49 protein-coding genes (2 of these 49 cut by a window edge) are annotated in these 57,671 nt (G+C 47.9%); 28 read left to right on the top strand and 21 right to left on the bottom strand.

The window, feature by feature from the left end:
• Positions 1 to 432: the 3' portion of a chaperonin GroEL gene (groL, locus tag C9I92_RS15975; RefSeq protein ID WP_047886000.1), read on the top strand. It extends 1,164 nt beyond the left edge of the window; 432 of the gene's 1,596 nt are visible here — the last part of the coding sequence; its start codon lies beyond the left edge, outside the window; its stop codon occupies positions 430 to 432.
• A 202-nt stretch (positions 433 to 634) separates the two neighbouring features.
• Here the strand turns inward: groL and C9I92_RS25450 are convergent, their stop codons facing one another.
• Positions 635 to 808 (bottom strand): hypothetical protein, encoded by a 174-nt coding sequence (locus C9I92_RS25450; protein WP_169776044.1) that lies wholly within the window; start codon positions 806 to 808, stop codon positions 635 to 637.
• A 326-nt stretch (positions 809 to 1,134) separates the two neighbouring features.
• Here C9I92_RS25450 and C9I92_RS15970 point away from each other — a divergent pair, with 326 nt between their 5' ends.
• From C9I92_RS15970 to C9I92_RS15950, 5 genes are all read left to right on the top strand, one after another.
• On the top strand, positions 1,135 to 1,998 hold the full coding sequence (locus C9I92_RS15970) for a hypothetical protein (RefSeq protein ID WP_047885999.1): 864 nt from the start codon (positions 1,135 to 1,137) through the stop codon (positions 1,996 to 1,998).
• A gap of 286 nt (positions 1,999 to 2,284) precedes the next feature.
• Positions 2,285 to 5,467 (top strand): isoleucine--tRNA ligase, encoded by a 3,183-nt coding sequence (ileS, locus tag C9I92_RS15965; RefSeq protein WP_047885998.1) that lies wholly within the window; start codon positions 2,285 to 2,287, stop codon positions 5,465 to 5,467.
• Between the two features lie 293 nt (positions 5,468 to 5,760).
• Entirely contained in the window at positions 5,761 to 6,315 is a 555-nt protein-coding gene (locus C9I92_RS15960; RefSeq protein WP_047885997.1) for a cysteine hydrolase family protein, read from the top strand.
• A 33-nt stretch (positions 6,316 to 6,348) separates the two neighbouring features.
• The gene (locus C9I92_RS15955; protein ID WP_047885996.1) at positions 6,349 to 6,981 is read left to right on the top strand and encodes a LysE family translocator; all 633 of its coding nucleotides are present in this window, start codon (positions 6,349 to 6,351) and stop codon (positions 6,979 to 6,981) included.
• Between the two features lie 133 nt (positions 6,982 to 7,114).
• Positions 7,115 to 7,492, top strand: a complete 378-nt coding sequence (locus tag C9I92_RS15950; RefSeq protein ID WP_047885995.1) for a SpoIIAA family protein — start codon at positions 7,115 to 7,117, stop codon at positions 7,490 to 7,492.
• A 124-nt stretch (positions 7,493 to 7,616) separates the two neighbouring features.
• Here the strand turns inward: C9I92_RS15950 and C9I92_RS15945 are convergent, their stop codons facing one another.
• Positions 7,617 to 8,084, bottom strand: coding sequence for a GlcG/HbpS family heme-binding protein (locus tag C9I92_RS15945; protein WP_047886361.1), 468 nt, complete (start codon positions 8,082 to 8,084; stop codon positions 7,617 to 7,619).
• Positions 8,085 to 8,306: 222 nt separating this feature from the next.
• Here C9I92_RS15945 and C9I92_RS15940 point away from each other — a divergent pair, with 222 nt between their 5' ends.
• On the top strand, positions 8,307 to 8,987 hold the full coding sequence (locus tag C9I92_RS15940; protein ID WP_047885994.1) for a response regulator: 681 nt from the start codon (positions 8,307 to 8,309) through the stop codon (positions 8,985 to 8,987).
• On the top strand, positions 8,965 to 10,488 hold the full coding sequence (locus C9I92_RS15935) for a sensor histidine kinase (protein WP_047885993.1): 1,524 nt from the start codon (positions 8,965 to 8,967) through the stop codon (positions 10,486 to 10,488). Before C9I92_RS15940 ends, C9I92_RS15935 begins: the two co-directional genes overlap by 23 nt.
• A 101-nt stretch (positions 10,489 to 10,589) precedes the next feature.
• Here the strand turns inward: C9I92_RS15935 and C9I92_RS15930 are convergent, their stop codons facing one another.
• Positions 10,590 to 11,393: a MetQ/NlpA family ABC transporter substrate-binding protein gene (locus tag C9I92_RS15930; protein ID WP_047885992.1), complete on the bottom strand. Its 804-nt coding sequence runs from the start codon at positions 11,391 to 11,393 to the stop codon at positions 10,590 to 10,592.
• A gap of 650 nt (positions 11,394 to 12,043) precedes the next feature.
• Between C9I92_RS15930 and C9I92_RS15925 the strand changes: the two genes are divergently transcribed.
• Positions 12,044 to 12,427 carry a hypothetical protein gene (locus C9I92_RS15925; RefSeq protein ID WP_047885991.1) on the top strand — a complete coding sequence of 128 codons (384 nt, stop codon included), beginning with the start codon at positions 12,044 to 12,046 and terminating at the stop codon, positions 12,425 to 12,427.
• A 130-nt stretch (positions 12,428 to 12,557) separates the two neighbouring features.
• On the opposite strand, the gene C9I92_RS15920 is transcribed toward C9I92_RS15925, so the two are convergent.
• Positions 12,558 to 13,136, bottom strand: coding sequence for a TetR/AcrR family transcriptional regulator (locus C9I92_RS15920; RefSeq protein WP_047885990.1), 579 nt, complete (start codon positions 13,134 to 13,136; stop codon positions 12,558 to 12,560).
• A gap of 127 nt (positions 13,137 to 13,263) precedes the next feature.
• On the opposite strand from C9I92_RS15920, the gene C9I92_RS15915 reads away from it, so the two are divergent.
• Both C9I92_RS15915 and C9I92_RS15910 read left to right on the top strand, forming a co-directional pair.
• Positions 13,264 to 14,307: an alkene reductase gene (locus tag C9I92_RS15915; RefSeq protein WP_047886360.1), complete on the top strand. Its 1,044-nt coding sequence runs from the start codon at positions 13,264 to 13,266 to the stop codon at positions 14,305 to 14,307.
• 234 nt (positions 14,308 to 14,541) lie between these two features.
• Entirely contained in the window at positions 14,542 to 15,108 is a 567-nt protein-coding gene (locus tag C9I92_RS15910) for a sugar O-acetyltransferase (protein ID WP_047885989.1), read from the top strand.
• Between the two features lie 57 nt (positions 15,109 to 15,165).
• Here C9I92_RS15910 and C9I92_RS15905 read toward each other — a convergent pair whose 3' ends face one another.
• Together C9I92_RS15905 and C9I92_RS15900 are read right to left on the bottom strand one after the other, a co-directional pair.
• Complete coding sequence (locus C9I92_RS15905) at positions 15,166 to 16,113, bottom strand: DMT family transporter (protein ID WP_047885988.1); 948 nt, start codon at positions 16,111 to 16,113, stop codon at positions 15,166 to 15,168.
• A 102-nt stretch (positions 16,114 to 16,215) separates the two neighbouring features.
• Positions 16,216 to 16,935, bottom strand: a complete 720-nt coding sequence (locus tag C9I92_RS15900) for a helix-turn-helix domain-containing protein (protein WP_047885987.1) — start codon at positions 16,933 to 16,935, stop codon at positions 16,216 to 16,218.
• Positions 16,936 to 17,311: 376 nt separating this feature from the next.
• On the opposite strand from C9I92_RS15900, the gene C9I92_RS15895 reads away from it, so the two are divergent.
• From C9I92_RS15895 to C9I92_RS15875, 5 genes are all read left to right on the top strand, one after another.
• The gene (locus C9I92_RS15895; protein ID WP_169776043.1) at positions 17,312 to 17,824 is read left to right on the top strand and encodes a DUF2799 domain-containing protein; all 513 of its coding nucleotides are present in this window, start codon (positions 17,312 to 17,314) and stop codon (positions 17,822 to 17,824) included.
• 165 nt (positions 17,825 to 17,989) lie between these two features.
• On the top strand, positions 17,990 to 18,754 hold the full coding sequence (gene modA, locus C9I92_RS15890) for a molybdate ABC transporter substrate-binding protein (RefSeq protein WP_047885985.1): 765 nt from the start codon (positions 17,990 to 17,992) through the stop codon (positions 18,752 to 18,754).
• Positions 18,754 to 19,443: a molybdate ABC transporter permease subunit gene (modB, locus tag C9I92_RS15885; protein ID WP_047885984.1), complete on the top strand. Its 690-nt coding sequence runs from the start codon at positions 18,754 to 18,756 to the stop codon at positions 19,441 to 19,443. Before modA ends, modB begins: the two co-directional genes overlap by 1 nt.
• Positions 19,440 to 20,525 (top strand): molybdenum ABC transporter ATP-binding protein ModC, encoded by a 1,086-nt coding sequence (modC, locus tag C9I92_RS15880; protein ID WP_047885983.1) that lies wholly within the window; start codon positions 19,440 to 19,442, stop codon positions 20,523 to 20,525. Before modB ends, modC begins: the two co-directional genes overlap by 4 nt.
• 493 nt (positions 20,526 to 21,018) lie before the next feature.
• Positions 21,019 to 21,711, top strand: coding sequence for a CAP domain-containing protein (locus tag C9I92_RS15875; RefSeq protein ID WP_047885982.1), 693 nt, complete (start codon positions 21,019 to 21,021; stop codon positions 21,709 to 21,711).
• Between the two features lie 190 nt (positions 21,712 to 21,901).
• Here C9I92_RS15875 and C9I92_RS15870 read toward each other — a convergent pair whose 3' ends face one another.
• The 5 genes from C9I92_RS15870 to malT all read right to left on the bottom strand — a co-directional run bounded on the left by C9I92_RS15870 (position 21,902) and on the right by malT (position 28,273).
• Positions 21,902 to 22,909: an alpha/beta fold hydrolase gene (locus tag C9I92_RS15870; RefSeq protein ID WP_084712610.1), complete on the bottom strand. Its 1,008-nt coding sequence runs from the start codon at positions 22,907 to 22,909 to the stop codon at positions 21,902 to 21,904.
• Positions 22,890 to 23,963, bottom strand: a complete 1,074-nt coding sequence (locus C9I92_RS15865) for a DUF2817 domain-containing protein (protein ID WP_242551910.1) — start codon at positions 23,961 to 23,963, stop codon at positions 22,890 to 22,892. Before C9I92_RS15865 ends, C9I92_RS15870 begins: the two co-directional genes overlap by 20 nt.
• Before the next feature lie 259 nt (positions 23,964 to 24,222).
• Entirely contained in the window at positions 24,223 to 24,504 is a 282-nt protein-coding gene (locus C9I92_RS15860) for a hypothetical protein (protein WP_047885981.1), read from the bottom strand.
• A 348-nt stretch (positions 24,505 to 24,852) separates the two neighbouring features.
• Positions 24,853 to 25,530, bottom strand: coding sequence for a DUF4336 domain-containing protein (locus C9I92_RS15855; RefSeq protein WP_047885980.1), 678 nt, complete (start codon positions 25,528 to 25,530; stop codon positions 24,853 to 24,855).
• Between the two features lie 34 nt (positions 25,531 to 25,564).
• On the bottom strand, positions 25,565 to 28,273 hold the full coding sequence (gene malT / locus C9I92_RS15850) for an HTH-type transcriptional regulator MalT (protein ID WP_047885979.1): 2,709 nt from the start codon (positions 28,271 to 28,273) through the stop codon (positions 25,565 to 25,567).
• Between the two features lie 492 nt (positions 28,274 to 28,765).
• Between malT and C9I92_RS15845 the strand changes: the two genes are divergently transcribed.
• The 3 genes from C9I92_RS15845 to glgB all read left to right on the top strand — a co-directional run bounded on the left by C9I92_RS15845 (position 28,766) and on the right by glgB (position 35,697).
• Complete coding sequence (locus tag C9I92_RS15845) at positions 28,766 to 31,222, top strand: glycogen/starch/alpha-glucan phosphorylase (RefSeq protein WP_207104252.1); 2,457 nt, start codon at positions 28,766 to 28,768, stop codon at positions 31,220 to 31,222.
• Positions 31,223 to 31,306: 84 nt separating this feature from the next.
• Entirely contained in the window at positions 31,307 to 33,490 is a 2,184-nt protein-coding gene (gene malQ / locus C9I92_RS15840; RefSeq protein WP_047885977.1) for a 4-alpha-glucanotransferase, read from the top strand.
• Positions 33,491 to 33,543: 53 nt separating this feature from the next.
• Complete coding sequence (gene glgB, locus C9I92_RS15835; protein WP_047885976.1) at positions 33,544 to 35,697, top strand: 1,4-alpha-glucan branching protein GlgB; 2,154 nt, start codon at positions 33,544 to 33,546, stop codon at positions 35,695 to 35,697.
• Between the two features lie 1,244 nt (positions 35,698 to 36,941).
• Here glgB and C9I92_RS15830 read toward each other — a convergent pair.
• The 3 genes from C9I92_RS15830 to C9I92_RS15820 all read right to left on the bottom strand — a co-directional run bounded on the left by C9I92_RS15830 (position 36,942) and on the right by C9I92_RS15820 (position 42,585).
• Positions 36,942 to 38,102: an MFS transporter gene (locus tag C9I92_RS15830; protein ID WP_047885975.1), complete on the bottom strand. Its 1,161-nt coding sequence runs from the start codon at positions 38,100 to 38,102 to the stop codon at positions 36,942 to 36,944.
• 1,256 nt (positions 38,103 to 39,358) lie between these two features.
• On the bottom strand, positions 39,359 to 40,684 hold the full coding sequence (locus C9I92_RS15825) for a serine hydrolase domain-containing protein (RefSeq protein ID WP_047885974.1): 1,326 nt from the start codon (positions 40,682 to 40,684) through the stop codon (positions 39,359 to 39,361).
• A 248-nt stretch (positions 40,685 to 40,932) separates the two neighbouring features.
• On the bottom strand, positions 40,933 to 42,585 hold the full coding sequence (locus C9I92_RS15820) for an AMP-binding protein (RefSeq protein ID WP_242551909.1): 1,653 nt from the start codon (positions 42,583 to 42,585) through the stop codon (positions 40,933 to 40,935).
• 358 nt (positions 42,586 to 42,943) lie between these two features.
• Between C9I92_RS15820 and C9I92_RS15815 the strand changes: the two genes are divergently transcribed.
• Positions 42,944 to 43,405, top strand: coding sequence for a TetR family transcriptional regulator (locus tag C9I92_RS15815; RefSeq protein ID WP_047885972.1), 462 nt, complete (start codon positions 42,944 to 42,946; stop codon positions 43,403 to 43,405).
• A gap of 46 nt (positions 43,406 to 43,451) precedes the next feature.
• Positions 43,452 to 43,643: a hypothetical protein gene (locus C9I92_RS15810; RefSeq protein WP_047885971.1), complete on the top strand. Its 192-nt coding sequence runs from the start codon at positions 43,452 to 43,454 to the stop codon at positions 43,641 to 43,643.
• Positions 43,644 to 43,786: 143 nt separating this feature from the next.
• On the opposite strand, the gene C9I92_RS15805 is transcribed toward C9I92_RS15810, so the two are convergent.
• A complete protein-coding gene (locus C9I92_RS15805) occupies positions 43,787 to 44,569 on the bottom strand; it encodes a M48 family metallopeptidase (protein WP_047885970.1) in 783 nt (260 codons plus the stop codon).
• Positions 44,570 to 44,686: 117 nt separating this feature from the next.
• On the opposite strand from C9I92_RS15805, the gene C9I92_RS15800 reads away from it, so the two are divergent.
• The 4 genes from C9I92_RS15800 to C9I92_RS15785 all read left to right on the top strand — a co-directional run bounded on the left by C9I92_RS15800 (position 44,687) and on the right by C9I92_RS15785 (position 47,475).
• On the top strand, positions 44,687 to 45,118 hold the full coding sequence (locus C9I92_RS15800; RefSeq protein WP_047885969.1) for a hotdog fold thioesterase: 432 nt from the start codon (positions 44,687 to 44,689) through the stop codon (positions 45,116 to 45,118).
• A complete protein-coding gene (locus C9I92_RS15795; protein ID WP_047885968.1) occupies positions 45,115 to 45,348 on the top strand; it encodes a DUF3389 domain-containing protein in 234 nt (77 codons plus the stop codon). Before C9I92_RS15800 ends, C9I92_RS15795 begins: the two co-directional genes overlap by 4 nt.
• Before the next feature lie 404 nt (positions 45,349 to 45,752).
• Positions 45,753 to 46,640: a phosphotransferase gene (locus C9I92_RS15790; protein WP_047885967.1), complete on the top strand. Its 888-nt coding sequence runs from the start codon at positions 45,753 to 45,755 to the stop codon at positions 46,638 to 46,640.
• Positions 46,641 to 46,815: 175 nt separating this feature from the next.
• On the top strand, positions 46,816 to 47,475 hold the full coding sequence (locus C9I92_RS15785; RefSeq protein WP_047886357.1) for a putative ATP-dependent zinc protease: 660 nt from the start codon (positions 46,816 to 46,818) through the stop codon (positions 47,473 to 47,475).
• Positions 47,476 to 47,746: 271 nt separating this feature from the next.
• Here the strand turns inward: C9I92_RS15785 and C9I92_RS15780 are convergent, their stop codons facing one another.
• Together C9I92_RS15780 and C9I92_RS15775 are read right to left on the bottom strand one after the other, a co-directional pair.
• A complete protein-coding gene (locus tag C9I92_RS15780; RefSeq protein ID WP_047885966.1) occupies positions 47,747 to 48,562 on the bottom strand; it encodes a DUF2797 domain-containing protein in 816 nt (271 codons plus the stop codon).
• A gap of 214 nt (positions 48,563 to 48,776) precedes the next feature.
• Positions 48,777 to 49,118, bottom strand: coding sequence for a hypothetical protein (locus C9I92_RS15775; protein WP_047885965.1), 342 nt, complete (start codon positions 49,116 to 49,118; stop codon positions 48,777 to 48,779).
• A 384-nt stretch (positions 49,119 to 49,502) separates the two neighbouring features.
• Between C9I92_RS15775 and C9I92_RS15770 the strand changes: the two genes are divergently transcribed.
• Positions 49,503 to 49,949, top strand: coding sequence for a c-type cytochrome (locus tag C9I92_RS15770; protein ID WP_047885964.1), 447 nt, complete (start codon positions 49,503 to 49,505; stop codon positions 49,947 to 49,949).
• Positions 49,950 to 50,101: 152 nt separating this feature from the next.
• On the opposite strand, the gene C9I92_RS15765 is transcribed toward C9I92_RS15770, so the two are convergent.
• From C9I92_RS15765 to C9I92_RS15750, 4 genes are all read right to left on the bottom strand, one after another.
• Complete coding sequence (locus C9I92_RS15765) at positions 50,102 to 50,770, bottom strand: cytochrome b/b6 domain-containing protein (protein ID WP_047885963.1); 669 nt, start codon at positions 50,768 to 50,770, stop codon at positions 50,102 to 50,104.
• 378 nt (positions 50,771 to 51,148) lie between these two features.
• Positions 51,149 to 53,527: a fatty acid cis/trans isomerase gene (locus C9I92_RS15760; RefSeq protein WP_047886356.1), complete on the bottom strand. Its 2,379-nt coding sequence runs from the start codon at positions 53,525 to 53,527 to the stop codon at positions 51,149 to 51,151.
• Positions 53,528 to 53,840: 313 nt separating this feature from the next.
• Entirely contained in the window at positions 53,841 to 55,202 is a 1,362-nt protein-coding gene (locus C9I92_RS15755) for a winged helix-turn-helix domain-containing protein (protein ID WP_169776042.1), read from the bottom strand.
• Between the two features lie 241 nt (positions 55,203 to 55,443).
• Positions 55,444 to 55,890, bottom strand: coding sequence for a DUF3069 domain-containing protein (locus C9I92_RS15750; protein WP_047885962.1), 447 nt, complete (start codon positions 55,888 to 55,890; stop codon positions 55,444 to 55,446).
• A 270-nt stretch (positions 55,891 to 56,160) separates the two neighbouring features.
• Here C9I92_RS15750 and C9I92_RS15745 point away from each other — a divergent pair, with 270 nt between their 5' ends.
• Positions 56,161 to 57,108: a GGDEF domain-containing response regulator gene (locus tag C9I92_RS15745; protein WP_047885961.1), complete on the top strand. Its 948-nt coding sequence runs from the start codon at positions 56,161 to 56,163 to the stop codon at positions 57,106 to 57,108.
• Between the two features lie 370 nt (positions 57,109 to 57,478).
• Positions 57,479 to 57,671, top strand: partial view of a YceH family protein gene (locus C9I92_RS15740; RefSeq protein WP_047885960.1) — the start only. Its footprint extends 473 nt past the window's final position; the window shows 193 of its 666 coding nt (coding positions 1-193); its start codon is at positions 57,479 to 57,481; its stop codon lies off the right edge, out of view.

The raw sequence follows: 57,671 nt of genomic DNA, 5'->3' as shown, positions 1-57,671 counted from the left end.
ATGAAAGAGAAGAAAGACCGCGTAGATGATGCACTTCATGCAACCCGTGCTGCGGTTGAGGAAGGTATTGTTGCCGGTGGTGGTGTTGCATTGACCAAGATTGCTAAGGAACTGGCGGAACTGAAAGGTGATAACGATGACCAGAATGTGGGTATTCGTGTTGCCCTGCGTGCCATGGAAGAACCACTGCGTCAAATTGCCACCAACGCGGGTGATGAAGCATCTGTTGTGGCGAATGCCGTAAAAGCGGGCGATGTCCATTACGGCTATAACGCGGCAACGGGTGAATACGGCAATATGATTGAGATGGGTATTCTTGATCCTGCAAAAGTCACTCGTTCAGCACTGCAGTTCGCGGCCTCTGTGGCGGGGTTAATGATCACCACCGAAGCTATGGTCACCGATCACGTTGCAGACAAAGAGGAACGCTAATGCACCTGCTCTGGTCCAGTTGAAACTGGCCCGATAGCCTTTTTCAAAGAGCAGTCTGCTCAGTTAATCAAGTATTAGGTAAATAGCAATATGCTACTCTCAGCGGGCTCGTGTGAGCCCGCTGAATTTTTAGTGGTATGACTTAAACGCTGATGAGTTGATGAAAGGCGCGCAGATCTGTTTGATACAATCAGCTTCGACATCAGTCATTATCACTTCGCAGGTCTTTTTGTGGTGGGCACTCATCGTGCCAGTGCTCGAGCTCGCCGTTATCGCGCTTTTCGTGCAGGGCATCAATTAAGGCTTTTTCCTGTTTCGCAAAATAGAGGTCTTCTTCGGCTTTGCCGCGCAATTTCAGCTTTTCGGTAAAGTACATGGCGTGATCTCCATTGCTTCGCTTAATTTAAGGTTAGCCGAGGAGGCGCATCACGTGGTGCCAACACGTCAAACTTTGATCTCAGTAGGAGTCTTGGCGATCATGAACGGCAAAAACTGTTCTGAAAAGCGTTTCAAAAAAGTATCTATTGAAGTTACTCCATCGACGGTTCTCTCATTCCCTTTTCAGTTGTAGGCTCCGAAAGAATGCTGATAACGGGCAGTGTTGCCGCAATATGCAACGTGGAGTTGGACTGGTATTGCCTTTAATCACTCGATAAAGTATTCGCCGGAAGGAGTAACAATCTGAATCATAGGGAGTATTGAGTGCAGATTTGTCACGATGAAGTGTTTGGAGTACTGACTGTTTCACAGGCGGGTTACAAGTTTCGTCGCACCAAAAACCATACGCAGACCTACTGGCCTGTTGAAATGTTTATCAGACATCGGGAGAGATTTAACCGCCCGATCGTATTGGTGATTGAAAGTCCACACATCAAAGAGTTTCAGGTCCGTCATGTCACTAATGCGCTGAATGGGTTACCGGTTTATGCTCGTCCGGCCAATGGGGCGACCGGAGAGAATATTTGTACGCATTTTGCTGCATTACTCGCGACATTACCTCAGGTTCTGGCTCAGGGACACTATCCGGTTGTAGTGGTTAACGCTATTCAGTTGCAATGCTCACAGGGGGAGGACACCTGCCTTTACCGTACCCGACGATTCATTGAACACTGGCCGGCGCGCGTTGATGATTTAACTCAGCGTCTGCGAATGCTTGATCCGGTCATTGCGATCAATGCTTGTACCAAAGGGGACTTTTATATCCGAGATGAAGCCGGACAGCTTATCCGAACAAAAGCGTTTGATGCCGGTTTCAACCCGCAATTTAATCGCTTGTTAGAGCAAGAGTTTGGTTATCAGCAAGAGCTAACCCAGACAAGAGGGCAGTCAGGAGGGGAGTGTGCTGTAGTAACCCCACCGGAAGACGATGACACTGACAGCCTGAGGTTCATGAACACTATCGATTTATCCGGTTTAGTTATGTTTCAGCTTCATCAAGCCTATAAGCAGACCGATACATTATTGTGTAAAACGACACATCCTGCTGCCTGGTTGTACCGAGTGCCAATGTTTACACGTTTTCGTCAGGAACTTTTCACTTACACCAAGTCAGCCCCCAGACCATAGTCAATCGGGAGCCAAGCCGAAAACTAACCCTGTCATTAAGCCAGAGTCAAACCTGAAACCAGGCCGTGATCCGAAATTACAGGCTGATTAGATGTTGACCAATTCATAACGTTGTGCAACATTGAGTATATGACTATGTATTTACTTCTTCAGCCAGCACGAATTATTACCATCATTCCATAGGAATGGTGGGTTTTGGGCTGTTTGTCGAAAAGTAAGAAACCCGCCCAGGAGGCGGGTTTCTTCTTTCTGCTTCCTTGGCCTACCAAGAAAGCGGAGAAAGTGTATGGCTAATGTCACCAGCGAACAATCATCGCCTTTTTCTTTTGTGGAAGCTGAACATGAGATGCTCAGCTTCTGGAAAGAAAGGGAAATCTTTCAAAAATCACTGCAGCAAACACGAGATTTACCGCCTTATGTGTTTTACGATGGGCCGCCGTTTGCAACAGGTTTACCTCATCATGGCCACTTGGTCGCATCCACCATTAAAGATGTAGTGCCCCGTTACTTCACGATGAAAGGGCATTACATTGAACGCCGCTTTGGCTGGGATTGCCATGGATTACCCATCGAGCATGAAATTGATAAATCGCTGGGGATGTCTGCGCAGGAAACGGTCGCAAAAATCGGGATTGCTGGCTATAACGATGCGTGCAGAGGCATTGTGCAGCGGTATACGCAGGAATGGGAGAAAACCATCACGCGAATTGGTCGGTGGGTTGATTTTGACAATGATTACCGCACCATGGAGCCCTGGTATATGGAAACTGTCTGGTGGGTATTCAAGCAGATTTGGGAACAAGGACTGGTCTATCAGGGTGAAAAAGTGGTGGCTTATTCAACTGAGCTTTCCACAGTGCTGTCAAACTTTGAGGCGACCTCAAACTATAAAGATGTACAAGACCCGGCCATTACAGTGCTGTTCAAGCTTGAGGATGAAAATGCGTATCTGAGCGCCTGGACGACAACCCCTTGGACACTACCGTCTAACCTAGCTCTTTGTGTTAATGGTCAGGCCGAGTATGTCAAAGTGCTGGACGAAACCCGCAATCTTGCTTTGTGGGTAGCCCGTGAACGACTTGACCATGTTCTGAAAGGTCAGCCTTATCGCGAACTTGCGACCTGTAAAGGTGATGATCTGGTTGGAAAAACCTATTTACCGCTTTTTTCTTACTTTAGTGAGCTGGCAGCAGAAGGCGCATTTTGTGTCGTTGCAGATGATTTTGTTTCAGGGGATAGCGGAACGGGAATCGTTCATATGGCACCGGCTTTTGGTGAGGATGACCATAGGATCATGAAGTCAAAAGGGATCACGGCAATGCCTTGCCCGCTTGATGAACGGGGTCGGTTTACTGATCAAGTACCGGATCTGACAGGGCAGTATGTCAAGGATGCAGACAAATCCATTATTGCTATGTTGCGACAGCAGGGCCAGTTATACCGGCATGACACTCTGGTTCACAGTTATCCGTTTTGCCCACGTTCTGATACGCCTATCATCTACCGTGCAGTGCCTTCCTGGTATATCGGTGTTGAGCAGATTCGTGATGAATTGGTGAAAAACAATCAGCGTATTCGGTGGGTGCCGGATCATCTGCGTGACGGCAGAATGGGGAAATGGCTTGAAGGAGCAAGAGACTGGGCTGTGTCACGTAACCGATACTGGGGAACACCGCTACCGTTATGGGTGAATGATGTCACCGGTAACATCCTCTGCATCGGATCACGTGAAGAATTACAGACATACAGTGGCGTCTGGCTGGATGATCTGCATCGTGATTATGTCGACGATATCCGCTTTAGTTTGCCGGAAGAAGAGGGGGTATACCAGCGTATCGATGAAGTGTTCGACTGTTGGTTTGAGTCGGGTTCAATGCCTTATGCGCAGGTGCATTACCCCTTTGAAAATCAAGACAGTTTTGGGGCCGGTTTTCCTGCTGAGTTTATCGCGGAAGGGGTAGACCAGACCCGGGGGTGGTTCTATACCTTACAGGTGATCAGCCACTGTCTTTTCAAACAGCCGGCATTTAAAAATGTGATTGTAAACGGGATCGTGATGGCGGAAGACGGCAAAAAAATGTCTAAGCGCCTGAAAAACTATACGGCTCCTGACATTATCATGGATACATACGGTGCTGATGCTTTGCGGCTGTATTTGCTGAACTCCGGTCTGGTGAAGGCAGAAGAGCAACGATTTTCGGACTCGGGTGTTCAGGAAATGGTTAGGCGTATGCTGTTGCCTTGGCTTAATGCGTTCAAGTTTCTGAATACATACTGCGCAATTGATCGCTGGCAATATGACGCATCGTCAGCAGGGAGCCAGAACCCGTTTGATCAGTGGATTTTAGCTCGGCTACAAACCTTAAAGCAGACAGTCAGTGAACAGATGGAGTGTTATCAACTGTATAACGTTGTTCCGCCCTTGTTTGAGTTCATGGAATCGTTGACAAACTGGTATATCCGCCTCAACCGCTCACGGTTTTGGGGAGAGCAAATGACTCCGGATAAGTCCTCGGCATACCGTACTCTGTTCATTGTGCTGGACGAGTTCGGGAAACTGATGGCACCATTTGCTCCTTTCTTGGCTGAGTATTTGTACCAGTCCATGCAGCCGTTACGACAGCAGGCTGACTCCTCACCTGAATCCGTCCATTTATGTGCTTACCCTGATGTGGACAACGCTTTGACGAATGCGGCTCTTGAACGTTCTGTTAATCGCTTGCAGGGGATCATTTTGCTTGGCAGACAAAAGCGAAACCAGGCCGGTATTAAAATGAAAACTCCCTTACCCAAGCTGATTGTCTTACATGGTGATTCGCAGGTTTTGCATGATTTGGCCCGGTTTGATCACTATATTCGTACCGAGCTAAATGTTAAAGATGTCATTTACAGTACTGACGAAGCGGACAGTGTGGACTTTTACGCCAAACCCAATTTTCCTGTGCTCGGTAAGCGGTTTGGAAAGTCATTTAAGCAATATCAGGCGTTAATTGAAGCTCTGGATCATCAACAGCTTTATCGATTTCAGGATGAGGGCTGCGTGACTCTGGCTGGTGAAGTGTTTGGTGAACAGGATATCCAGCTATTTCGCAAACCGAAGCCGGGGAGCAATGTGGTGTCTAATGCCAGTATTTCGGTGGATTTGGACTGCCAACTGACCGAGGCGTTGATCGGTGAAGGGGTTGTCAGGGAGGTCGTGGGGTTCATTCAGAAATCGCGCAAACAATCGGCATTTAAGGTCAGCGATCGCATTGAAGTGCGCTTTCAGGCCACCCCAAAGCTGAAAAGCTGGCTGCTTGAACACCGTACATTCATTGAGCAGGAAACGTTAGCACTGCGTTTTGAAGAAAGTGAGGCTAAAGAGTTCGAGGTTGAAACGGACAACGTTGAAGAGCACGGTTGGCAATTTTCAATTGATGAGCATTACCTGTCAGTCAGCCTCAAGCGGGTGACTGATAGCAGGACATAACACCAGCAAGAAAAAAATGCAGAAAACGGCAACAGTGCGGGGAATGGTAGTGTCCCCGCACTGCTCCTCTGAGGGATCGGATTTTGAGTACTGATTGGCTCTTTATTACGGATTAGATTATAAGGGCGGTAAAGATGCCGTCAGGTCTGCTCGGCAATAATGTCTTTATGATAAGTGTGTGGTGTCATATATTGTTCCCCATTCGAAATGCAGACTTATCGCGTGAAGAGAGTCAGACAAGCGTCTGTAGTACTGCATTCAGGACACCTAGTTACTTCCTTGGGAGGGAATCCATGAAATCAGCCGTATTAGTGATTGATGTTCAGACCATCGTATTTGATGTCGATCCTCAGCCTTTTGAAACACAACACGTTATTTCCAGAATCAACACCATTACCGCCTGGGCGAGAAAACAGCAAAAACCGGTGATCTTTGTTCAGCATGATCAGCCGGATACACCGATTGCTTATCAAAGTGAAGGTTGGCAACTGTATCGTGAGTTAGTCACTTGTGAAGGCGATTTGTATACCCGAAAGTCCACTCCTGATTCTTTTTTGAACACCAACCTGAAAGAGCTGCTGGAGGAGCTGGGTATCGAAAAGTTGATTGTGTGCGGCTATGCCTCGGAATTTTGTGTGGATACCACGGTACGCCGCGCGGCCGGGCTGGGTTATCCGGTTGAGTTGGTATCAGATGCTCACACCACACAGGATAAGCCACATGCAAACGCGGCAGTGATTCGTGCACACGAAAACAGCACGTTGTCGACCATGTCGAATTTTGGCATGCCGATTCGCTGTGTTTCTACAGCAGAACTGTTGGCTACGCCGGAGTTGCTGACGCAATAATTTTTTCTTTTTACACCACAAGGAGCTGCTGAAATGGAATTCCAAACCTTACTTTTATTTACCATCGCGTCACTGTCTATCAACCTGATCCCAGGGCCGGACGTCGTCTATATTGTGTCAAATACCATGAAAGGCCGTATGCAGGCTGGCTTAAAAGCCGCAATGGGGCTGGGTGTCGGTTACTTCCTGCACACACTAGCGGCCGTGTTTGGACTGTCAGCACTTATTCTGAGTTCCGCTGTTGCATTCAGTGTTGTGAAATACCTGGGTGCGGCTTATCTGCTTTATCTGGGGATTTCATCTCTGCGCAACATGCTGCGCGGGCAATCTTCACTGACGATGACTGCGGCCTCTTCATCGGCTAATGAAAGTATATTCCGCCAAGGTGTGGTGGTGAGCGTACTTAACCCGAAAGTGGCGTTGTTCTTTTTGTCTTTCTTGCCCCAATTTATTGAAGTAGGGCAGGGGTCAACATCGATGCAGTTGCTGATGTTTGGCTTGCTTTTCAGTGCGTTAGCGACAGGGTGTAATGTCGTTTATGCCCTATTGGGCAGTTGGCTGTTCAACAATCCGAAAGTGGCGCGTTATACCCGCGTCATTGAAGGTGTGTCTGGCGTACTGCTGATTGGTTTGGCGGGGAAAATTGCACTCAGCAAAGACAGTTAAGGGTATGGCGTACTACACTTCTATCGCAAATACTTAGTAATACAGCTGGTCAATGACCGGAATATACTGTTGAACGGCGAGCTGTCAATTTGCCTTGAAACGGTATACCACCACTCCCACTAAGGAGTCAGCCATGTTTGAAGTGAAACGGGTAGGCGACAACCGATTAGACATTGAAATGAGTGGCAAACTGGATGCAGAGCAAATGGGCAAAGCATTGGATGCTCTAACCGAGCAAGCCGACGGCATTGAGAATGGTGTCATGTTATTTGATGTGGTGGATTACCACTTACCCTCTCTCGGCGCTATTGGTGTAGAGTTGGGCCGGTTTCCCAAAATGATTCATTTCATTCGGCAGTTTGATCGGGCGGTGGTATTAACCGACAAAGACTGGATTAAAACTGTCAGTGAATTTGAAGGAAAGCTGATTCCGGGGCTGGAAATTAAAGGGTTTGGCCGTGATCAGAAAGAAGAGGCCGAAGCCTGGCTGGAAACTGGCCGTTCATCTTAATTTCCTTCGCAAGTGACCTGCCACTTTACCGGAATGCAGACACCAGTATTACGAGAGCGAAACGCTGATATTTGAAAGGTGCGGAAGACTCAGTCTCCTGCACCTTTTTCATTTAGGCTGGTATTTACTGTTCCAGTACTTTCGCGATGGCTGCTTCAGCACATTGCTGATCCAGATGGCCACCCGGTGCACCGCCAACACCAATTCCCCCAATAATCGTGTCATTCACGCTGAGTGGCAATCCTCCCGCCAGTAACAACAGATTGTCATCCATATCTTTCAGCGGTTGCAGGATCGGTTTGTCCGCGATGGTTTTCATCAGGTCGGCCGTAGGTTGTTTCAGACTGACAGCAGTAAACGCTTTCTGGCGAGAGCTTTCCAGCGTGTGGCGTCCGGCCAGATCAGAACGTAACTGGGCGATGACATTACCGGTAACGTCCACAACGGTTGCTGTGACGCGGTAGCCTTTGGCTTCACACTGCAGAACCGTTTCTTTGGCAAGTTCAAAGGCTGTATGTGATGAAATCTGAGTCACTGAAATGGTTTTGTTCTGATTTTCAGTGGCTGCAGATGTACTGAAGGTCGCAGCCATCAGGCCTGAAAGTATTAGCGATGTTGCGCATTGTGTGAATGATTTCATGTCATGCTCCGTTATAGGGTTTTCAACGTTTATGATTTGGATTTGTGTATAACACTTTAGCGCACTGGCAATTGCCGGATGCTTTCAGGACCATTACAAAGGTGTAATGTTTATCATCGACTCACTGAAAAGCTGATAAAGTGGTGCGTAACGAGCAGAAGATGGCAGGGTTAAGTGAACGTTTTACTGATTGAAGATGATCGCCACATCGCCAGGTTTATTGCCCAAGGGTTTTGTCAGGAAGGGTATACCGTTGAATTAGCAGACAACGGCGTTGACGGTTTACATCTGGCAACCACTGAGCAGTTTGATCTTATTGTGCTCGACATTATGCTGCCGCAGAAGGATGGGCTAGAAGTGTTGACTGAATTACGCGGCATGGGGTACCGCACACCCGTTATCATTCTCAGTGCCCGGCATTCTGTTGAGGAACGTGTTCTTGGCCTGAAATCCGGAGCCGATGATTATATGGTCAAGCCGTTTGCATTCACGGAACTCGCTGTCCGCTGTCAGATCTTAACACGCCGCGATCAGGCAAAATCTCTGCAGTCACATCAGCTGAGCTATCAGGATCTGACGCTGGATGTGCTGAAACGAACACTTTTTCGTGCCGGACAATCGATTCAGCTGAATCAGCGTGAATTCAGCCTGATGAAACTGTTGATGGAACAACCGGAAACCGTGCTGTCAAAAACGACCATCCTGGAGCAGGTCTGGGGGTATCAATTTGACCCGCAGACTAATGTTGTTGATGTGCTGGTTTGTCGGTTAAGAGTGAAAGTGGACAGAGACTTTGAAGAGCCGCTGATTCATACCATCAGAGGAGTGGGTTATGTCCTCAAATCAGAGTATTGATCAGGCCTTAACACGTACCCAGCGCCATCTGTTTTATCGGTTCATGGGTATTTTACTGGTTTGCCTGACGCTGATTGAAATGGTGGTCGGTGCGCTGTTTTTTTATGATCTTTACCGGGCCGAGCGAAAAATCCTGCACTCGCTGTCTGCTGAATATCAGCGAATTCTTCGTTTTGAGTCTGATGAAAAACTTATCCATGTTCTTAAGGCAAACCCCCAACGCCTGACCGAAAATAATATCGCGGCGATGGCCACTCAAATATCCTCTGATAAACCTGCCAGTTACATAGCCGGTGATAACCAGCTACCGGTTGAGCTGGTGCTTACGGAATACCTGTTGGGTGAGCAAAACTGGTTGAATGCCTTCATTGTGAAACCGTATATGACGTTGAAAATGGAGGGGGATAAACAGATCTTTTGGCTGGTGCTGGATAACCGGGCGCGCTATGCAGTGGCGACGCGACAATGGATGATGACTTTTATGGCTTTCTGCGTACTGGTGCTGTTTACTGCTGTGTTTATTCATCGTTTAATCCAAAACACGATGTCGCCACTGGCAACCTTGGGCAATCAGCTTGATAAGCTCAGCCATCACGCTTTGGATTCATTTTCCGAGCAAAACGAGATAGAACCTCCACGAAAAGGAACGTTTTCTAGAACGGACGCCATGCAACAAGATGGCTTGGCCGCCATTAACCAGAGCGTGTATCAGGCGGTTTCACGGTTACATCAGGTCATTGCAACAATGGATACCACAGTGGATGCCATTGCCCATGATTTACGAACACCGTTGTCACGGATCCGGCTGGCCGCTGAAGGGGCATTGGTGTCTCCCTTGAAGGGAGCAGAGAAACAGAATCTGCAGGAGCATGCCTTAAGTGACTGTGCTGAGTATGCGGTGCAGGCCGGTAACATGCTGACAGCACTGATGAAACTGAATGATGAACTGGCCGGAAAGCGCATTGTTAGGCTAGCTCCAACGGAAGTAAAAATGGCGCTGGAGCGCGTGGCTAGCTGGTTTGAAGATATTGCCGAAGAAAAGGGGATTGAGCTCCATTGCACCTGTTCTCCCGGTATCATCATTCTGTCTGATGCTGACAAACTGACGCAGGTATTGGTTAATCTGGTTGATAACGCATTGAAATACACCCCGCCGGGAGGATCGGTTCGGTTATCTGCGTCCACGATTGCTCCCTCTTTGCCACCGGTTGAGCATCACGCTGTTAACCAACCGGAGAAAACAGCCCAGCTAGTCATCAATGTGACTGATACAGGGATCGGGATTGCCCCGGAGCATCAGGACTTAGTGTTTAAGCGTTTATATCGGGTGGATAGCAGTCGGAGTAATTCGGAGGGCTATGGACTTGGTCTGGCACTGGCTTCTGCAATGGTCACCAACCTGGGTGGTATCCTGACGGTTGAGTCTGTACCACAGCAGGGTAGTACCTTCACCATTCGTCTTAATGTCGACGAGTCTGAAACTCAAAGTAACTGCCATTAGCAACACTTACCCGGTATGAGTGTTGCAGCCACCACAATCACCGGAGTAAACGGAATACACGCTGATGAAGGGGGTGGCTGCAATACATGTCCTGATTTGGCTTAGAAAGCCGGTTCGATGGTACCGTTGAATGTTTGCTGCAGATAGTCGCGAATCGGTTGTGACTGATAGATATCAACAAACTTTTGGTATGCCGGGTTGTTTTTATCTGCTTCACGCGTCGCAATCACCATGACTGCCAAGGGGGCATCTTTTGGTTCCAGATAGATCCCCTGTTTCTTCGGATCCAGACCGGCAGACATGACATAGTTCATCGTAATCGTTGCCACATCGACATCGTCCAGACTGCGTGGCAGCTGCGCGGCTTCAACTTCAATAAATTTCAGGTTCTTCGGATTATCGACCACATCTTCAATGCTGGCCTTGAAACCGACACCGGGTTTAAGTGTGATAAGCTTGGCGTCCTCCAGCAGAAGCAGACCACGTCCACCATTCGTCGGATCATTAGGAATCGCAACCTGCGCATTATCCGGCAGATCGGCCAGAGAGGCGTATTTGTTCGAGTAAATCCCCATGCGCATCAGGATGGACTCCCCAATCGAGACCAACTTCGAGCCATTATTGCTGTTGTAATTCTGTAAGAAAGGCTGGTGTTGGTAACTGTTAATGTCCAGGCTGCCGTCAGCCAATGCGCCATTCGGGGTGATGTAATCAGAAAACTCAACGACTTCGACTTTGAGCCCTTGCTTTTCTGCTTCTCGTGCAACGGCTTCAACGACCTGAGCATGAGGGCCTACCGTTGCCCCGACTTTAATGACAGTGCTGTTTTCCTGTCCGCAGCCGGTTAAGCCTGCAAACAGCAGGGTGCCGAGAATCCATTGACTGACTGTTTTACGTTTTTTCATCATGCTTTCCCTATCATGTATTTCCATACGCGAAAAATGGTATTGGGTGGTATGGGTGTTTAGATGGCTGTACGGCCATATTACATTGAATGAACTGAGATGCAACACGATTTTTCAACACACAGAGGAATAGCCAGCTGAGCATGTGAGAACGTGCTGTGCCGTCGTTGCAGCAGCAAAATACGTTAAAAGTGCGACGGTAAAATCCCAGTTGTGCTAATAGCAATCAGAAGAACCAGCAAGCAGAAGTTCCAGTACTCAGAAGCAAATCATGAGATTTATTTGGTCTTTGGTTACTGCCTAATGTGTTCTCATTCATGTGCCAGGTCTCTGCCGCACCGTTTAAACTGGCGCATTGTTGTTGCATGGTTTGAGTGACGTTGCTTTATGGTCTGAATGGCAAAGTTGATCTGTCCAGCCTAGCCTTATGAAGGTGAATGCCAATTTATTTCAGTAAGAAACTGCTTTTACTTTATCCGTGTTTGCGTTGAGGGCGGGAGTGGCTTTTAAGGCTCACGCTGGTTTTTATCTCATGATTTAGGGCTATTCAGCGCCAAATATTACAGAGCTTAACATTTCAGCGCTCAATATTTCAGCGCTCAATATTTCAGCGATCAAGTTGGTGAAGTGTCGCCAGTTGGAGGGAGTGGATGGACAGAAAATTCATATTGTGCAGTTTTGGATACGCCATTTTAGGGCTTTTACTGGGCATCTACATGGCGGCCTCTCATAACCACGGTCAGCTCGTTACGCATGCACACACGATGCTGGCAGGCTTTGTTGTCTCGTTCATTTACGGGCTTTGCCACAAGCTGTGGTTGAAAAATGGCAACAGTGCTTTGGCTCATGTGCAGTTCTGGGTCCATCACCTGAGCGTACTGATATTGATTAGTGGATTATTTTTGCTTTATGGCCAGTTTATTGCGCCGGAACTCCTGGACAAAATTCTGGCTTTGGCTTCTATGATATTTCTGGTTGGGATGGTTTTAATGACTGCTTTGTTTGTTTTGTCTCCCAAACACGGCACCAGTTAGCTGAGTGACGGTAATCATGAACTGGGTGACGTAACCAACTCGGTGCCTGGCTGGGAAAATGCAAACATACATACTCAGCCAGGTCTGTCAGGCTGAGTATGCATTCTCAAAGGACAGAGATAGCCTGAATTTACTGCGATAAATGAGCAAACAGTTGATCGGCCAATCTTCGCAATGTGCCTTTTTCTGGCTGTGTGTGTGAGAAGGTACGGATACCGTATATCCCCATAACCAGAAACTGAGCCAGCTCAAGCGGATTTCTGTCAGCCGGAATGTCCCCTTCTTGTTGAGCTTGCTGTAATTTCGCTGCAATAGACGCTTGCCATTGATTAAGCATGTGGGCGATAAGCGCTTCGACCTCTTCGTCCTGCTGAGAAAGCTCGCTTAAAGCTTTTTGCAGCAGACAATCTTTGATGGTTTCACACTCACATTCCTCAACAACATGATCGAGATACAGTCTTAGTCCCTTTAATGCAGAAGGGGATTGATCAAAAAAACGTTGGAAATCCGCTTTGCTGTCAGAGCGGTATTGCTCAAGTGAAGCCAGAAGCAGGCCGCGTTTATTTTCGAAGGCACAGTAAATGGACCCGGGATGCAGGCCGGTAGCTTGTTTCAGATCTTGCATACTGGTTTTGCTGTATCCCTTAGCAATAAAGGCATCCATTGCAGAACGTAAAACTTGTTCACGATCGAACTCTGCACTGCGCATAGCATCTCTCTGGTGAATGGAAATTGCCTTGATTTTACCAGTGTTTGAACATTCATTCAAAAAAGTTCTTGAACAATTATTCAAGAATGCCTATCTTGAATATACGTTCAAGATAGAGGTAAGAAAAATGACGGACATCCTGTTCCAGCCGTACGCCCTGAATGGCACGCTGACGCTTAAAAATCGAATTCTAATGGCGCCGCTGACTCGTTGTATGGCTGACGATGATTTGGTCCCGACGCAGGCGATGGTTGACTATTACGCCCGTCGTGCGGAGACGGGGTTAATCATTTCTGAAGCTACCATCATTCGTCCCGATGGTCAGGGGTATCCGAATACTCCGGGTCTGTATACGCCTGCGCAAATTGATGGCTGGCGCAAAGTCACAGATGCCGTACATGCCAACGGCGGTAAAATTTTTGCGCAACTGTGGCACACGGGCCGAGTGGCTCACCCGCATTTTTTTGGTGGTGAATATGTGCTTGCGCCTTCAGCGATTGCCGTAGAGGGAACGGTGCCGAGAATGCGCGAGTTGGTTTATACCGTACCAAAACCGGCGACCAAAACAGAGATTGAACAACTGGTTGCAGACTACGCTCAGGCTGCGGCTAATGCGATTGACGCTGGCTTCGATGGCGTTGAAATCCACGGTGCTAACGGCTATCTGATCGATCAATTTCTGCATTACTGCAGCAACACACGTGACGATGAATTTGGTGGTACACCGGAAAATATGGCGCGTTTCCCGCTGGCGGTGATTGATGCTATCGCCGATCGTATTGGCGCGGATCGCACAGGTCTGCGACTATCTCCGGGGGCTTACTTCAATATGGAAGGTGATGCCCGTGACCGCAATGTGTCAGATTATCTGTTGGCAGAACTGGAACAACGCGATCTGGCTTTCCTTCACATAGGGATCTTCGATGACAGCATGGAGTTCGACTATCTGGGTGGTACCGCTTCGGCCTATGTGCGTCAGCGCTACAGTAAAACACTGGTTGGTGTAGGGAGTTATTCTGCTGAATCTGGCAGTGCAGCCATTGTAAACAATCAGTTTGATTTGTTGGCGATTGGCCGTCCATTGATTGCCAACCCTGACTATGTTGCAAAGGTCAAAAACGGCGAAGCCTTGGTGGAGTATACGGATACTATGCTGGCAGAGCTTGTGTAAGTCATTAAGGCCGACGCTACTGAATAGGCGTTGCTGAATATAAGAGGGGAAGCTTAATAAGCTTCCTCTTTTTATTTGTATCGCATGTATTGAAAACTGACTGATATGGGACACATCAGTCATGTTCCCGTGCTGTTCATGTTCATGAACAAGCGAACTTAGCGGTATCAGTTAACTGAGGCAGACAGTAAGATGCAGTAATACTTTCCAGTCTCAGCAATGAAGGAATACACATTGACGGAAAAAGAAAAAATGTTGGCAGGACTGCATTACAACCCGGCTGACCCGGAGTTGGTCGCGTTGCGTTTACGAGCTCGCCTGTTGACGGAGAAACTGAATCAAACCAGTGCGGTTGAGGCTGAAAAACGGGTGGCGATGGCCAAGTCCCTATTTGGGTCTACCGGGGAGCAGATTAACATCGAGTCATCTTTTCATTGCGATTATGGCCAAAACATTCACGTGGGAGAAAACTTCTTTGCGAATTTTGGCTGCGTGATTCTGGATGTTGCTGAAGTCCATATCGGCGATAATTGCTTTATTGCGCCGCAAGTCGGTATTTATACCGCGGCGCATCCAATTGATCCTGTTGAAAGGGCTAAGGGCGTTGAGTTCGCCAAACCCGTCTCGATTGGTAATAACTGCTGGATTGGCGGGCACGCGACCATTAATCCGGGGGTGACATTGGGTGACAATGTGGTTGTTGCTTCGGGGGCTGTGGTGACGAAGAGCTTCGGCAATAATGTGGTGATTGCCGGGAATCCGGCGAGAATACTGAAAACGATAGAGGGCTCGTCATACTGATTGCTCAGGCCACTCCCCCCAGAACAAGTGGGGGGAGCCATGCATTGGATTCACTGTTTACTGATGTGATTTAACGGACAGCTTGTGTTTATCGGCGGGGCTTTCACGGGTTTGTATGGTGAGGCACAGGATGATGAGTACCATGCCAAACCATCCCTGATATGGAATAACTTCGCCGACGATAGTGACGGCAAAAACGGCTGCGACGACAGGCTCGAACAAAGTTAACAGTGTCGCTTTACTGGCGTTAATGTGTCGTAACCCATAGCCAAACAGAAAGTAGCCGAGAAACATCGGAATCACTGCCATGTAAATCATCACCATGGCATTGGACAGTGATGCAAACATCTGATTGCCGGTGAAGAATAAGGTGGGCAATAACCCGATAGCTCCTAAACCAAACAGGCTTCCCATTGCGGCTGAGGATTGAATGCCTGTTTCAATCATCGCTTTAGCAACCCAGCTATACACAGCGTAAGCACAGCCGGCTATCAATCCCAATAAAATACCGGTCATCTTTAACGTGCTGCTTTCATCCAACTGCGATGTGGCAGGCTCGGCATAGGTCAATAAAGCCATTCCGGTTATTCCCAACCCAAAGCTGATCATCCAGCGTTGCGTCAGTGTATTCTTTTTGCTGATGAGACACTCTAGGATGGCCGTGGCAAAAGGCGCAGACGCAATGGAGATTACAGTGCCAATGGCGACGCCGGCTAGTCGCATAGAGGTATAAAATGCCAGTGGATAGACGGTGATGGCCACAGCACCGATCAGCAGCCGTTGTTTCTGTTGAAGCAGCCGGGGAATCTCTTGTACGAGGCGGGTTTTGGCAGACAGCGCCTGAATCAGGCCGCCAAATCCCATAGCAAAAGCGCCAATGGCTAAAGGACTGACATCCGGGGCAAAGCTTGCGACTGTGCCGGTTGTCCCCCACAGCAGGGATGCCAGCAGAATTGCCCAGATGCCGTAACGGGCAGAAGAAGCAGTTGTAGGATAAACAGTCATATCACAAAGGTCTCATTCAACAGAACAGTATTGTGATAAAGAATAATGGAACCTTACCGTTGATATTGTGCTGAACGGACGCAATGGTTGGCTGATAGGGCGCTATTGGGGGGATTGGTGCACAAATTCACGCGGCGATAATCCGAAGTAACGAGAAAACCGGCGGCTGAATGCTGACAGATCACGATAGCCAACCTGCTCGGCAACTAACTGGACGGGCAAATCAGTATGGCTTAGCAAAGCTTTGGCTTTTTCCATCCGTTGTTGCGTAATGTATTGGTGAGCACTGATACCAATGTGCTTTTTAAATAGCTTCTTAAATTGTGTCGGGCTCAGGCAGGCGACTCCGGCCAGGAGGTTGATCTCAAGCGGTTCACAAAGTCGCTCGGTGATATAGCTTTGAGCAGAGCGAATGCGCGGATCGACCGGATGAGTGAAGCCTTGTTGCTCCAGCAATTGGTAAAAGATCGCCAGAACCGATTGTTCAAGTCTGTCGTCTACCTGATATTCCAGCTGTTTTTCAATAAAAAAGAGAAAACTGAGTAGCGGAGGCGTCACACAAAAGACAGCATACCCATTTATGGTCAGATTTGCAGGCAACTCGTTCAGGTCGGCCACGATAAAACGTGCGGCTTCATCGGCCCTGAAGTAGTGCTGTTGTCCTGCTTGAATCACAACACATTCGCCTACAGAGACTTTTCCGGTGTAACCCGATAATTCAATGTTGATTGTTCCCTGTATGGGTAATACCAATTGATGATAGGTATGTGTGTGGCCACGGCGCTGCCGATTGTAGGAACGAATGCTGAGGCTGTTTTCCATGAAATCAAAAAGTCCTGTTTAACGCTGACGTTATATTACACAACCAAACAGAGAATTGCCGTTTCCAATGCACTTTCTATTGTTGTTTGATCTTTTTATATAACCATTCTTCTAATGGCTTTGACCGAGTAGGGCCAGCTAATTAATGCTGGGAACTTGCTGTTCGAAACGTGTTCCTGAGACACTGTGCTTAGCCACGCTTTGATGACTGCTTTCACGGATAAACCAATCACCTTCTTTATCAAACAGATTGTAAATTGGGCAAGTTAGCTAAAGGTTGGGAGTAACTTTCTGCTTTTTAATGAACGCTGTTTGATTTAGTATGTCGGCTTGCTTTGTTTTGACATGAGGTTTTATGTTTAGGCGCTCCCTTTGTATGTTGTTATTGGCGCAGCTTGTCGGATGTTCAAGCATGTCGGTGGAAGAGTGTCAGGTTGCTGACTGGTACTCTGTCGGGCTTCAGGACGGGCAGAATGGCGTACCCTCATCAAGAATCAATGATTATGCGCAGGACTGCCGGGAAGCCAATGTCATGGTTGACCACCTCTCCTGGGGGAATGGTTATGAGCTGGGGTTGACCCATTACTGCATGCCGGACAACGGCTATCGCGTAGGCCGTTACGGCGGTGTGTACAACGGTGTTTGCGACAACCCGCAGTTCATTGAGCAGTACAACCGTGGTATTCAGGAATACCGTGTCGAACAGCGGATTCAGGAAATAGACAGAGAATTGTCGACCATTGCCTATCAGGTGCAGCAGTTGAACAAGAAGCAGAACGGCAACAGCGAAGAAGCCAGGTATCTGCGTAAAAGAGAAAAAATGCTGCGTTCGGAAAGGCAGGCTTTAATCGTGCCGACGTATCAGTACCAATATCATTTTTCATTCTAAACTCGCCTTCATCATGTGATCTGAGGTTGTTGCTCAGATCACCTTCACCCAGTGTCGTGATAAATGGCGCAGCAAGCTATTACACCTCGCAGGGAGTATTGCTCGATACCGATATGTACAATAGTATATATCGGTATTTTTATTGTCACGATATGGAGAGAACAGATGAACTGGAGCCGAATTGCCCTGTTTGGGCTGGCCTTGGCGGGTACAAACAGCTTTGCTGCAGACAAGATCACGGTGTTTGCGGCGGCCTCACTGACCAATGCGTTGAATGATGTGGCAAAAGCCTATGAGGACAAAACCGGCGTCTCGACAACGCTTTCTTATGCTTCTTCTTCAACGTTGGCACGTCAGATTGCTCAGGGGGCTCCAGTCGATATTTATCTGTCAGCGAGCGAAAAATGGATGGACTATCTGGCAGAGCAGCTAGCAATCGACGCTTCATCCCGTAAGTCGTTGTTGGAAAACAGCCTTGTCATGATTGCGCCGACCAGTTATCCGGCTGACAACATTGAAATTACCGCCAACTGGAATCTGACCGAAGCCTTGAAAGGGACCCGTTTGGCTATGGGCGATCCGAATCATGTGCCGGCGGGTATGTATGCCAAGGAATCTTTAAGCAATCTGGGCTTGTGGCCACAGGCAGAGAAAGCACTGGCGGCAGCGAATAACGTACGTTCAGCGTTGTTGCTGGTGGAACGGCAGGAAGCGAATCTGGGTCTGGTTTATAAAACGGATGCCATGGTGTCAGAAAAAGTGAAAATGGTGGGGGTGTTACCTGCGGACAGTCATACACCAATCACTTACCCGGTGGCGATGATTAAAGGCAAAGCAGAAGATCCACAGGTAAAAGGGTTCTACGATTATCTGATGACAGATGAAGCGGCAGCTATTTTTGAAAAATATGGCTTTGGAGAATCACGCTAGTGTTATCCGACTACGAGATCCAGGCATTGCTGTTGAGCCTGAAAATTTCCGGGGTGGCTGTGTTAGTGAGCTTACCTCTGGGAATGGCGTGTGCCTGGTTGCTGGCTCGTAAAAATTTCATGGGTAAATCGGTACTGGATGGGCTGATTCACCTGCCTCTGGTGTTACCGCCGGTTGTTATTGGCTATCTGTTGTTGGTGATGTTGGGTCGTCAGGGTTGGCTCGGGAAAGTCTTATATGACTGGTTTGGGCTGACTTTCAGTTTCAGCTGGCGCGGCGCTGTGGTGGCGGTGGCCGTGGTCTCTTTCCCGCTGATGGTCAGGGCTATTCGGCTGGCATTGGAGAATGTCGATCCTAAACTGGAGCAAGCAGCGAGGACCCTTGGCGCGAGCCCTTTGCGTGTTTTTCTCACGATTACATTACCGCTGACTATCCCCGGTATTTTGACTGGCTCGGTACTTGCCTTTGCTCGCGCCCTTGGGGAGTTTGGGGCCACCATTACGTTTGTCTCGAATATCCCCGGCGAAACTCAGACCATTCCACTGGCCATGTTCTCATTCATTGAAACTCCGGGTGCAGAAAGTCAGGCAGCGCGGTTATGTGTGATTGCGATTGCCATTGCACTGGCATCACTACTGGCCTCTGAATGGCTGGCTCGACTTGCCCGACGACGTCTGGAGGCACAATGATTAAGATTGCTGTGAAACAAACACTGGGTCAGCTGAAGCTGGATGTCGATTTGATGCTGCCTATGCAGGGCATCACCGCGGTGTTTGGTCGTTCGGGTGCCGGTAAAACGTCACTGATCAACGTCCTTAGCGGATTAACCCGGCCTGATGACGGGGTGATCGAGATCGGGGACAAAACCATTGTTGACACTCAGCGCGGGATTAACCTCCCTCCCGAAAAGCGTCAGATTGGTTATGTTTTTCAGGATGCCCGGCTGTTTCCCCATTACAGTGTGGAAGGCAATTTACGTTATGGCTGTGTGAATCAGTCTCCTGATAATTTTCAGCATGTTATTGATCTGCTGGGCATTGCGCACTTATTGAAACGCTATCCGGCCTCATTGTCCGGAGGGGAGAAGCAACGTGTCGCCATTGGTCGGGCGTTATTGTCGAACCCAAGCATGCTGCTGATGGATGAACCGTTGGCGTCTCTGGATTTACCCCGCAAGCAGGAATTAATGCCATATCTGGAAAAACTGGCCAGAGAGATCAAAATTCCGATTGTGTATGTGACGCACAGCCTGGACGAAATTCTTCGTCTTGCTGATCATATGGTCATGATAAATCAAGGGAAGGTGGTGATCTCCGGCCATATAAACAGTGTGTGGGGCTCACCGGCGATGCGCCCTTGGCTGCCAAGCAAAGAGCAAAGCTCATTGCTTAGTGCCAGGGTGAACTTTCAGCATCCGGACTATGCATTGACACAGGTGATGCTGAATCATGATGCCTATCTGTGGGTCAAACGGCTGGAACGTGCCCGTGGCGAGTGGGTACGAGTAAGAATCCATTCTAACGATGTCTCTATTGTCCGCGAGCGACCAACTCAAACCAGTATTCGAAATGTGCTCGCTGCCCGAATTGATAAACTTCACTCGGTTGATGAGGAAGAGCGGGTGGAAGTCCGGTTACGAATTGGCGAAGCTCAGCTTTGGGCCAACATTACCTTGTGGGCAGCTGATGAGTTGGAACTGAAGGTTGGTGATCAGGTTTATGCGCAGATTAAAGGGGTGAGTGTTACTCAGGATGACTTAGTGGCACTGTAATTAACATTATGAGGTAATTAAAAAATGCTGCAATTACGCAGCATTTTTTTTATTGAGTCCATATAGGCTTTTTTCATTAATAAATATTTAACAATTAATAATATTTTGACAGAGATATTTTATTAAAATCAAAGATTAGACTTATTAATATCGACAGGGCAATGGAGTGTGACTTATTTATTAGTCATTATTGTTAGTTTTTCTGTTTATTTTTATCTCATGTTTGAGATGTTTTTAATTTCATTTAAAATCAATGAATAACAACCATGTTTGGTCAAATTTCAACCAGATTTATTTGTCAATTATCTGTCAATATGGCTTAAAAATAACCGTTGCATATTGAATCGTTCAGTCCCAAGTCAGTATAGTGTGCCTCGTCTTCTTGATATTCAAAATTATTAATCGTGTTTTATTAAGCTAAATTATTTATAGCAACTCATGAACCATTGAGCTTAATAAAACATATCTATTGTATTCTACAGCTAGGTATATTATGAAAGTTCTTCCTTTGTTCGTATTGTCGGCGTTAATTCTTACGGGATGTGGTGGTTCAGGCGGTGGTTCTGATTCATCGGGAACGACCTCAACCGGGACTGGTAACAGTGGTAGTGCGATTAATACGGGAAATAACACCGGAAGTAACAGTGGCAGCACAGACAGCGGAAGTACTGATAGCGGCAGCACTGGCGGTAACACGGGTACCACAACGCCGGATAACGGTAACAACACCGGTGGAACCACTGAACCGACTACACCACCAGATTCCACTGAGTTTGCAGACTTGATGCTATACGCGGTGAATCAGGCGCGTTCTCAACAGCAAAACTGTGGCGGTGAAATTATGCCAGCGGTGCCAGCGCTAACGTGGGATTATGACCTGGAAGCGGCGGCATACGGTCACTCCAGTGATATGGCTAACGGCAACTTCATGAGTCATACCGGCTCTGACGGTAGCTCGCCAGGTGACCGTATCGATGCGACAGGTTATGTATCTAGTGCATGGGCTGAAAACGTGGCTGCAGGTCAGAAAGACATTGATGCCGTTATGGCTTCCTGGATGGCCAGCCCGGGTCACTGTAAGAACATCATGAGCGGTAACGTAACGCAAATGGGTTCAGCGGCTGTAGAAAATCCGGACACGCAGTACGGTATTTACTGGACTCAGGTCTTTGCTCGTCCGCGTTAATCGCTGAGCCTTAGCAACCGGACCAGATTAGGGCATAAGTCAGAATCAGGTCACAAGCCATGCATACAAACGGTGTGCAAAGATGAAGAAAAAGGTCGCAGATTATCATGCGGCCTTTTTGCGTTTTACCCGAGTATGGCTTGTGGTTTAAACAGAAATTGTTCAATCGTCTGACTGTGATGACACCGGGCTACCGCGGTTTTGCCCCGGGTTCGGATTGCTCATGTAACCGGAAAAATGTGGTGACCCGGTTGAGTACCCACTCAGGATCATCCAAGGGTAAGTCGTGACCGGCAGCCGGATGTAACAACAGCGGGACGGCCCAGGCTTTTGCCAGTGCTTTGCTGCAGGCAACATCGACCAGTTTGTCCTGCTTGCTGGCTAGTAAAAGGGTAAAAGCACTGGGCACGCCATGGTGAGTGAAGCGGGCTGCAGCAAATAACTGGCGTAGGGCATTTCGCGATGAAACCGGGCATTGGGCCCTCCACTGGCACCATTGTTCAAGATGTTTAGCGGGTGCCAGACGTGTGGTCAGTCGGAAAAATGTCGCCTCTCTGTCATTGGCTGTTTGAAACAGTCCACGCAGAATGGCCGGATAGTTTTGCCAACGCAGCCGGTGATAAAAGGGGGAATAGGGGCGGGCACTGGTATTAATGAGCACTGACTGATGAATCTCTTCCGGGTAGCGGTGCATCCACTCCATTGCAATCATTCCCCCCATCGAGATGGCGATAATATCTGCTGCCAATTTGGGGGATTGCTGGCTTGGATGAGGCTTTGTTTGAACCGGCTGTTGTGTATGTTCCAGATCCTGCTTTTGAGCTTGAGCTTGAGCTTGAGCTTGAGCCTGAACATCCGTGCCTGCGGGGGGCGTTGTGGTTGTTTCGTGTGCCGGGTGGGTCGCTAGTGAAAACGCTAGTTGCTGGCGTAAATCTTCAACCATCTCAGGTAACTGCGAGGGTGATGCTTCTTCAAACCGTTTGCCGTTTCCGGCTAGATCGAGGCAGATTACCGGCCTTGAAGGGTAGTGTTGCTCTAGCATCTGTGTAAACGCTCCCCAGTGTCGGCTCTCGCGAAGCAACCCGCGCAACAAAATAATGGGGCGAGCACTTTCATTGGCTCCGGATGTCGCGGAGGAAGTGGTTGTTTCAGATGACGCAGTCTCTGAATATGACGACTCAGGTAAGGCTATGCTCATTGTCAGTTAAATCCGATTGAGGGTACCAAAGCGAAATGGCTTGCCGGGCATAATCGGCATTGGCATCGCTTAAAAACCAGCTGGTGTAAGAATAGGCTGCACTCATCATAAATTCCGTTAAGGTCAGGTGGGTACGCAGCACTCTGTCGACTCGATGAGGTTTCATAGGATGAAATAATCCAATCCGATCGAGCAACTGTAACGGGTTCTTTCTCACCCAGCGCCAGGATCCCATTTCCAGGGTCAGCGGCAGCAGTGACTGATGCCGGGCCGAAGCCAGATCATAAAGGTGATCCCAGAGATCACCGTGACAGGTGTAATGTTTGGTTTGTGGTTCAAACAGGTAGTTCTGATGCGGAAACGCATTGAAGAACAGTGTTTTTAAGTGAAACAGTGCACCGATATCCGCAATTGGCTGGAGACGGCTTTTGGCATAAGGAAACCAGAGACGGTCTTTATTGCCGAATCCAGAATGAAAATCCAGCGCAATCGTCAACGGGCTTTGGCGAGTTTCACTGAGCACGGCTTGGATCAATGCTCGCGACTCCAGTTCCATTGGTGCACCTTCGGCTCCGCGATACCAAGGGAGAAAACGTGATATCCGGTGACCGCCAACCAACCAAGCTGTGCGTTCAGCACTGTCGACCGGGGCATTCCTCATTAAATCCACATGATTGCCATTCGAACGATACCGTTTTGCCATGCCGACAGGGTTCAGCAGTGGAATAAAAACCAGTCGCAGGCGTTTGAGACGGGTTTGCAGTGCTGCATCCCAATGGAGCCGTTGGCACAGACTGTTGAGTAACGACAGCACCACCTGGCTGCCTATCCGCTCCAGGCCATGTACCCCACCAATAAACATCAGGCAGGGAGTATCAGGATGGGGATTACCGAGGGCAATTTTATAGATGGGAAGTGGAACGTTTTCGAGTTCGGTCACTGCCAGTGTGTTGACTGATACAGGCACACTCTGAAGGTGTGTGACCTGATGGTTAACCAGCGTTTCGAGTTGCATCATTTCAGGCAAGCGCCGGTAAAGATCATACTTATTCAAACGCTTAACTCCCTAACGCTGCTTAAGGTTATGAAGGCCATGTGTCTCATACTAGCCAGTTCCCCTTACAATAATATGTCACTCCGAAAACGAAGAGAAAACCGATAATGGCTGGGCATCGTACAAGCGGCAGGCGAGAACTTGCCTGATAGGAAAGGGAGGGTACGGGGAGCCGAAGGCTGAGAGTCTAATATTCATGGGCGTAAAAAGCCCCTATGCGGGGCTGAGTTAGGGATATTATTGGCTAAAGGCCTGTAGGTTAGTGAGTCTGACTGAATCGTTTGGCACTTTGTAGTTCATACTCCTCCACATCATGAATCCATTTCGGACGATTGATAATTTTCGCAAGAATCAGTGATGGAATGATGCAAAATAACAGCGGTATCGCTTCATGGAGGTAAGTGCTGGCAAACGCCTCTTCATGGGAAAGGTAATTCAGACCAGCTAAACAACTGAAAATAATGCCCATCATCACCGAAATTGCACTCACGACAAGAACAATTCCAAGCAGGTCCCTCAGAAAACATTTAGAAGCATTCATTTCCATTTCCTCACAAGAAATACGATATGAATATACGCCACTTTTCGGGTAAATGTGTGAGTTTTATCACATATGGTCATGATGAAACCACAACTCGATAATTCATTGATTAAAGACAATAAATCAGGCGCTCTTGAACCAAACGGTAAACCATATCACCTAAAAATGGGAAATGACTTGTGAGGAATTTCGCTATGGGTGATATCAACGGCTTGGCAACGGACTGCTTATTTTCATTTCGTCGGCTTATCTCTTGATAAGCTATTCGGCTGTCACGTCAGAGGTGAACAACGTGACAGCAAAAGAGAAAATCGGCAAGAGTTTCGGTTTCAGGTTTCGGTTTAGGGCTTAAAACGCCCATCGAAATGCATGGTGAAACACGGCTTTGCCGTTCTCGGTAATATTTTCGCCGTGAGACAAAATGATGCGATCAAATGGCCAGGTCAGAATTTCCTGTAATGACTGCCGTAACCGGGTTTTGTCTTTAAAGGTATGCCGCCAGTAATAAGGCATGGCCGGTTGCCAGTAACAACCGCTCGCCACCCCTAAGGCAACAGTAAGCGGGTGGCAGGCGTGGCGTAGCCAAGCCAGAGTGTCGCCCACAATCAGGGTGTTGGACTCCGGATCGCAGAAGACCACTTCTTCCATTTGGTCACTACCACGCAACAGGGTCTGATAAAGCTGATGGCGCCAGATAGACGGACTATTGGCACTTAATGCATCATCAAACACCAGATCGGTGCGTTTGGTTTGTAAGCCCGGCGGGGCAAAAAAATAGGCTTTCGGATAGGCCAGCCACCATTCCGAAAGATAGAGATGGTGATTCATATTGGGGCTGACAATGGCATACACACTGCCCAGTTTGGTCAGCTCAATTTGCATTTGGGTAGTGAGCTGGATAGGGGAATGAATCAGCAACTTCCCGTTATCCAGCTTAATGACGGTCATTCTGGCACCCACAGGTATGCCGTGGAACCTGAACGGCATATCCTGAAACCAGATCCTGTCTTTGCTCCATTCTTTCATCGGTCATCCTTAACCCGAGATGAAGCCCTGAGGATCAGAAGCCCATCAGTTTCAACAGATTCTCAGCAGTCTCAATCGCTTGCTGGCGATTGGCTATGTTGAGTTTTTGGTACAGATTGCGGATATGAGTTTTGATCGTGGTTGACGCCACATCCAGCTCAGACGCAATTTGTTCATTGCTGTAACCGGCATAAATCAGTCCCAGTACCTGCCACTCCCTTTGTGTCAGTGGACTGGTGCGAATCAGTTCAGGTACATCCGGTAGATTCAGCAGCTTTTCTACAAACTGCTCATCAAAATGGACGGAACGGTTTCGCTCTTTGCTGGTCATTTCTCTCAGCAGCTGGCGTGCGCGATGAAGTTCCAGTTCATTCAACGCTTTGGTGTCTGCCAGTTCCTGCAGTAAATCACAAATTTCATTACCGTCACACAAGAATATTCCAACCATTCCCGTGCTGTTGGCAAGGCTAAGCGCTTCTTTTAACTGGGCCAGCGCCTGAAGACGGTTACCTTGCTTTTTACTCAGCACAGCTTGTACCACGAGATTTCGGTTTTTGTCTGTGACCAAATTATGTTTGTTACAACTTTCTTCAAGCATAGCAAACACTTGTTCAGCCCGTTCATACTGACCAACGTTGACGCTGGCACGCCCGATGTTTCGCCATTGCAGCTGTTGGAAGTGGTTACATGCACCATCTGGCTTTTCCGCCTTTTCCAGCCACAGTCGGATGCTCTCCGTATCGCCGGTGGTTTGCCAGTAGAGCAAATTGGCCAGGTCGGTATTGGCGCGCCAGTCAATGTGGTAGACGGAGCGATCCATCAGGCTGTTACACAGTTCCAGGTAGCGGGCCGCTTTGTCATGTTCACCACGGGTTACGGCAATGCGCGCCAGCATGGAGTAAGCATGCAAGGATTTGGTTTCATCATACGGAGCCAGCACTTCCAGGCTTTTTAGTGCCGATTCTTCAGCTTCGTCCAGACGGTTCCAGCACCATAGGATCTGCGCCCGCAGACGCAACAGGAACTCGTGCAGCGGCACCTGTTGCAGATGCTGTTCTCGCACCAGTTTAAAGGCTTGATCCAGCAGTTCAAATGCCGTCTGGACATAACCTTGTGCCAGATTAATTTCGCTCTGCTGAAGCAGTGCCCACAGCGCCTGATGGTAAACATGATACTGACGAGCCATTTTCTCCGTTTGCTGCATCATTGGCAGCGCACGGCTCAGGTTGCCGAGGCAGTGGTGGACTTCGCCAACAACGGATGTAGCAACGATACGACTACGGTAGGTGGTGGATGGCAATTGCCCGAGCGCCTGCTCCGACAAAATCAGGGCATCTTCCGGCTTGCTCTGGTTAATTGCCACCTGGGCTCGCAGGGCATTGAATTCGCCCTGCAGCGCATCATCCAGCTCAATATGTCGATTTGCCAGTTCTTGCTCTGTATGGGTCATCATATCGCCGACATCGTTATAGCGATGCTGACTTTGCAGAAGCCACATGCGCAGCAGGCTCAGGCGCGGCTGGGTATACAGGTGATCACTGTCCAGTGCGGCAATGGCATCTTCCAGCAGTGTCATTTCACCGTGATGGAACATTTCCCAGCCGTAGCTGCAAAGGATATCGATGACCAGTGATGGATCGTCTGCTTTCTGGGCGTGCAACAAGGCCTGCTGTGGTGAGCGTTGTTTGAGCCAGGCTTTTGCCGCCAGTGCGTGTAATTCGCCACGTTGCTGGGGAATTTGCGCGTAACGCTGGTGGCGCAGAAATTCAGCAAACAGATTGTGGAATCGATACCAGTTGTTGTCGCCTTCCAGCGTATTGAGGAACAGACCAAAGCGGTTGAGGGACTCCAGCATCGCCAGTGCGTCACTCCGACCGGTCAGGTCGGTTACCAGCTGGGCGTTGAACATATCGAGCACTGAACACTGCAACAGAAACTTCTGGGTTTCCTGATCCAGCAAATCAAACACCTCTTCGGCCAGATAGTCCCACAAGTGGCCCCGGTTAAAACTGGCCATGGACTCAGCTGACTCAACCAGATGCATCGGTCTTTGCTGAGCGTGAAGGGCAATCAGCTGTAAGGCAGAAGGCCAGCCTTCAACCTGCTGGTGAAGCGAGCGGAGAATGTCCACTTCGACTTGTTCAGACAGCCGTTTTTTGAAGAAGCGGGTTGTTTCCTCTTCATCGAAGGCCAACAAATCGTTATCCACTTCAATCAGCAGATCCCGGACGCGCAAATTGGCCGTGCCCAGCGGCGGCATGGTACGGCTGGTAACCACCAGAGTCAGGTTATCCGGCATGTTTTTCAGGAAAAAGCGCATCCCGTCGTGAATGTCATCGTTAGTAATGAGATGGTAGTCGTCCAGCACAAGATAAGTTTGTTCATGGTAATCCACCAATTCGGCAAACAGTTCGCCAAACAGGGTAGACAGACAGGCAAACTGACGACGTTCAGCCATCGCCTGTGTTTTCGGGCAGGCCAGTTGCGAGGCTTTGTTCAGCGCTTGCAGGAAATAGTTGGCAAAACGGAACGAGTCATTATCGTTTTCGTCGATATTAAACCAGCCGGTGTGAGGGTGTTCGTTCAGCCATTGCGCTGCCATGGTGGTTTTGCCATAGCCGGCAGGAGATCGAAAAAGAACAAGACGATAGTAAGGGGCCTGATTAAGGGCATCCAGCAAACGGGGACGCATGATGGCGTTATGAAGGCGTGCCGGACGGGTTAATTTCGATGGTATCCACATAGTCTTGCTATCTTACTCTAAGGTTACAGTTCCGTTGTACTCTGCATACTGATGATAGAAACACGCTTATTCCTGCGCGTGATCAGCATGGAGAGGCTCTCGGGCGACCGACATCTTGCATGAAATGTTTCACGCAACTTTTGATCTGTCCCATAACTTTACCTCCCAAAATGGCGAGATCAGCAAATCTCGTGCTCTCATCCCCATATTTATGAACCAAATCACACAATTAAAAACTTTCACAGAGAAATCATCATGGCTTTGCACATTAAAATTTAGGATGATTATGTGAGCCTAATTGCACTTGGGGCGGCTGATTAGTGCTTCTCCACCTCGATTTTTTGCAGGCTGTCACACAATGATGGGGAGAAAACGGACTACGCCCCTAATACTCCTCCCTCATCCCTCCCTACACGGGAGGATGTTTTGCCGGACTAAGGCAGGCAACATAGGTATCAGTTGGAAATAATCCTAGAGCGAGATTGAACCATGATTAAGAATGGTCAGACACAACAGTTTGATAAAGCAGCATTTAAAGCCGCTGTAGAAAAACATCTCACCACGACTTATGCGTACACGACCGAGAGTGCCACGCCTCATGCCTGGTATCTGGCTATGGCTCGTGCACTGGCTGAAATCAGCACGGGTAATCTGCTGGCGACCGAACAAAAACTCGCAAAAGAAAAAGCCCGCAGCGTGAATTACCTGTCTCTTGAATTCCTGATTGGCCGGCTGACAGGTAACAACCTGATTAGCCTTGGCTTGTATGAAAACGTAGCTTCAGCAATGGAAGAACTGGGCCAGAACCTGACTGATTTACTCGAAGAAGAGCGTGATCCGGCTCTGGGTAACGGTGGTCTGGGGCGTCTGGCTGCTTGCTTTATGGATTCGCTGGCTGCGCAGGAATACCCTGCGGTCGGTTACGGCTTGCACTATGAGTACGGTTTGTTCCGTCAGTCATTTGAACAAGGACGCCAGGTTGAAACACCGGACGGCTGGCGTGGTGTTGAAGGCTACCCTTGGGAAGTGGTTCGTCCTGAACTGACCCAAACTGTCAGCCTGTACGGGTATGTTGAAAGTTATCTGGACGAAGACGGCAACAACTATCGTCGCTGGGTTCCGGGTATGACGGTTGACGGTATTGCGTGGGATTTGCCGATTGTTGGCTATGACAACAACTCCGTTTATCCGCTCCGCTTGTGGGAGTGCCGTTCACCGGCACCGTTTAACCTGGCCCGTTTCAACGACGGTGACTACGTGGGTGCACAATACCCGGCACTGGAAGCGGGTAACGTGACCAAAGTGTTGTACCCGAATGACAACCACGATCAGGGTAAAGCGCTGCGTCTGATGCAGCAGTATTTCCACTGTGCCTGTTCCATTGCGGATATTCTGCGTCGTCACCATGCCGCCGGTAATGAGATTGAGGATCTGGCGAAACTGGAAACGATCCAGCTGAACGATACGCACCCGACCATCGCCATTCCTGAGCTGATGCGTGTTCTGATTGATGAATACAAAATGGGGTGGGAAGCCGCATGGGCGATCTGCTCGCAGACTTTTGCCTACACTAACCATACATTACTTCCGGAAGCGCTGGAGACATGGAGTGAAGCCCTGATTCAGCAAATGCTGCCTCGTCACATGGAAATCATCTTCGAGATCAACCACCGTTTCCTGAAAGAAGTAGAAGCGGCTTGGCCGGGGAATAATGATGTCAAACGTAAGTTGTCTATTATTCAGGAAGGCCCGCAGCGCATGGTTCGCATGGCTAACCTCTGTGTGGTCAGCACCTACGCCGTAAACGGAGTGGCGGCGCTGCACTCAGAATTGGTGAAGCGTGACTTGTTCCCTGAGTTCAACGAACTGTATCCGGGACGTTTGACTAACGTGACCAATGGCGTCACACCTCGTCGCTGGATCAAATACTGTAACCCGGGTCTGTCTGAGTTGATCAGTGAAAAAGTGGGCAGCGACTGGCCGGTTCATCTGGAAAAAATCGCCGGTTTGGCGGAATTTGCTGATGACGAGGCGTTCCAGCAACGCTTCATGGCCGTGAAAAAACAGAACAAGCAACGTCTGGCTGACTGGGTGAAAACCAACATGGATATCGATCTGGATACAAATGCCATTTTCGATATTCAGATTAAGCGTCTGCACGAATACAAGCGTCAACACCTGAACCTGCTGCACATTCTGGCGCTTTACCACCGTCTGCTGAATGATCCGACGTTTGATATGCATCCACGGGTGTTCTTCTTCGGGGCGAAAGCTGCACCAGGTTATGCGCTGGCAAAAGATATCATTTTTGCGATCAACAAAGTTGCCGAGAAGGTGAACAATGATCCGCGTCTGGGTGGCAAGCTAAAAGTGGTCTTTGTACCAGACTACCGTGTCAGCCTGGCGGAAATCCTGTTCCCGGCGGCAGATGTGTCAGAGCAAATTTCAACCGCCGGTAAAGAAGCATCCGGTACCGGTAACATGAAGTTCGCCATGAACGGTGCATTGACAATCGGCACCATGGACGGCGCTAACGTAGAAATGCGTGAAGAAGTAGGCGATGACAACATCTTTATTTTTGGCTTGCTGGTTGATGAAGTGCAGAAGCTGAAACAGGAAGGGTACGATCCTTACCGTTACTACAACGCCGACAGCATGCTTCGCGCGGCGATGGATCTGCTGGATTCTGACGAATTCACGCCAGGTCAGCCGGGTCTGCTGTCCGCTATTCGTCAGAACCTGCTGGAAGGCGGTGATCCTTACCTGGTGCTGGCAGACTTTGCCGATTACGTAAAAACCCATGAGAAAATTGATGCGGCTTACCGCGATCAGAAAACCTGGGCCCATAAAGCGATTCTCAATACCGCACTGATGAGTAAATTCAGTTCTGACCGCAGTATTCGTGACTACGCCAATAATATCTGGAACCTCAAGCCAGTGAAGTGCTGAGCGAGTCCAGATATAACGAAACCGAATTGATATCAGCAACACCCAAACATCGTAGCGGCCGCAAGGCCGCTAACGGAGAGAACGATGAAAGATGATCAAGTTTTAAAACAAGTTGCTGACATGGTCGGTATCGCCGACAACTATGTCAGTGCTTGGGGAGAAGAAGCTCATGTAGACAGCGATACGATTCGTCGATTGCTGGCTGCACTGGGTTATGACACAAAAAGCGACGAAGCGCTGCTCGAATCGGCCACCAAAAAGCTACGTCCGGATGTACTGGCTCCGGTTAAAGTGGTGCGAAGTGGCCAGCCTGTTCATGTTGATATGTATCTGGGGCAGAGCGCCCGTGTCAGCGATTTCAGCTGGCGTCTGGAAACCGAGCAGGGTGAAGTACTGGAGGGCTGGCTGCAGTCTCAGTTGGTCGCCGATGACCGCGAAAACGGCGGGACACTGGTGTTCTCACTGCCAAGTGATTTGGCGTGGGGCTATCACAAACTGCAGATCTTCCGTAAGCGTCGCAAATCTCCGTTTGAAATGACTTTGATCATCACTCCGCAATCTTGTTACAAGCAGGAGCCACTGCTCAATAACAAGAAATTGTGGGGCACCAGCGTTCAGCTTTACTCCGTCCGTACGAATCACAACTGGGGTATTGGTGACTTCGGGGATCTGAAACAACTGGTAGCGGATATTGCTGCCCGTGGCGGTGACTTTGTCGGGCTTAACCCGATTCACTCGCTGTTTCCGGCAAACCCGGAAGGCGCGAGTCCTTACAGCCCGTCGTCTCGTCGCTGGCTCAATCTCATGTACATTGATGTCAGCTCAGTCAGTGAGTTTGCTCAGTGTGATGAAGCGCAGCAACTGGTTGGCAGTCCGGAATTCCAGAAGCGTCTGAGCGATGCCCGAGACACTAACTGGGTTAACTACAGTGAAGTGTCATGCCTGAAGATGGCCGTATTGCCACTGTTGTTCGAAACGTTCTGCGAGCGTCATCTGACTAACAATACCGCCCGTGCGCAACAGTTCCTGGCCTTTGTGGAGAAGGGGGGAGAAAGTCTGTTGCATCAGGCCGCGTTTGATGCCCTGCATGCACAGCTGAAACAGGAAGATGACAACGTCTGGGGCTGGCCGGTATTCCCTGAACAGTACCGTCATTTTGATAACGCCGCTGTTCAGCAGTTCATTAAGTCGAACTACAAACAGGTTCAGCTTTACATGTATCTGCAATGGGTCGCAGACAGTCAGTTGGCAGAAGTGCATGAACTGGCACAGGAAAAAGGCATGGTCATCGGCCTGTACCGCGATCTGGCGGTGGGCGTGTGTGACTCTGGCTCTGAAACCTGGGCCGATCACGGCGCACTTTGCCAGGATGTCAGCGTAGGTGCGCCGCCGGATATTCTTGGTCCGCTTGGTCAAAACTGGGGTCTGCCGCCACTAAACCCAGAGACGCTGAAAGAGATGGCTTACGATCCGTATATTCAGCTGCTGCGTGCCAACATGCGTAACTGTGGCGCGCTGCGTATTGACCACGTACTGGGCCTGCTGCGCCTTTGGTGGATTCCAAAAGGTGACTCTGCGAAAAACGGTGCGTATATGTACTATCCGGTCGATGACCTGATGGCCATTCTGGCGCTGGAAAGTCATCGCTACCAGTGCACGGTTATCGGTGAAGATTTGGGAACCGTACCGGATGAAATCGTGGATAAGTTGGCAACGGCAGGTATTCACTCGTACAAGGTTTTCTTCTTTGAAACTGCAGAGGACGGTGGTTACTACTCTCCGGCGCACTATGCCGATCAGTCGATGTCCGCGTTGTGTACACACGATATGCCGACGCTACGGGGTTTCTGGCACTGTGATGACCTGAAAATGGGTGAAGAGTTAGGACTTTACCCGGATGCAGAACAGCTCAAAGGTTTGTTCAATAGCCGTGCAGAAAGTAAACAAAAAATCCTTGATAGTTTGGCATGGCATGGTTATCTTCCAGAAGGTATTGGCCATGATGCGTCATATATTCCTATGGATCAGCACCTTAGTGAAGCCATGCAATTGCATCTGGCCGCAGGTTCCAGTGCTTTACTGAGCCTGCAGTTGGAAGACTGGCTTGAAATGGACAAGCCTGTGAACATTCCTGGCACGGTAGATGAGTATCCAAACTGGCGTCGTAAGTTGTCCACGACACTGGATGACATCTTTACCCGTCAGAACATCATTGATTTGACGCGCCGACTAACTGAGACGCGAGAAAAAGCCTCACAAAAACAGTAATCAGGAGTAATGCGTTGGACACATCAAACGTGACACGCAGTGAAAAGGAATACATGCAGCTCGAGAGAGCTGCATTTTCAGATCCGTTTTCATTTTTAGGGCCTCAATACCAGACTGAGGACTTGGCACTCCGGGTCTTTATGCCGGGTGCAGACAAGGTTGAAGTACTCACCGAACGTGGTGATCGTTACTCGCTTCAGCGCGAAGCTGACAGTGGCTTTGTGTTACGGGGTCACTTTGATTTTTCAAAAGCCTTGTACCAGCTGGTTATTCATTGGTCAGATGGTCCTCAGACTCTGTATGATCCTTACCAGTTTCACAATCTTATCTCTTCATCTTCTGCACTTTCTGACCCATCACAAATGCATGGTGAAATGGGGGCGCAGCTGATCACCCTGAACCGTGGCAATAAGCCTGTATCAGGAGTACGTTTCCTGGTTTTTGCTCCTAATGCGTCTGCCGCCAGTGTTGTTGGTGACTTTAATGGTTGGGATGGGCGTCGTCACCCAATGCAGCGACTGGATGACGGGCTGTGGGGACTATTTGTACCGGGATTGGATGCCGGGACACGGTATAAGTTTGAATTGAAAGACAGCCAGGGGAACGGTCTGCCTCATAAAGCCGACCCTTGGGGTTATCAGGCAGAGCAATATCCATCATTTGCTTCGGTTGTTTATCAGCAGTCGAACTACCAGTGGCAGGACAAAACCTGGCAGAGACGCCCGGTCACAGCAAAACATCAGCAAGCACTGTCTTTCTATGAGCTGCATGCCGGTTCGTGGCGTAAAAACGAGCAAGGTGAATTTCTTAATTACCGTGAATTAGCTGACGCGCTGATCCCTTACCTGACTGATATGGGGTATACCCATGTCGAGCTGATGCCGATTGCCGAGCACCCGTTCTATGGTTCATGGGGTTATCAGCCGATTGGCTTGTTTGCGCCGTCCAGCCGTTATGGCACGCCGGATGATTTCAAATACTTTGTTGACCGTTGTCACCAGGCCAACATTGGCGTAGTGCTGGACTGGGTACCGGCACACTTTCCTTCCGATGATCACGGTCTGGCCAATTTTGATGGCACAGCTCTGTATAACGATCCGGATCCGCGTCGTGGCTGGCACCAGGACTGGCAGAGCTACATTTATGATTACGGTCGTGAGCATGTCCGTCGCTTTCTGGTAGCCAACGCTCTGTTCTGGTTTGAGCACTACCATGTTGACGGCCTGCGCGTAGATGCCGTGGCTTCTATGTTGTATCTGGATTACTCCCGGGAGCACGATCAGTGGATTCCTAACCACGAAGGCGGCAACGTCAACTTTGATGCCGTCAGCCTGCTGCGTTGGGTCAATGAAGAAGTGTACCGTTTGTATCCGAATGCGATGACTATCGCGGAAGAGTCAACGGCGTTTCCTGGTGTAACCAAACCTACCAGTATGGGGGGGCTTGGATTCGGTTTCAAATGGAACATGGGCTGGATGCATGACAGTCTGACTTACATGAAAGAAGATCCGGTGCATCGCAAGTATCACCATAACACCATCACTTTCCCGATGGTGTATGCCTTCAGTGAAAACTATGTATTATCTCTGTCCCATGATGAGGTGGTCTACGGCAAGGGGTCGTTGCTGAATAAAATGCCGGGTGATGAATGGCAGCAAACGGCAAACCTGCGGGCCTATTTGGGCTTCATGTATGGTCAGCCGGGTAAGAAACTGAACTTCATGGGGGCAGAACTGGCACAAAGTGCAGAGTGGGCACACGAAGGGCAGTTAGAGTGGCACTGGCTGCAGTACCCACGCCATAGTGGGGTACAGCAACTGGTTAAAGATCTGAACCATTTATACACCTCAGAACCCGCGCTTTATGAACTGGATTGCGACCCAGCAGGGTTTGAATGGCGTGTACATGATGATGCGGAAAACAGTATTCTTGCTCATGAACGATTGGCACAGAACGGCGAAAAAGTGCTGGTCGTGACCAACTTTACACCGGTTCCACGACAAGGTTATCGTTTGGGTGTACCGCTGACTGGTCATTATGATTTGCTGTTGAATACCGATGATCAGAAATACTGGGGCGGACAAGCACCAGTGAAAGCGGTACTGGAAGTGACAGAGGAACCAAGTCACGGATTAGCACAGTCCGTTCAGATTGATTTGCCACCGTTAGCGACAGTGTTTTACCGTTTTAAAAAACACGAAGACTAATCTGTCTCCATCGAATCAGCAGTGATGACTCTACCTGGATGCGTTGTTCAGAAGCATGGGTGAAAAGCTACTCTTGCTGATTTCGTTTTAAGAGCGGCTGCCAGAGTAGTAAGTAAACGTTGTCATTACTATTCACTGCCATGGTGAACAAACCCGAAACCGTCATTTTGCTCTCGCAATGTGGCGGTTTTTTTTATTGGTATTGTGTCCCATAGTCGGTTTCGTATTGTGGTTGGTTTCCAATTAGCCGATCGTATTGGAATACAATCAGTCAGCAGGTGATGAATTTGGTAGGGATGCGTGTAAGAGATCTCTCACAAAGGAGTAAGATTTTAACGAAATGTCATGTAAGTCAATAATACGTGATTTAAATAAAAGCATTAAAATCAAATGCTTGAGGTTTTATTGTTAACTCGAAATTTTTTATCAAAGAAAAATGTGATCTCTGTTGCTTGCTCAAAAACTCAGATCTTTTAATCTGTACCCCGTCGGAAGGAACTGACGGAACGGAACAGGAAAGCGGCCAGGGATGTTGGCAACCTCAGGAAGAGGTCGGTGTATCAGGATGATATATCGGACAAGGACTGTGAAGGGATAATCGAAAGGAGTCGATAACGTAAGTAGGATGCTTACGGGTCAGGAAGACAAAATGGACCACTTCAGGATGAAGTAAGGGACACCTCCAGGATGGAGAAGAGAGTCGAAACAGGATGCTTCGACGGGTCAAGGCGAGACCAACAGGACATATCCAGGACGGATAGATAAGGGACTGCGCTGAAGGAAACAGCTTAATCAAGGAATGATGCAGGGAGCACCATCGTAGCGGGATTGCTGCAAAAAAGACCAAGGGCGCGACTTATGTCGCGCCCGCTCTTTTTGGGCCTTTCATTCAAAGTAAAGGGCCAATCTTATCAGAAGCACTCTTTTTTAGATTAAGCTGCGTGATAATACGAAAGAGATGAATCAACGAGTTAGAAATACTTGTCGACCTCAAATTGTGGCCATTTTCAGCACTATGCCCCAGTCAGCGCCATGTTCCTGAATTATGTTCACAAACAAAGAGCCGTACAGATAGGCTCAAAAATAGTGTCACAAAGAAAGGCGTTGCCTTCTGATACCCAATCTCGAATGAAAAAAGCCAGCAGAAGCTGGCTTTTTGGGTTTTGGCGATTCTCTGACGTTTCACTTCACGTTGAGCCGCACTACTTTTATTCGTTCGTTGCTCTGCCGTTGTCGGTATGTGGTTACTGCGCCACTACGGTAGACTTTGTTCTGAGGCTGGCAATCAGCATATATACTGAGGTGCTCAGCAGAACTGCAAAGAAAAATCCCATCAGTCCGTATTGGCTTTCCATAAAGCGGTTTGCGGCCAGAGGTCCCAATGCTGAGCCAACGCTGTAACAAAATAGCATAACCTGAGTTGCTGACACGATGGATGCTGATGCTAAGCCATCACAAGCCAGAGTAATTGCAATCGGGTAGAGGGCAAAGGCTGACATTCCCAGCAGTGCCAGGCTGACAATCTGAATACTGTAACTTTGATCAATCAGGTAGATTCCCATCGCAAACACACCCAGCAGGCTCATCAGTGCCAGCAGAACGGATTTTGATATGCGGCAAGATACTTTACCGATGATTGGTTGGATAACCATGCCGCCCAAAACAGTAACAGCCATCAATACTCCGATACGATCGTCATTGGTTGTATTGCCTTGCAAAGCAAGAGGCAGCAGACCGTAAATAGAGCCCATGACAACGCCGGATACCATACAGCCAACCATCGCCGGTTTACTCAACCCCAAAATCTGACGTAGAGACAGACTCACGTGGTGCTCAACTTTAGGTTGGGCGCCTTTTCCTGCCATTGCCGGCAGGGTAGCCATCGCTAAAAGACAGATGATGACTATAAAGGGTAGTGCACCAGTGGTGCCAATCAGGCCAATACCGAATTGTCCCAGAGTCGTACCGCCGTACAGCGAAGTCATGTAAAGGCCAAGATTCTTCGCCCGCTCTTCTTTGCTGTCACCAATCAAAAGCCAGGACTCAATAACCACAAATACCCCGGCGACCGCGACACCTGCAACAAAGCGGCTTAATAACCAAGACGTTAGGGTATGGTTGACCATCATTAGAGCGACAGAGACTGTCAGTACAGTAATAAAGCTAACAAATGATAGTCGGTGACCAATTTTATTTATCACGGGTTCAATCAGCATGGCCCCGAAAAGCAGTCCCAGGTAATACACACTTGCCAGCCAACTCGCCGCGTTTGTTGGCAATTGGTGACTTTCCAGCGTTAAAGGCAGCAGGCTCATCAAATAACCTGAGGCAATGGCAAAAATGGTAAGGCCAGAAACAGGAACCCAGACACTGTTACGTGGTGCCTGAGTAGCGTGTGTGTTCACTACGGGTAACTCCAGATTGATAGAAAAACTCACAGCCACAACAGGACGTTATGGCACCATTTGACTCGAATAAAGCCAGAATACGTGTGATGAAAATTGTGATTGAGGACTCAATCTGGGTGGAATATGAACCTAAATTACTGTTACGTAAAATGAGTAAAACTAATGTCAATACTGAATTTGATTTATCTCATTACTATTAGAAAAAACTTAACTTGCTCTCTAATGATTTGAGTAGAATGTAATTGGTACTTTCAGTCTTAAATATCCAGTAAAAACGGTGGTTTTTACTTTTGTTTTCTCTTTGTTAATCGCAAGAATGCACGTTCTTATGTTAGAGCTGTAATGTATTTTTGGCGGCTTAAATTCTTTGGTTAGTCGCGAAAACCTTGAAAAAAAGTATTACTGAAATTCATGATGGCATGTGAGTTTGTCAGGAGCCCCTGTTTGTATTTCTCAGTCGCTGTAATGCAGGCTCTGGCGGAGATTTTTTGTTTTTAAACGAAGCTCAGTTTGCTGTCAGCTAAATGTTTCAAGTTTCAAGTTTCAAGTTTCGGATTGAGCTGTGAAGTTAGTTAGTGCTCAGGTTTTCTTTATGACTTTTCAGGACTGCTTATAAAATATGTTGTCTGTCGGTGGGCAGGAGCTGGGCGCATGTTATCGAACTATGGGAAGCCAGAAAAGAATGTTGAGTCATGGTGCAGATTATCACCATAACAGGGCAGGTCTGAGTGAATTTAAGTGGTAATCATTTGATTTTATTTGAGTTAAAGGTTGGCACGTATGATGCAGTATACACATTGCAACTTGCTGGGCCTCACGCTGTGCTCTGTGAGTTGCGGCTATGGGTACATAATCACGTTGTCATTTGACGTTGTGGCACTGTTTACCGAGTCGTTGGCGCAATTTTGTATCTTCACTTTTCTCAGTAGCGGGAGATGAGTGGTCTGATATTGACTTGTACTTTCGTGTAGGACGGTAAACAGTGCCAATTTTTTCGTTGTTTTTTCTTACATTCGTGTCGCCTGAATGCTTTTCCCTTTCCTACTTTAATCGGATATTCAATAGCATAGTGTCGAGCATGTTGCGTGTCCGAAAGGTTTTCATCATTTGATTACCTCTCGTTATTCAAAACTAAAAGCAAGTTTAGTCACTGTTTCAACATACTGCCTATATCTAACCCCTGCCAATATCAGAAAAGGTATAAAAAGTGCGTAAATTAGCCTGATACTGAATCAGGCTAGGCCAGAGAATCGCTAGATTCGGGTAAATCTCGACAGATAGCGACCGTCCCTTGAAAAGAAAATGATCTCTTTGGTGGTGTCGTTTTCGTTGCGATAAATACGGATTTGATTATCGATACCTAATGCAAACAAGCTGTTTTTGCTTTGAATCTGTAACGGAATATCAAATTGGTTTACTTTGGCTTTCAGAATTCCGCCTTCAAACACAACCTGTAGAGGCACACCGCTGTTGTCGAGATAGTTACCTATGATATCCACATCTTTTCGCCAGGTGGCAAACTTGCTTTCAGGTAGCTTCAGTGTATGAAGTGGGTCTCTGCCATCTACTAAACGGAGCAAGTCCACAGTCAGTAAGTCTATGTTCGTATTGTGCAAGTTACTTAACGCAACAATGGTGGTTTTTGTTTCCGGATGCTGGAGAAAAAGTGCTTTAAATCCGTCAATTTGGCCCTGATGGAGATAATATTGCCGTCCCTCAATTTCTTCGTTAAACAAACCGTACTCGTTGGTCAGCATCATAGTGTAGGAGGCAGGAGAAAGCAGTTCACCGTTTTGCAGCGCTTGGCTGAATGTCATTAAATCGCGGGCAGACGTAATGAGCTCGCCCGCGGCCCAGGCACAACCACTAGGCGTAATGTAAGCATCAACCAGTCCGGATAGTTCATAGGATTTTGCCAACTGAAAGGACAAAGTCAGCTTTAAGCTGGAGTCTTTCATGCCTAATGGGCGTAGCACTTCCGATGTCACAAACTTTTCAAAGGTTGATTGGGTGACTTTTTCGATGATGCCGCCCAACAGATAGTAATTGGCATTACTGTAGTTAAAAATCAGATGAGGGGGATAGTCTGCGGAGGTGTTGATTGTGTTTCTGATCAATTGGTCTGATTTACAGCTGCTGTCATATTCACGCCATGAGTTATCCCGAAACAGCCCGGATGTGTGGTTCAGTAACATTGCGATCGTAATATTGTCTGCTTTCTTCAGCTTCGGGTAGTACTTAGAAACAGGTTCATCGAGATTCAGTTTCCCCTGCTCGTGCAATCGCAGAATGGCCGCAGCGGTCAGAGGCTGGGTTAATGAGCCGACTTTAAACAGGCTGTCAGGGGTAACAGGGCGCTTCATTTTCACATCAGCCATCCCGAAACTACTTTCATAGATAAGCTTATTTTCTTTGGCAATCAAAATATTGCCGCTGAAACGTCCGTATTGATTCTGATGCGAGAGATACTGATCTACCTGAACATTCAATGCATCATGTTGTGTTTCAGCTGCCGCCTGTGAAGTCAGTGCTGCAGTAAGTAGCAGTGGAAAAAAGCTAAAAAATCGGGTGCGCATCATTTTGAAAAGAAAAGCCTTTAAAAAGAACTCGGGATTTCTTTGAAAGTAACATCGGCAGATTTGGTGGGCTAATAATCTGTCACGCAGAGAATAACTAAAGGCGCAAAAATGGAGGTATGCATCGTTTTTAATATTGTGATGCAGATGTTTTCATTGAGAAATGATGATTAGGTGCAGATTTGACTGGCAAGTGATTGTTTTATGAATTAAGCAGTCACTATGGAGTGACTGCTTAATAGTTTACCCGTTTATTCTTCCCACTGAATCAAACGATCTTTTGGCCAGTCCGCCCCAATATTGTGGTATTTTTTCTCTAATAAATGACGCTTAATTTTCAGTGTTGGTGTCAAGAAGCCATTTTCCACACTCCATGGCTCTTTAATCATCAGAACGCCTTTGATTTTAGCATGTGATTCCAGCTCTTTGTTGATCGTTTCAATGACCCGCTGCGCAGTTTTTTCATAACGTTGGCGGTCGAAGTTCGGAAAATCATGTGGAACGGCAAGGAGAATAGGAGCGGGCATCCCTGAGCCGACCAGACACATCATTTCAATACTAGCGATCTCAAAAATCCGTTTTTCAATAGGAACCGGTGATACAAATTTCCCTTTGGCGGTTTTGAAGGTGTCATTTTTACGTCCTTGTATCGTCAGGTAACCTTCTTCATCGATGGCACCGATATCGCCGGTATGCAGCCAGCCCTCATGGTCAAACATAGCCTGGCTAGCTTCTTCATTTTTGTAATAACCGGTGAACAACCCATTACCGCGAACCATGATTTCTTCATCGGCTGCGATTTTCAGCTCGATACCCGGCCCTGCATTCCCAACAGTACCAATCTTATCGCTGCGGAACGGGTAGTTCAGGGTGCTGTATGCAAAGGACTCTGTCATGCCCCAGGCTTCGGTGATATTGAGACCAATGGTTTCATACCAGCGAAGCAATGCTGGTGAAACCGGTGCCGAACCACAACCCAGAACGCGCGCTTTATCCAGCCCGAGCCCCTGTGCCAGTTTGCGTTTAATCACGCCAGAGATAAACGGGATCTTCAGCAAAATATTGAGTTTTGATTGCGGCAGCTTTTCCAGAATACGTTGCTGGAACAGTGTCCACAGACGAGGTACCGAAATGAACAGAGTCGGGCGATACATTTTGACATCATCAATGAAAGTATCCAGCGACTCCGGAAAGGCAACCTGGATCCCGGCCATGACGGACGAGCCAAAAATGTAAACGCGTTCGGTAATGTGCGCCAGCGGCAGGTAAGAGAACAGACGTTCACCGTCCTGCATGCCGATATGATCAATCAGTCGTTGCGCTGACCAGGCAAAACCGCCGTAACTCAGCATGGCGCCTTTAGGCAGGCCTGATGTGCCGGAGGTGTAAACAATGGACATGATGTCGCCCTGCTGGTGCTCTGGCCGTTCTTCACTTGGCGCATGCTCATTAATAAAGTCATTGAAATCAAAATGACATTTCGGCGCGCTAGGGTAATTAAACGCAATTGACAGCAGGTCAGGATATTTCGCCATGACAGATTCGATGGCTTGAGAATTATCCAGTTTCCCGATCAGGATAGCTTTTGATTCACTGTGGGTCAGGCAGTGCTCAATTGTATCAGCCCCGGCCGTTGGGAAAACCGGCACACTGATATAGCTTCCCAGCATTAACGCCAAATCGGTAATAAACCATTCTGCACAGTTTTTTGACATCAGCGCGATGCGGTCACCGGGCATGAAACCCTGAGCTCGGAGGGCGCTTACCAGGCGTAGTGCCTTATCGGCCACCTCTGCATAAGTGAAATCGACAAATTGCCGGTTCATAATCTGGCGAAGATAGACATCATTGGGTCGCTCTTCTGCCCATTTTAAGATCATGTCAGTTGGCAGCGGTTGTGTCATGAGTGAGTCCCTTAAGCGTTCCGATTGCAGAGGTAGATTCATACTTCGATCCTTTGAAATGTTATTATTTTGTAAAATTAAAGCAATTTTATACTATTGGTCAAGGTGTTAAAACGCTGTCAGCGCGCGTTTCCTGAAATTCATGCCGCCTGACGGGTAAAAGAAAAGCAGAGTGTTTCACTGATTAAAATAGAACAAAATTCAAACAGGTGTACAATTTTTATTGCAGCTATCGCCTATTCATAAAATTTTGTTTCTATTATACTTGCCAGACTTTAGTGAGCTGCTGATGGGTTAACTTAAAACCGTGAGTAGTTGACGGGCTTGTTGATAAAGATGAAGACAGAGTCAACGGATTATGCCAAAGCGTAGTAAAGAAGATACTGAAATCACTATCCAGACAATTATGGATGCAGTGGTCGAACAGATTTTGACCCTGGGTTATGACAAAATGTCATACACCACCCTGAGCAAGCAGACAGGCATTTCCCGTACCGGAATCAGTCACCATTTTCCCAAAAAGCAAGATTTTGCCAATGCGTTGGATCAGCGCATATTCAGCATGTTTGTTGAGAAACTTGAACTTGAAAAAGGGGTTGAAGGCTTTGCAGACAGTTGGCTGACGGCTCTGAGTGACGAGAAGTTCTGCGCCACCCTGCGCTTACTGTTTCACCATATTGCATCGGCCCAGTCAGATAGCGGGTTTTCGCAACGCGGCATAGAAAGACTCTATGTGCTGTGCCAGGAACGCTTTGGTGCTGAGGGTGAAAAAGAGCTGGAGTGGTTGTTGGGCAAGTCACTGACAACACTGGCGCGTTAAGTTAAGCGTTATACTTATTAGACGCTATGATTTTAAGAGAAAGTTCATGTTGAAATATATTGTATTGGCGCTGGTCGGTTTGGGTATCTATATCGGGGTGACCTACAAAGACGAAATCGAAGATTTGACCGACAGCCGTTCTATGGAAGATGTGCGTGATGCCATGGAAGATATGTCAGATAAAGCGTCAGACACCGCAGACGAGCTCAGCAAGAAATTTGAAGAGCTGAGCAAGTAGCGACCTGATTACGAACTGCGTGTTTGCATATACCGAGAGACCGGCTTAAGCCGGTCTTTCTTTTTTGTATTTGTCTGATTGCTGTTTTTGAGCACCGAGATTTTCTGTGCATGCAGTATATTGCAAGGCTTTGCAGCTAACCGTTATAAACGGCATTGAGGGTGGGGCGTGTTGTAAGTCGGTAGTTTGCCGATCTCTTTTCTCAAATCATCAATACGGGTTGAATGCGACGGGTGGGTCGATAGCAGTTCCGGTGGCTGATTACCCCCTGAGGCTTTAGCCATGTTCTGCCATAAACGGATACTCTCGTTCGGATCAAACCCGGCTTCTGCCATCAGTCGCAGGCCGATAATGTCCGATTCCGATTCCTGCGATCGTCCATACGGCATTAACACCCCGTATTGCATGCCCAGCCCTAAGCCAGCCATGGCCATATCATGATACTGTGTGCCGCTCATCGCCATGCTTGAAATCTGCATGCCCATATTGGCCAATTGTGAGCGGGACAGGCGTTCGTTACTGTGTTGGGCCATCACGTGGCCAATTTCGTGGCCAATGACGGTAGCCAACTGGTCTTGGTTAACGGCGACTTTCAGCAGACCAGTGTAAACTCCAATTTTGCCTCCTGGCAGCGCAAAGGCGTTAATTTGGTCACTGTCAAAAACGACCACTTCCCATTGACTGTATGCCTGGGTACCCGGCAATTTTGCGGTCAGAGCATTCGTGACACACTGTACGTACTGATTGGTTTTCCGGTCGGTGTAAATTTTTTCCTCTTGTTTCAGTGCGTCAAATGACTGAGCGCCTAGCTGCGACATATCCTGCTCTGAGAATAACAGTACCTGCTGGCGTCCGGTTGGGGAACTGGTACAAGCTGAAAGCAGCGCGGCCACTGCTAAAACACAGGCCGGCAGTAAGCGTTTCATGAGAGACTCCTTTCTGTACTTCATTGCGTTACGACATAAAACAAATATAGCGAGACAATAGCGAAATTATACATATCGCGTATTATGGTGCCTAACTTTCATTATTCGGATAACGTGATGAGTATATGGAAAAAACCGTTCACGCTGGAAAGCCTGAACAAAACCTCGGTAAATACCCTGGTTGAACATTTGGGAATTGAATATACCAGTTTCGACGACAACAGTATTACTGCGGTAATGCCGGTGGAATCCAGAACGCATCAACCTCTTGGTATGTTGCATGGTGGTGCATCGGTAGTGTTGGCCGAAACACTCGGCTCGATTGCTGCCAACATGTGTGTGGATGAAAGCAAGTATTGCGTGGGTCTGGATATCAATGCGAATCATATCCGTGCGATGCGTTCAGGGATGGTTATCGGTAAAACAAGTCCGATTCATTTAGGCGCAACCACGCAAGTGTGGCAAATTGAGATCACTGATGAGCGGGGACGACTGGTATGTACTAGCCGGTTAACCATTGCCGTTATGAAGCATAAGAAGCCAGCATGAATATTGTGTTTTCACAAGGCAGAGTGATTGCTAACCAGTACGAACTGGTTATTCGGCTTGATGGCGACGCCCGCATTACGCTTCAGGCGATGGCTGAAGATGTCTCCTTACGTGGTAAAGGGGTCAATGTTGTCACTGCGATGGGAACTGGGGTGAACTGGTCCGTACGCCTGGATAGTGAAGAGCAACTAATCCTGTTGGCAGATGCCCTCGGCATTGCAATTAGCTGATATTATCCGCTGCTTTACTTATGCCCTGTTCTGCCAGGGCGTATTTTCAGTTCTTACTATCAACTTGTTTCTATTCAATGCGTTAATTATTCAGGTTGCGCATTTAAGTTAAGCCACTTCTACGCTTTTCGGCATACAAAGGTCAAATTTTGGTGCCAGGAACTCTACTTATCTCTATTTTATTTATGTAATGAGAAATGGTTTTTCTCTGCTAATAGGGAAAGCTCACTTTTTCGGTATTTAATATGAGAGGGATGCCACATTTTTTGCGTCGCGAATTCCATTCGAGGTTAATGAAACGTTAATGTATAAGCGATTAAATATTCAGTTGTTTTATTAAAGACGTACAGCAAAATGTTTGATTTTTGTATGTGCGCGTTTCTCGACGTGTAAGGGATTGCCGGATGAGTAAGTACGGGCTAGAGCAAATAGCGTTATCCGCCTATAAAATGATGTTTCGGCAGGCCCCGGATTTTTGTAAACAAGAGCAGACCTTTTACGGCTGGCTGGTGTTTCTGGCTTCTCCGAAAGGAAAAGTGGTCGTGAAATTCTCTCGTGAGGTTGGACGCCTGGCAAAAGAGATTGAGGGCTTGGAGCGCCTGAGAAAAGCCTTGCCTTGTAAGGTCCCTCAGGTTTTTTTCTTTGGCCGGGAGGAAGGCCATGAGTACCTGATGCTTGAGTGGGTAGAGGGTATCCCGGGCCATCAATTACCTGACACGCCCGCAGCAACAAAAGCATTTTCTCACAGTTTCATCGATGTGATGCTGAACCTTCACGAATACACATCGGCATCGGGTTTCGAAGTGGCTCAGCAACACTACGAATCTGACTTTGCTCCAGCTTATGACCACTGGATGGAGCCGGTGTATCGTTATGTAATGAGTGAAGTCTCTCCTTTTTCCCCTTCTTTAAAATCAGCACTTCATGATATCTGGCAACATCGCCATGTTACTTTAAGCGGTATCTCTTCAACGCCGTCGTTGACCCATGACGACTGTCATATCGGGAACGTGATGTTCGATGCCACAACATTTCAGGTCAGTGCGATCCTTGATCCTTGTGATGTAGGGTATAAACATCGCGAGTTGGATATTTTCCATCTGGATGATGTGCGCCCTGAACTGGAGTTGAGTACTTTATATCGTCAGGCGGTTGAATTACCGGATGGGTTTGAACTGCGACGGGCATTTTTCAGCTTGTGGGATGATGCCAAGCATAGCCGTAACATGGGCTGGTATGACGAAGCCTGGTTGCAGAAGAAAGTGGATGTGTTCCGCGCGATTGAGTTGTAAGTACTGTCTATCAACGACAAAGTAAAAAGCTTGCGCGCCAGACTGGGCTTGCCACATATTTGACGACAATCTAACAGAGTACACTTTTATTAGGCGGATGATTTATTATCATAGAAGCCAATGTATTGGTAAGTATTAGTAATAAGGGATAAGTGGACACTGCCGGATGAAAAAAATGAATAAAGTGACTGCCTTTTTTGCACTGGCATTGCTGGCTGGTTGTGCGCAGCAGACAACGACTTCCCGAGAAGCGACAGCTAATCCTGAGGTGACCAAGCCTGAGACAGCAACACCTGATCAAACGACGAAGGAAACGGACATTAAAGAGCCAGCACCCGCGGTGGTCATTGCACCTGTGCCGCAGCCAAAACCTGTGGTTAAGCCGGAAGCCAAACCAAAGCCTAAACCGCAGCCAATTCCGGTTCAAAAACCTGCGGTTACAAAGACGGACGATGGCAAGTTAATTCTGGGTAGTGAAGAATGGGTTTGGTTAACTCAACCCAAACAGCATATCCGGGCTAAGGTGGACTCTCAGGCGCAACTATCAACACTAGGCGTGAGCAATATTCAGGCCTTTGAGCGTGATGGCAATGACTGGGTGAAATTCAGCTCTGGCGGTAAGAGTGTCGAGTTACCCGTAGAGCGTTGGTTGAAATCAAAAGAGAACGACAGTAAACAGGCTGTGGTTAAACTGCGGGCTAAGCTGGGTGATTTGAATGAGCTGACTGAATTTGCTCTTACTGCTGGTCAGGGAATTGTGCTCGGGGTGAACTTCATCCGCGATGTGGCTGTTGTTGATGGAAAACGGAAATTTGTTCAGCCGAAAGTAAAGTAGGTTAGTAATCTTGTGCCCCCTGCTTGCAGTCCAGCAAATCCAGAAGGCAGCACAGTAGGCTTTGCAGGTAGTGAGATTTAAGCTAAAGCGTCCAATATTGGCGTCGAGTGTGGAAACAGGTTTTCGGAGCAATGTACGGAAACTGTTTAAGAGAGCTGTTTATGCGCTTTGTTATAAGAGCTGTCTGCGAGAACCCTAACTGAAGCTAAAAAACGTTTAGAACGAACAAAAAACGGCTGAGAGACAGCCGTTTTTTGTTGCATTATCAATATCAGGCGGTTTCAACACTGACTTCGTAACTGGTGAATTTACGAATGTTAATTACCCCGGTATCAAAGATCAGATACTGGCCTTTGATACCCAGAAGTGTACCTTCCACAACCGGGTTTTTATCAAAGTTGTGTGAGGCAATTTTGCTTGGATATTGAGAAACCGGGTAATGAATATCAACGATCTCCTCATCCAGCTTTTCAATGGCATCAGCACCAAATTGTAAGGCTAAATCGCTGAGTCGGGCTTCAATTTGTGGCAGCAGTTTTTCGGCTTCGGCTTTCAGATCCATTGGATCTTGACTGCCTTTCAACATGGCGCGCCAGTTGGTTTTATCAGCAACGAGTTCGGCCAGTGCCACTTCGGCAAAACCGGAAATCTGGCGTGTTTTGACCTTCAGAACGGCCAGGGCCTGGGTGGCACCCTGATCAATCCAGCGGGTTGGCAGTTGGGTATGGCGAGTGATACCGACTTTCAGCCCTGATGTATTCGACAGATAGACAAAGTGAGGCACCATACAATGGTCATCGCCCCACTCAGGCTCACGGCATGTGCCTTCAGCATAGTGACAGGTCTCAGGCTTCATGACGCACATGTCACAGCGGGCCAGTTTTTTCATGCAAGGGAAACAGTGTCCCTGTGAATAACTCTTTTTGGTTTTACGGCCACAGGCATCACAAAAAATATTACCGGTAAACGTCATTTTCAGGTGCTGACCAATCAGTGGGTTCAGCGCCAGCAACTCGTCGCCGACCGGCAGGTGGTACTCCACCACCTCACCTAAGGTCGATTTCATTTTATTCAGTGTGCCTAACATTGCATCCTCTTGATATTGCTAAAATCATTATAGTTGTAATAGTGCGGCGTTTTCTTCAACCCGTTGCCAGTCTTCGATATAAAGAGGGCAATGAAGAGTGGGCCGAATATCGCCTGATAAGTATAAGGATAGGGTAACGAAATTTTGATGCCGATGATATGGCAGGTTGCTGGCTCTTTGTGCTGTCGGCGCTGTAATTACAGGGAAATGACGTTTAATCGGTCTGTAAATGCATTTTATGAAAAATACGGTGGACAACCGGCGCGAGCAAGGTAGCAACGGCCAGAAAAAAAACGGTTTCAATGAATAAGCTGTAGAGTGCAGTAAACACATGAGAGTGGGCAGTTTGCGGTGGATGGGGCAGTTCAATACTACCCAGCAATGAAATCGCATTCATGAAGGACTGGAAAAGGGTTAAATCATCCAGCACCATAAAGCCAATCACACCTGGCAGAATGCCTAAAAGCAGCAGTGCACAGGCCAGACAGTAAAATTTGAACAGCCTGAACAAGAAACGGTTAAAGGGAAGGATGTCATTTTTAACATGCTCAAACATAGCTAACCTGCTGACAATTTATCTCTTTGTGATTTTCTCAAAATAGAATTAGGAATAAACCGCAGAAAACTATTTTTTCACCAAGGTGAAATGCAAGTGTAGTGCACTGTCTTTGCTGATGAATCTAATATTTCCTGCTGATATAGCCTGACGTATTAATTACAGAGATTATTATGCCCTAATCATATAGGAAGACTGTGATATATAAGGCAATTGTGTTCGGATATTGTAAATATTTGTAAGTTAATCAAGGCATGTGTTTACAGCTATTTGCATCTTGGTATCATTTTTACTGCTATGCCCAATTATCCTGAATAAAATCATTTTGTCTTAATTACATGGTTTTATCTTCAGGCCACAATATCAAAATAGGGAAGTGAACCAATGAAAAAAATAATGATCGCTGGGTGCATGTTTCTTGCTGCCGGGGCTGTCGCCAGCCCGTTTGAAAAACCTGCTGAAGCTATCAAATACCGTCAGTCTGCGTTTACTCTGATTGCTGCCAACTTTGGCGACATGGCTGCAATGGTTAAAGGAAGCAAAGAATGGGATCAGAAGCTGTTCAGCCAGCGTGCCCAGTTTGTTTCTCAGTTGACTTATATGCCTGAAGAAGGCTTTAAATACGAAGGTTCAGACAAAGGCGAAACGAAAGCACGCCCTGAAATCTGGTCTGACTGGAATGGTTTCAGTGCCAAACTAACTACCTTCCAACAGGATATGGCCAATCTGGCAAACGTTGCCCGTGATGGCGATGAAAAAGCAACCAAGCGTGCGTTTGCTCAGGCTGCGAAAAACTGTAAATCGTGCCACAGTGATTACAAATATCGCTAATTGTTGTCATGACACTGAAACAGAAAAGCCAGGTATGAAACCTGGCTTTTTTTAGAATATGAACGTAATGATTTAAACCGTTTTATAAGCGCATAATCGCCAGCAAAATCCCCGCGATGACGTCAACACAGAGGTCAGTTATCAAACAAGGACTACCACAAGTAGGCGACAACTTCTTCAGCCCAGGTAAAATAAATCAGGCTGCCGATTGCGGCGGTAATTCCCCATGCCACCAGACCATTATGCATTTTGGGTGGGTTGGCTTTCAGCGCTTTTTTACCCGTAATCATTGGAGTGATCAGGTTGTCTTTACGCAGCAGATAAACGGTAATCGCAATGACATGCAACGCGATGGCACCAAGAATAAGATTGAAATTAATGGCGTGAATAGATGTCATCAAACTGCTCAGTTCCCCACTGACATATTGCGCCAGCGGGCCTTCAGAAATAATATCATCGTTGGCAAATAAGCCCGTTGTCAGCTGAGTGGCGAGCAGCAACATGAAAGCAACGACCATGTATGCCCCGGCAGGATTATGACCAACATTGGATGATTCGCCACCGCGACGTATTGCTGTCAGATATTGGAGTGCTGTTGACGGAGAACGGACGAAGTGGCGAAACTGAGCGGTTTCACTGCCGATCACGCCCCAGATAAGACGCGTTAAAAGCAACGCCAACAGGAAATAGGCAATAGCAAAATGCCAGTCCATTAACCCTTCTGTGCCTGTATACCAAAGCCCTGCAACAGACATCACCTGAAGCCAGTGATAGCCGCGAATAAAACTGTCCCAAACCGGATAGTGGGTGGTGGATGTCATGCGAGGAGTCTCCGTGATGTCTGAACGTGTGCATTCAATATGCACCTATTTTACCTTCTGAAAACAGTGTGGCTACACAGGACGCTAAATATTTTCAATTATTTACATTTATCATCAAGCGAAATGCGTTCTTCGTCTATGCCTTCGCTGCTGGCTGTGAGAAAGAGTCAATAGAAGAGTCTGATGGATATTGAAGCGGCCCGCGTTGCGGCGGGCCGGCTGTCATGAAGGAAAACCGCTACTTATGAAATAGCTACTTATGAAATGGCTACTTAAGAAATAGCTATCTAAAAATTAGCGGCTTAACAAATGACTATTTAGACAACTAGCGGAATAAAAATAGCCAGGTAGACACAAAGACGAACAGTTTAATCAGGCTTATCTGTTTTCTAACCTGTTGTAATCCAGCAAACCAGCTTCAATAGGGTAGTTCTCACGATACAGGGTATTAATCGCATCGCTGAACGACCAGAAGTTCGGGTCAGTACGGCGAACACCAAACCGGGTCATGAAAGCCTGATAGCTTTTCTCATCGGTGGTCTGAGAAAGTTGCTTAACCAGTTCAGGCAAAACCGCTTCTTTGACTTGCCAGAAAGCGCCAGGGTAACTGCCCAGCAGCCCTTTCACTAAAGTCATGTCATCCTGTTCGTACAGACGGTTCGATTCTTCATCAAACAGGCTGGAAACGTTTTTGTGTGCGCTGTTTCGGATCAGGGTAAACAGTTGTGGCCTGCTTTTGGCGGCGGCCGGTTCGACCATGATAAATGTCAGCTCAGGAAAAAGGGTGGCCTGCGTGCCTTTAAGTGCATCGATCTGCTCGAGCAGCGCAAGACTTTCAGGTTGCAGTGTTGCCTGACGATAATCGTAACGCGGCGAACTGACTGGCTTCAGTTTATTTTCCAGCATATTCAGCAACTCCGATTTTGGGTCATCGGTTTTGAAGGTAATGCCGGTAGGTTGCGAAAACTGATTGATATCACCCTGAATAAATTTGCTCAGATTTTGATCGGCATCCTGATACCAGTTAGCCAATTCCTGATGACGTATATCAGCCGGAAGCAGAGACAGGAAGTTGGATTCACCTTCCATCCGCAAGAAGTCCATGTACATCCGGGTGACAAGCTGGTGGCCGAAGTTGCCGTAAACATCAAAACCGGCGACCAGCAAATAATGAATCCGCTCAAACAGGGAATAGTCGAGTACCCATGCGGTTTTAGGATGCGTACCTACCAGTCCTTTGGTGACAGTCGCACTGTCAAAGTGGCGTAATACTGTGAGTGTAGCGTTATCATTGTGGCCGTCACCATCCCAGATTACCGCCGTTGTCAGGTGCTCACCGCCTTTAAAGGTATCAGCAAGAAATGCATTTTTTGCGCGCAGGAACCGTCCTTGCTGTTTGGCATAGCCAATCCAGTTGCTGATTGGCAGGGTGTTACTTTCATGTTCTGCTGGCATAAGCAGATTGGCAGCCTGCTCATCATAAAAGGCACTGACTTTCGGGCTGTCTGACATTTCCGGATTCACGAAGAACACCCAGAATCTGTCGTTGATCACATTAAGAGTAAGCTGGCCCCGGCATACCGGGCCTTTGATGAACCCCATGATCGTATTCTGCGCATTATCCAGCATGAAGCGATAACGGGCATTTACCGGTAATTGACGGAAGGCACTCAGCGGGTTGGCCGCCAGTTCCGGTTCGTACCCCGGCAGGGTATCAATCTCGTACTCAGGTTCAAAAAATAACGCACGAATACGTGCCATTTTGTCGGCGTTCAGTGCATAAGGCATATGCGTTTTGTCGACAATGGTTTCCCGAACCTGCTGGAAGCGGTAATACACGCGATCAACATCAGGATCATCAAACGGGCGGCGCGTTGCAATCAGATCGATAGGCTTACCGGGTGCGGTACGTGAGCGAACCAGATTAAAAAACACTGGTTGTTTGACTTCGCTAAAATACAGGTGCGAGACAAACAGGTGCTCGTAAATGTAACGGCTGACCAGTTGCTGCTTCAGGCTGTCACCGTTAAGGAAGCTTTCCCATTTTTCTAGCAGAGCAAGGTTTGCCGCGTCGGGTGGCGAAACACTGCTCATCGGCGCGCCTAAAGACAACCAGTTCATCAGTACTTCGTGTTCAGCATCACTGATTTGAGGTAAACCATATGGCATTCCCCATTGTGGATAGTTGAGCTCAAAGCCTGACATTTCTTCAATGGTTGGGCACTGTTGATTGCGATCGAGCGAAAAATCCCACTCATCGGGTGTCAGTATTGCTTGCTGAGGGAGTGGGTGCGCTTGCTTGAGTTTCAGCATACGCGCCATTACGCCCGCCTGAGTGTTCGCATCCGGCGTCTGAGCGCGTTCATTTAAAATGGCATTAAAGCCAAGGTCGCGCCATTCAGCCGTATTCTGGGCATCGATGAACATGCGAGTGGTGTTGGCCGCAAGCAGTCGCGTCCCTTCGTACACTTTTTCTTTGTTGGCACCACGATCAATCCCCTCCGCAGAAGAAAACTTCAGCTGGCAGGGCGCGTCATAGCAGGCATGGCAGACAACGCAGCGGTTTTCAATGATCGGCTTTACTTCCGTCAGATACATATTGGCCTGAAGGGATGCGGGGGGAGCGATACGTTGCTGGGGAGCGGCTTTGCCATAAATCTGGTCGAAGTTGATACCGGCATAAATGGCACAACCAGAGAAGAGGAGTGTTACGGCAACGAGCGCTATTCGTTTTATTGATTTTGTTATTGTTAGCATGAATGAATAAACCGGCAAAAAGTGAATGCAAAACTGCTTCCGATAGACAAAGGGCATAACCTTTATCAATTTAAGACTAATCCCAAATGAAGCAAACTTGGCGCAGCGTTTGCCCAAAATCGAGAGAAAGCATGAATTGTACCTGAGCTGTCGGCGAAATGCCCAGGCTTCCGGTATTGAACTGGCTGACTATCAGGGCAGGCTGGGAGGGAATGCGTTATTCTTTTCTCGCTATCTGCCATCGGTAACGAGCAGATGACTGATACTACTATGAAGAAATAGCAGAACGAATAACCTGCGATGCTATCCGTTGTTATTGCTGTAAATGATTGCCGCTATTTTCTTGTGCCTCTGTGCGTTGTTTCAAAGGCGCGGTAGGTCTGAAAAGCGTGTTTTTCTCGCTGTTATGCACCCAGTAAATGCCCAGATACTCGTTAAAGACCAAATCCAGATAGGGCTGCTGGTAAAGCAGGAATTGATTCATAGGTGCATGCGATTCGTAGTGCTGACGCAGGGCATTTTCGGCCTGAATGGCCATTGAGGCATTTTCCTGAATGATCGTATTTGACTGATATGCCCAGTGGTACATTTCTGGTGTCACTTGAGCTGTTGCTAGTGTGGCCGATTGATTAGGCGTCATTTGCAGAACAGTGGCACTGATTGACAAAACATGGTGGTAATCCGATACGGCTTCGGAGATAAAGCTCATATTCGAATAACTCCACGAGGCATCAGCGGTCTGGGAAGCATACTGATAAACCACTTTGGAATCGATGCCGGAATCGTCGACATACTGAATATAGATTTGCGAGGTGGGCTCGCGTGCCATGTCCGTCTGAATGATCGGCGTTGCGCGTTTCTGTGGCAGTTGGGACAGGGCTGACTGATGAAATACATCCCAGTTGTTTTGCGCAATCACAAATGAAAAATCGGTGTCCGAAAGACAGCTACGATCATCACTCAGCTGACACCATGAGACAGAATAGGCCTGTTCATCTTTAAAGGCGAAAACGCGCACCTTCAAAGTAGATCCAGATACCTGCTGATAGTCGTGATAAAGCTGATTTAATTTGGCGATAAGATCTTCGATTTCCGGCTGCGTGCCAGCAATCACGGTGATCTGGCTGGCATCCAGCAAATATTGATGGGTGACGAACGGAAATTGAGGCTCAGATTCTGCGTTTCGAGATACCGCAAACGAGAGCAACGTACCCACAACACCAGTTGCGATTAGTGACCCTATCACCCATGCTTTGACACCTATTTTTTCATGCTGAGGGGGCGATTTAAGATCCTGCGGCGATTGCGTTACTATCGGTTCAATGCGGATTTCCGGAATCTGATAACCAACCCGTGGGACGGTTTTGATAACTTCGCCCTTCACTGATTCTTCCAGCTTGACCCTGAGGCTTCTGATGACCTGAAACAAAGAGGCTTCGGAAACGACCCGGTCTGGCCAGCCTGCTTTCAGGAGATCCGTTTTACTGACCGGATGTGCCTTGTGCGCCAGTAGGTAGCTCAGAATGTTGTGTTCAGAATAGTTGAGCGGGTAAGAGCGATGCTGTGAGCGAACCAGGCTCTGATGAGGAATAAACTCGCACTCATTCTTAAACACATATCGGCAAAGCGACGTTTGAGCTGTTAGTGACGCCGTCACAGAGCCGGATTCAGACACGTCGGAAGAATCCTGTGGTAAATGCAAGTGTGTGTTCATGGTGTAATGAGATGCTGTCGACTGTCAGGCCAATATACCTGTTCGGAGCGGGTAGAGAGTCATTAAATTATCAATAAAAAATTTTTTTGATAAGAATCTATCAGGCCATTACCTTGGATTGGCAGGCTTTTACTAATCACTGATGACTAACAACTGATGTGGAACCGTGAACGGGGAGGCTGACCTCCCCGTAAGCGCATGATTATTTTTTGAAGATTTCCAAAAACTCACGCTTCATTGGTGGGTGACGGCGCGCTTTCTTCAGCTGCTTACACATGTCTTTAACGCAGTTGTGCAGCACTTTATCCAGCATTACTGCTTTGTATTCAGCGAATTCTTCATCAGTCATGTCTGATGGTTTTTCTGTTTCCTGCATTTCACCCAGGAAATCAATGCCAGAGTAGCTTTGGCTCAGAGCAACCAGAGCGTGGAACTGTTCGAAGTTATCCAGAACGTTTTGTGCGCTGCCTGGTAGCTGATCCCACGCTTCACGTGTTGTTGATTCAGAAGCTTTATACACACTTACCAGCATGCCCAGCAGTTCTTCCGGTACTTGCTCAAACTCAACAACCTGACGAAGCTCAGGGGAGCAATCATCCAGTGTCAGCGTTTCTTCTAGTTGTTCTTCAGTGTTTACGATATCAGACATCGCTAGTTCCTACAGCATGTAAAGATTGAGGGTCGGAATCCTATAGTCCTGTGACAAAATGTCAACAGCGAACCGCAGGATGAAGCAGGATTAGCATAGCGTAATTTGCGATAGATTCTCGCAAAGACTTCTCGCGTACACATCAAACTTGTTATCAGAATCACGTTCAATGCATTTGCTGTGGTTAGTATTGAGGCAATGCTGGGGAAATAAGCAACCTGTGCTATAACTTATCTAAAGGAAAAGACTCTAAATCAAAGGGATGCCGACATGGAAGCAATGCGGATACTACTGGTAGACGATGTGCATCTGGAAAGGATGCAGTTGGCGATGCGCCTGCAGCGTCTGGGGCATATTGTCGAAGCCGTTGCTTCCGGGCAGGAGGCTATTGACAAATATCCCTTATTTGACCCTGACTTAATCCTGCTTGATGTCAGTATGCCTGACATGAGCGGCACTGAAGTGGCGGAGAAAATCCGCATTAAACACCCGGACTGGATCCCCATTATCTTCCTCAGTGGTCATGATGAACCTGAAATGATCGCGACGGCTATTGATATGGGCGGCGATGACTATCTGGTGAAGCCGGTCAACAAAATTGTGCTCGCGGCCAAGCTCAAAGCCATGCAGCGTATAGCGCATATGCGTCACCAGCTTAAAGAAACCTCAGAGAAACTTGAGCAGGCCAATGAGCTGTTGTCACAGCAGGTCAATGAAGACGGCCTGACTCAGTTGGCAAACCGTCGCTATCTGGATCAGAAGCTGACAGAGTTGCTGGCATGGCATGGTCGCAATAATTTCCCGATGACCATGATTATGATCGACGTGGATCACTTTAAGCTCTTTAACGATCATTACGGCCACCTGGAAGGCGATCGTTGCCTGCAGGCCGTTGCGGATGAACTGCGGAAAAACTTCAGTCGAGCCGGAGAACTGGCCGCGCGTTACGGCGGTGAAGAGTTTGTGGTGCTGCTGAGTAATTGCGATAAAACCCGAGCTGTTCGCGAATGTGAACGCCTCAAAGACGGCATTCAACGGCTGGAAATTCCACATTCTAAGTCCCTGACGTCAGATATTGTCACTGTTAGTCAGGGGATGGTGTCATGGGTGCCTACAGGGCTGGAGACGGCTGAGAACATGTACGAAATCGTGGATAAAGTTTTGTATAAAGCCAAGGAGCAGGGGCGTAACCGCTTTGTGGCGGCAGAGTTCACCTGATGTCTGGTACACAAATATCGAGTACTTGGTCTCTGAAGTGTCTGGTTTCCTCGACAGCAACATTCCGTCTATAAATGAACCGATAAACAATCAGCGTATTGAAGTGGCTGCAATAAAATAAATTGTGCGGCCGCTTTTTCTATGACAGCGCTAACATTATTTTCCTCAATGACGACGATTTGGCGTTTTTAGCACCAATCGACACCCAAGATGCTTGCCGTTCCGGCAGAGCGTGCTAATCTCCTTCAAACCAGTGCGTATTCCAGTGGGTATCTTTCTCTCTTAATCACAGGTTCTAACCGGTTGATTTGTCAGTGCTGGCAGGTGCCCAGTTGAATTTGTATTGTTGAAAAAAGGGTGAGGGAAGATCATGGATATTTGCTTTTCACAAACAGAAGCGCGTGTTGTCGGTTGCTTACTAGAGAAAGAGGTAACCACACCTGATCAATACCCATTAACATTAAACAGTCTGACGACTGCCTGTAATCAGAAAAGTAATCGTGATCCTGTGATGGCGCTGGAAGAAGCGGATGTGCAGGATACGGTCGAAGCGTTGAAAGTAA

The organism is Photobacterium ganghwense (assembly GCF_003025595.1).
GTDB lineage: Bacteria > Pseudomonadota > Gammaproteobacteria > Enterobacterales > Vibrionaceae > Photobacterium > Photobacterium ganghwense.
The sequence above is the reverse complement of the archived record's forward strand: the minus strand, read 5'-3'. Positions and strand labels throughout refer to the sequence as shown.

Coding starts and splice junctions, on each gene's coding strand:
- C9I92_RS15820 (WP_242551909.1), bottom strand. CDS start 42,585: ATGACACAACCGCTGCCAACTGACATGATCTTAAAATGGGCAGAAGAG.
- glgB (WP_047885976.1), top strand. CDS start 33,544: ATGCAGCTCGAGAGAGCTGCATTTTCAGATCCGTTTTCATTTTTAGGG.
- C9I92_RS15775 (WP_047885965.1), bottom strand. CDS start 49,118: ATGTTTGAGCATGTTAAAAATGACATCCTTCCCTTTAACCGTTTCTTG.
- ileS (WP_047885998.1), top strand. CDS start 2,285: ATGGCTAATGTCACCAGCGAACAATCATCGCCTTTTTCTTTTGTGGAA.
- C9I92_RS15770 (WP_047885964.1), top strand. CDS start 49,503: ATGAAAAAAATAATGATCGCTGGGTGCATGTTTCTTGCTGCCGGGGCT.
- C9I92_RS15920 (WP_047885990.1), bottom strand. CDS start 13,136: ATGCGCAGTGCAGAGTTCGATCGTGAACAAGTTTTACGTTCTGCAATG.
- C9I92_RS15855 (WP_047885980.1), bottom strand. CDS start 25,530: ATGAAAGAATGGAGCAAAGACAGGATCTGGTTTCAGGATATGCCGTTC.
- C9I92_RS15810 (WP_047885971.1), top strand. CDS start 43,452: ATGTTGAAATATATTGTATTGGCGCTGGTCGGTTTGGGTATCTATATC.
- modA (WP_047885985.1), top strand. CDS start 17,990: ATGAACTGGAGCCGAATTGCCCTGTTTGGGCTGGCCTTGGCGGGTACA.
- malQ (WP_047885977.1), top strand. CDS start 31,307: ATGAAAGATGATCAAGTTTTAAAACAAGTTGCTGACATGGTCGGTATC.
- C9I92_RS15785 (WP_047886357.1), top strand. CDS start 46,816: ATGAATAAAGTGACTGCCTTTTTTGCACTGGCATTGCTGGCTGGTTGT.
- C9I92_RS15925 (WP_047885991.1), top strand. CDS start 12,044: ATGGACAGAAAATTCATATTGTGCAGTTTTGGATACGCCATTTTAGGG.
- C9I92_RS15905 (WP_047885988.1), bottom strand. CDS start 16,113: ATGACTGTTTATCCTACAACTGCTTCTTCTGCCCGTTACGGCATCTGG.
- C9I92_RS15870 (WP_084712610.1), bottom strand. CDS start 22,909: ATGAGCATAGCCTTACCTGAGTCGTCATATTCAGAGACTGCGTCATCT.
- C9I92_RS15805 (WP_047885970.1), bottom strand. CDS start 44,569: ATGAAACGCTTACTGCCGGCCTGTGTTTTAGCAGTGGCCGCGCTGCTT.
- C9I92_RS15780 (WP_047885966.1), bottom strand. CDS start 48,562: ATGTTAGGCACACTGAATAAAATGAAATCGACCTTAGGTGAGGTGGTG.
- C9I92_RS15825 (WP_047885974.1), bottom strand. CDS start 40,684: ATGATGCGCACCCGATTTTTTAGCTTTTTTCCACTGCTACTTACTGCA.
- C9I92_RS15945 (WP_047886361.1), bottom strand. CDS start 8,084: ATGGCTGCGACCTTCAGTACATCTGCAGCCACTGAAAATCAGAACAAA.
- C9I92_RS15895 (WP_169776043.1), top strand. CDS start 17,312: ATGTTGTTATTGGCGCAGCTTGTCGGATGTTCAAGCATGTCGGTGGAA.
- C9I92_RS15950 (WP_047885995.1), top strand. CDS start 7,115: ATGTTTGAAGTGAAACGGGTAGGCGACAACCGATTAGACATTGAAATG.
- C9I92_RS15765 (WP_047885963.1), bottom strand. CDS start 50,770: ATGACATCCACCACCCACTATCCGGTTTGGGACAGTTTTATTCGCGGC.
- malT (WP_047885979.1), bottom strand. CDS start 28,273: ATGTGGATACCATCGAAATTAACCCGTCCGGCACGCCTTCATAACGCC.
- C9I92_RS15800 (WP_047885969.1), top strand. CDS start 44,687: ATGAGTATATGGAAAAAACCGTTCACGCTGGAAAGCCTGAACAAAACC.
- modC (WP_047885983.1), top strand. CDS start 19,440: ATGATTAAGATTGCTGTGAAACAAACACTGGGTCAGCTGAAGCTGGAT.
- C9I92_RS15860 (WP_047885981.1), bottom strand. CDS start 24,504: ATGAATGCTTCTAAATGTTTTCTGAGGGACCTGCTTGGAATTGTTCTT.
- C9I92_RS15900 (WP_047885987.1), bottom strand. CDS start 16,935: ATGGAAAACAGCCTCAGCATTCGTTCCTACAATCGGCAGCGCCGTGGC.
- C9I92_RS15875 (WP_047885982.1), top strand. CDS start 21,019: ATGAAAGTTCTTCCTTTGTTCGTATTGTCGGCGTTAATTCTTACGGGA.
- C9I92_RS15745 (WP_047885961.1), top strand. CDS start 56,161: ATGGAAGCAATGCGGATACTACTGGTAGACGATGTGCATCTGGAAAGG.
- C9I92_RS15960 (WP_047885997.1), top strand. CDS start 5,761: ATGAAATCAGCCGTATTAGTGATTGATGTTCAGACCATCGTATTTGAT.
- C9I92_RS15930 (WP_047885992.1), bottom strand. CDS start 11,393: ATGAAAAAACGTAAAACAGTCAGTCAATGGATTCTCGGCACCCTGCTG.
- C9I92_RS15935 (WP_047885993.1), top strand. CDS start 8,965: ATGTCCTCAAATCAGAGTATTGATCAGGCCTTAACACGTACCCAGCGC.
- C9I92_RS15815 (WP_047885972.1), top strand. CDS start 42,944: ATGCCAAAGCGTAGTAAAGAAGATACTGAAATCACTATCCAGACAATT.
- C9I92_RS15760 (WP_047886356.1), bottom strand. CDS start 53,527: ATGCTAACAATAACAAAATCAATAAAACGAATAGCGCTCGTTGCCGTA.
- C9I92_RS15955 (WP_047885996.1), top strand. CDS start 6,349: ATGGAATTCCAAACCTTACTTTTATTTACCATCGCGTCACTGTCTATC.
- C9I92_RS15750 (WP_047885962.1), bottom strand. CDS start 55,890: ATGTCTGATATCGTAAACACTGAAGAACAACTAGAAGAAACGCTGACA.
- C9I92_RS25450 (WP_169776044.1), bottom strand. CDS start 808: ATGTACTTTACCGAAAAGCTGAAATTGCGCGGCAAAGCCGAAGAAGAC.
- C9I92_RS15790 (WP_047885967.1), top strand. CDS start 45,753: ATGAGTAAGTACGGGCTAGAGCAAATAGCGTTATCCGCCTATAAAATG.
- C9I92_RS15795 (WP_047885968.1), top strand. CDS start 45,115: ATGAATATTGTGTTTTCACAAGGCAGAGTGATTGCTAACCAGTACGAA.
- C9I92_RS15915 (WP_047886360.1), top strand. CDS start 13,264: ATGACGGACATCCTGTTCCAGCCGTACGCCCTGAATGGCACGCTGACG.